Below are 56,527 nucleotides of genomic sequence, written 5' to 3'. Positions count from 1 at the left end.
ACCTTGAGTGCCACACGCGGCGCAACAACCTTGATCTGGCTGATCCAAGGGGCCGCCGCCCGCGCATCGCCCTGGTCCATGTACCACGCCGCTTTCAGACACAGCAGGCGGGCCATCTCGATCTCCATCCGGCATTCAGCGATGATGTCGTAGTTGGCCCCCAGCTGCGCCAATTTCTTGCCAAACGCCTCACGCTGCATGGAGCGTTTGCACATCTGTTCCAGTGCGCTTTCGGCCTGACCGACGGCACGCATGCAATGATGAATACGTCCCGGCCCCAACCGTCCCTGCGCGATCTCAAATCCCCGGCCTTCGCCCAAAAGAATATTCTCTGCAGGCACACGCACATTGGTAAACCGAATATGCATATGGCCATGCGGTGCGTCATCGTGACCATAGACCTGCATAGGCCTCAGAATTTCGATCCCCTCTGCATCTGCTGGCACTACGATCATCGACTGGCGCTGATGCTTTGGCTGATCCTCTCCGGCCGTCTTTACCATCACGATATACACTTTGCAGCGCGGATCGCCCGCGCCCGATGACCACCATTTCTCGCCATTCAGAACATAGTCATCACCGTCCCGCACGCAGGACATCGACACATTGGTCGCATCGGATGAAGCGACATCCGGTTCGGTCATCAAATAGGCCGAACGGATCTGACCATCGAGCAGTGGCTTTAGCCATTGCTCTTTCATATTCTCGGTCCCGTAACGTTCGAACACCTCCATATTGCCGGTATCCGGCGCGGAACAGTTGAACACCTCGGCCCCCAGCGGGGTTTTACCCATCTCTTCGGCGAAATAGGCATACTCCACCGTCGTCAGCCCGAACCCCTTGTCGCTGTCAGTCAGCCAGAAATTCCACAGCCCAGCCGCCTTGGCCCTAGCCTTCAGCCCTTCAAGAATTTCGGCTTGGCGTTCGGTATATTGCCAGCGGTCGCCTTTGTTGATCTCGGCCTGGTATTCCTCTTCCAGCGGCATGATCTCATCGCGGACCATATCGGCAACACGTTGCAAAAGGGCGCGGTTCTCTTCGCGCAGACCAAAAGACATATTCATGAGAATCCCTCCTGCCCCGTGAAATCCGGGCTGTACCTCGCGCCCCGAGGATGGCTTAACTGTCGGGACTCTGTCCAGTTGGGTGACGGAACGTCATCAGTCATTTTCAAACGAAGGGACCACCATGGCGCTGTTGATAGACACCGGGCTGACCAACTGGATCAGTGATGCCGAGATCGCCAATGAGATTCGATCCGCACTACCAGGTGCCGATATTCGCACGCCAGACACAATCGGCAACGCTGATGAAATCACGATGGTTGCTGTTGTCGGCCTGAAAGACGACCACTTGCGCCAGTTGCCGAACCTGAAACTGGTGCAAAAGCTTGGGGCCGGTGTGGAAACTATCGTTGGCAATCCAAACCTGCCCAGCCACATGCGGGTCGCGCGTCTGAAACCCGATGCACCAGCACAGGGCATCGCCGAGTGGTTTCTTGCCTACATCCTGCGCGCCCAGCGCCATATGCCGTTTCACGAGGCCGCACAGGCCCGTGCCGAATGGCTGCCGAAAGAGCCAATCTTTACACCTCATACGACTGTCGGCGTTCTGGGGCTGGGCCATATCGGGGATCGTACCGCGCGGATGCTGCGCGCTGTCGGGTTTCAGGTCTTGGGTTGGAGCCGCTCACCCAAACAGATCGAAGATGTCACCTGCCTGCACGGTGATAATGCCCTGCCCCAGTTGCTGGGTCGGTGCGATCACGTCTGCGCCATCTTACCCTCGACCCCACAAACTGTGGGTCTGTTCGATGCGCAAATGCTGGCCGCGATGAAGCCCGGTAGTCAGTTGCTGAACGCGGGCCGAGGCGATCTGATTGACGAAGTCGCGCTGATCACCGCACTGGATCGGGGCACGCCAGGCCATGCGGTTCTGGACGTTACGTGCCAAGAGCCTTTACCAGCCGACAGCCCGCTTTGGCACCACCCGCGTGTCACGATCACACCACATGTATCGGGCTGGCACTTGGGCGACGCACTATCGGATGTGGCCGAAAATTTCCAAAGACTTAGCTCAGGCGCGCCTTTGTTGAATGAGGTCGACCGCGCGCGCGGCTACTAGCGTGTTCAGGGGGCCATCACCCAATTCCCTCCGGCATCCTTGCACTGGCGTGTTCTAACACCGCGAGAGGCTTCCTCGCCTTGCGGCTGAATATCGTGTTCCAAGCGAACACAATTGCCTTCGATCGCAATGATGCGGATCGTTCCCTGTGATCCGGTTTTGCCATTTGCCCACCCCATCTCTTTGCCGACACTGGGAGTGCCATCAGTAAGCAAGGCGCGCGAAGTTTTGCTCGCCACCTCGAAATCCGACGGCGACAGCCCCATTTCAGCAATGATTCGGGAGAGCGGCTTAGCCGATGCGGTCGTGAACCCCATCGCGCTGAGAATTGCCAAAACAAATATGATCCGGGCTTTCATGTATGCCTCGCTGAACTGAGATAAAATACAGCACGAGGATATACCCACGCTAAATCGGGGCCAACCCCCGCTTGGCCGGACCTTCAAATTATCCCGAACAAACCTATCGTCAGCCCGGCGCTAGAGGCTACTCCACGTTCCCCTCATAGTACCAAAAAGACAGCCCGAGGCATTCCATGACCCAACCGACCTATTTTGCGCCCACTGGCGGGCACCCCGGCCAGGATCAGTTGCTGACCGATCGCGCCATGTTCACCGATGCCTATGCGGTGATCCCCAAGGGAACGATGCGCGACATTGTCACCAGCTATCTGCCGTTCTGGGAAGGTACACGCCTGTGGGTTCTTTCGCGCCCGTTGAGCGGGTTTGCCGAGACATTCTCGCAATACATCATGGAGGTTCAGCCCGGTGGCGGCAGCGACCAGCCGGAAACCGATACTCGGGCTCAGGCGGTTCTGTTTGTCGTCGAAGGCACCGTACAGCTCACCCTGAATAGTGAGCAATATAGCTTAGAAACAGGGGGATATGCCTATATCCCGCCGGGTGCGAATTGGACCCTGCACAATCAATCAGATGCTGTGACGCGGTTCCATTGGGTGCGCAAAGCCTATGAGGCTGTACCCGGATTGCCCGCCCCCGATCCCATCATCACGCATGAGCGCGACGTAGCGCCGGTTGAGATGCCCGGAACCCAAGGTCGCTGGTCCACAACCCGCTTTGCCGACCCGCAAGACCTGCGTCATGACATGCATGTCAACATCGTCAATTTCGAACCCGGCGGCGTGATCCCTTTTGCCGAAACCCATGTAATGGAGCACGGGCTTTACGTTCTGGAGGGCAAGGCGGTCTATCGCCTCAATCAGGATTGGGTCGAGGTCGAGGCGGGGGACTACATGTGGCTGCGCGCCTTTTGCCCTCAGGCTTGCTATGCGGGTGGACCGGGGCGTTTCCGGTATCTGCTGTACAAGGATGTGAACCGGCACATGCCACTCTCATTGTCGCGCTAGATCCGGATTCATCGTATTTTATCTTGGCAGGGGTTCACACGGACCTCGGAATTTGCTGAAATCCCAGTATATTCCGTTTTTCAAGTATTGGAGACTGGCCCATGAAACTGCGCACCCCTCTGATGGCCCTGGCCGCAATCGCACTGGTGGCCGCCTCGGTTTCCACACCAGTCGCAGCAAAAGATGAAACCAAATCGGTCTTTGTAATTAACCGCACCTGGGCAGTGACCAAAGTATCTGATGAGCCCGTCATCTACCGCGCCACACGCGACAACAACAACCTCAACCCCTTTGGTCCGCCACCGCGCCTGCGTACCCTGCAGGCCATCACAGCGATCCAACAGGCAACCGGCTGCAAACCGATCGTGACCAGCATGTATCAAAACATCTCTGGGCAGTTCTTCTCGCAGGTCAGCTGCGGCTGAAATTGGTACAATACTTTCATTGAGATCGCCTGATCTGGCTGCCATAGCTTGCGCATGAAACTCGCGATCAATGGATTCGGCCGCATCGGCCGCACGATCCTGCGGCAGGTTTTGGCCCAGCCGCAAGGATCAGATATTGAACTGGTGCTGATCAACGATATCGCACCGCTCGACACCTGCGCCTATCTGTTCAAATACGACAGCACCTTTGGCCCTTATGCCGGGGATGTGTCGACTAGCGACGCTGCCCTCGTAGTTGATGGTTGCTCAGTGCCGATGACGCACAGTTCTGATCTGGCAAACATCGATCTGTCGGGTGTGGACGTTCTGCTGGATTGCACCGGGATCGCGCGCACATCCGATGTGGCCCGCCGGGGTCTGGCGGCCGGGGCACGCAAGGTTCTGATCTCGGGCCCCTCGCCTGCGGCCGAGCTAACGGTGGTTCTGGGCGCAAACGAGGATAAACTGGGCGACGCCAGTATTGTGTCAAACGCATCCTGCACCACAAATGGCCTTGCGCCTCTGGTGCGTCTACTGGATCAGATCGGCGGCATCGTCTCAGGTCACATGACCACCATTCATTGCTATACCAACAGCCAACCGATGGTCGACGCGCCGCGCGGCGATCTTGCGCGGTCGCGGGCGGGGGCACTGTCGATGGTGCCGACCACCTCCAGCGCCACCCATCTGATCGATGTTGTCCTGCCGCATCTGGCCGGGCGCATCTCGGGCGCGGCCGTGCGGGTTCCGACCGCCAGCGTCTCAGCCGTGGATCTTGTTGTGACTCTCGAACACGGGATGAATGCGCAAGCTTTCGATGCGGCCTTCCGCAATGCGGTAGAGGCCTCGGCCGTGCTGGGCTGGACTGATCTGCCGCTGGTCTCTTCCGACCTCAGAACCCGCCCTGAATCGCTGGTCATCGCAGGCCCCGAGACCCGGATGGTGAGCGAGACCCAAGTGCGCGTTTTCGGTTGGTATGACAATGAATGGGGCTTCTCGGCCCGTATGCTGGACGTCGCCCAATTGATGGCAGCGGCCTGATCCAGACCACCCGCAGCGGGCGGCTTGGCCGCACGCTGCCTGGCCCAACGGGTCATGGTGCATCTTTGATGCGTCCTGACCCGGCGGGAGCCTACCGGGATCAGCCTGCGACCACCTTATAAGGTGTTTCGAACCAATGCTCTTCAAGATTCGCGCCCTCACCGATACGATCGACCACAGCAAACAAACCGGGGGCATGTAGCGGGGTCAGCACGCCGTGCCATGTGCCCCGATGGTAGTTCACCGCCTGCCCCGGCCGTGTCAGGAAAGCCTGCGGAGTGCCGGGCTTGCCGTCCTCATCGGGTGCGACGATCACCAGAAAGGGCTGGTGGGTCATCGGGATGAAGGCCTGGCTGCCATCAGGGTGACGCTCAACCATATCCAGCGCGTAGGGCAGCGCGCGCGGATTGGCGTTGAACAAGCTGATCCCGGCGCGCCCGTCGGTGAACTCCAGCAGCGCCCGGTCATGATACCGTCCGCATTGCCCCTGATTGATGATCTTGTCAGGGTCGCCAGACAGCTCAATCACGTCCCCAAACGGCGCGAAAGCTGCGGCGGTTAGCGGCGTGACGACGATCTGGCGGTTCATGAGGGCAATATGTCCCGCAGCCGGAACTCGGCGATACGCTCAACCTGACGGCAGGCTTCAGAAAGCTCCGCATCTCGATCCTGCTCGATGCGCCGCTGAAACGCCGTAAGGATCGAGGCCTTGTCATGATCCCGCACCGCAATGATGAAGGGAAAACCGAATTTTTCGGTGTACCGCGTGTTCAGATCTGTGAAGGCCGCACGCTCCTCATCTGTCAGCGCATCCAACCCGGCTGAGGCTTGCTCGGATGTGCTTTCAACAGTCAGCCGCTTGGCCTGCGCCAGTTTGCCCGCAAGATCGGGGTGCGAAGTCAAAACACCCAGCCGTTCAGCCTCAGATGCAGAGCGGAACATGCGCGCCAGCGCATTGTGCAAACCGCCTGCAGTGTCATGCGCCGGCCCAAGCTCCAGATCATAGGCCCGTTCCGCGATCCAGGCCGAGTGTTCAAAGATACCTCCAAAGGCGTCAACAAACGCCGAGCGGTCCATCTGCGATGGCTTTGGATTGGTAACGGGCGGATGAGTCTCGGCCCAATGTTCGGCAATCTGCAACCGTGTGGCAAACCACACATCCGAGAAGCTGCGCGCATAGTCCAGGAATCGTTTCAGTGCCATGACCCGACCTGGCCGCCCGATCAGACGGCAATGCAGGCCAATCGACAGCATCTTGGGGGCACCGGCCTCACCTTCTGCATGGAGTGCATCGAAACTGTCCTTCAGATAAGCATAGAACTGATCACCCGAATTGAACCCCTGCGGTGTTGCAAACCGCATGTCGTTGCAGTCCAGCGTGTAGGGCACGATCAACTGATCCCGACCACCGATCTGCACCCAGTACGGCAAATCGTCATCATAGGTGTCCGCGACATAGGCGAACCCACCTTCTTCGCCCACCAGACGCATGGTGTTCTCGGAACATCGACCAGTGTACCAACCGCGAGGGCGTTCGCCTACAACTTCGGTATGCAGGTGGATTGCCTCGGCAATCTGGGCGCGTTCCTGCGCCTCAGGCATGTCCTTGTGTTCGACCCACTTCAGACCGTGACTGGCAATCTCCCAACCGGCATCCCTCATGGCCGCCACCTGATCCGGAGACCGTGCCAAAGCGGTCGCCACGCCATAGACCGTGATCGGCAGGTCCTGCATCAGGCGATGCAGCCGCCAGAACCCGGCCCGCGCGCCATATTCGTAAATCGATTCCATGTTCCAATGGCGCTGGCCGGGCCATTGGGCGGCCCCGACGATCTCGGACAAAAACGCCTCGGACGCTGCATCCCCATGCAATACACAGTTCTCACCACCTTCTTCGTAGTTCAAAACGATCTGCACAGCCAGCTTTGCCCCTCCCGGCCATTTGGCATCCGGCGGAGTGGCACCGTATCCGATCATATTCCGTGGGTAACGCGGTGGCTGCATGGGGATTTCCGAGCTCTGAACTGTTTCGACAGGCATATCCTAGAAATCCAGCGATGATTATCAAATCAAACCGAACGCTGTTTCGGCTTCTTTCGGCATTTCCCCTGTTTCGATGTTTGCGCCACACTGTCACAAAGCGAAGTTACGCACCTGAAGGAGGCTAACGTGGCAGGCTATCTGACAACCCATGTACTGGACACCGCCCGGGGTTGCCCCGCCGCTGGTTTGAAAATCGCACTCTACCGGGTCTCCGGCAACTCGCATCGTAAGTTGGTCGAGATGGAGACCAATTCGGATGGACGTACTGACAGCCCGATCCTACCCCCGGAAAAATTCAAGACCGGCACATACGAGCTAATCTTCTTTACTGGGGATTACCTACGTTCAACCGGCCAAGATGGGGATGATCCCTTGTTCCTGGATCAGATCCCAATCCGTTTTGGCATGTCAGATGCCGAGGCGCATTATCACGTGCCGCTGCTTTTGTCGCCTTACGGCTATTCCACCTATCGCGGCAGCTGATCCCTTAGGTTTCAGTGCCGCGCAGGAAGGCACTGATACGCTCGATCATGAAATCCATGAACAAACGGGCCTTTGGGTCCTGATGACGCCGATGTGTGTAAAGGCACGCCATCTGGACCGGAACAGGTGGCGTCTGCTGCGCGACTGGCACCAGGCGACCTGCCGCCAAATGCTCTGCCACCTCAAAAACGGGCTTCATCGCAATGCCTTGGCCTGACACCGCCCAGTCGGTCAGCACATCCCCGTCATCACATTCAAATCGGCCGGACACGGCAAACCGTTTCGGGCCATCGGAGGTTTGCAACATCCACTGAAATTCGGTCGCACCGGGAAAGCGAAGATTCAGGCATTCGTATTGGCCTTTGATCAGGTCTTCACCAGATTGCGGCATGCCCCGCCTCGCGACATAGCCGGGTGCGGCGCATAATACCCTTTGGCAATCCGCGATCTTGCGAATGCGCAAGGTGCTATCTTCCGGCTGGCCGATAAAAAAGGCCAAATCCAGCCCTTCGGTCGTCAGATCAACGGACCGATCCGTCAGGCGCAATCGAACATCAATTTCGGGATAGTCCGCAAGAAAATCAGGCACATGCGGCGCCAGCAACCGCCGCCCTACCCCCAACGGAGCCGCCACGAACAGCGACCCGCGCGGTGCTTCGGTCAAATGCGTCACCTGCGCCTCGGCCTCATCGACCGCATCTAGTACCGCCACCGCACCAGGGTAGAACGCTTTGCCCTGCTCGGTTGGAGACAGGTTGCGCGTTGTACGCTGAAACAGCCGCACGCCCAGATGATCCTCAAGCTGCGAGATTCGCGCCGACGTCACCGCAGGTGAAATGCGCAAATCGCGCCCAGCGGCGGACATACTGCCCAAATCATAGACACGGACGAAGGTACGGATATTGTCGAGATAGGACATCTTATCGTTTTTTTTGATACAGTTTGACAATATACGGGAATACCGAAGAAAAGCCCGTTTGCCTAGTGTGACGGCAACCAATCGGAGACCTCTGAAATGTACGACTTCGCCGTGTTCTGGGACTGGATGGCCTTTGCCGTGCGCTGGCTGCACGTGATCACGGCCATGGCCTGGATCGGATCGTCCTTTTACTTCATCGCACTGGATCTGGGCCTGAACCGGAATATTCCCGACCCGGCGGATGGCGAGGAATGGCAGGTTCATGGCGGCGGGTTTTATCACATCCAGAAATATCTGGTTGCGCCCGAACGGATGCCTGACCATCTGACCTGGTTCAAATGGGAGAGCTACTCGACCTGGCTGAGCGGCGCGGCGTTGTTGATGATCGTCTACTGGGTCGGCGGAGAGCTATACCTGATCGACGCGGAAAAGGCTGATCTGGCGTTGTGGCAGGGCATTCTGATCTCGGCCGCATCGTTGACCATCGGGTGGCTCGTCTATGATTTCCTGTGCAAATCCGGTCTGGGTGAACGCCCAACCCTGTTGATGGTGCTACTGTTCGTCCTGCTGGTGGCCATGGGCTGGGGGTACAATCAGATTTTCACCGGGCGGGCGATGATGCTGCATCTGGGGGCCTTCACTGCCACAATCATGACGGCCAACGTGTTTTTCATCATCATGCCGAACCAGCGCATCGTTGTGGATGATCTGAAGAACGGGCGCACACCGGATCCGAAATATGGCAAGATTGCCAAGCTGCGGTCGACCCACAACAACTATCTGACGCTGCCGGTTCTATTTCTGATGCTGTCGAACCACTATCCGCTGGCGTTTGCGACCGAATACAATTGGATCATTGCGGCGTTGGTGTTCCTGATGGGCGTCACGATCCGGCACTACTTTAACACCCGCCATGCGCGTGCTGGTAACCCGACATGGACTTGGCTTGCCACAGCCCTGCTGTTCATCGCCATCATGTGGCTGTCGACAGCGCCAATGTACAAGCCCCTGGAAGAGGCCGAAGCCCAGCCACTGACACCATATGAACAGCGCTTTGCCGCAGCAGACGGCTTTGCCGAAGCGCATGATATCGTTCTGGGACGCTGTTCCATGTGCCACGCCCGTGAACCGGTTTGGGAGGGCATCCTCTGGGCCCCCAAAGGTGTGCTGCTTGAGACCGAGGCCGACATTGCCCGGAATGCGAAACAGATCTACCTGCAGGCCGGTGTCAGCCACGCCATGCCCCCGGCCAACATCACCTATATGCAACCCGAAGATCGCGACGCGCTCATTCGCTGGGTCCGCAACGCCGGGCTTTGACGCCCGCGCTGGTTCGCGTTGACGAATGTTCCCCCTTTTCCCGGATCGCTTCAGATGATCTAACTCAAACTCGATCAGCCGCGCCATTTATGCGGCATAAGCGATTTCGAATTTGGGGCAGTTGGAGCCATCTGATGCAGGGACGCAAGCCGCAGCGCGGTCTGACATGCTGGCTATTTGGCGCGCTGATGGTCTTTGCGCCCGCGATTGCCGAAGCATTGGAAACCACGCTGACAGCGCCCGGCGCCCCAAAAAAGGTGGTCGAGCGGCTAAAGGAAACCTCCTCAATCACCACGGCTGAAGAACGGGGTCTGGACACACCGCTTGAAATTCTATCTGCCGCGCTTTCTGATTATCGAACACTGGTTCAAATTCTTTATGACGAGGGGTATTTCAGCCCGGTCGTCAGCATCAAGCTGGATGGGCAGGAAGCGGCAGAGATGAGCTCTCTTTCAGTGCCGACCCAAATCAAACGCGCGGTGATCACGATTGAGCCCGGACCAACCTTTACCTTTGGTACTGCAATCGTGCAGCCACAGGCGCCGGATACCGAACTGCCCGAAGAGTTTGCCACAGACAAACTGGCTACTACGGGGGCTATTCAGCAAGCCGCCTCAGCTGGCGTGCGCGCCTGGAAGAATGCAGGCCATGCAAAGGCCGATGTCGCAGATCAGCGCGTCATCGCGCGCCATGCGCAGGCGCAGCTGGATGCGGAAATTGACCTTGATCCGGGGCGGCGGCTGACTTTCGGTAATATGTTCATCAAGGGCGATACAGATGTGCGCCACCGGTCGATCGAAAAGATCGCCGGGTTTCCCACGGGCCAGGTCTATTCGCCTGCACAAGTGCAAAAGGTTGGAACACGCCTGCGCCGCACGGGCACTTTCAGCACGGTATCACTGCAAGAGCGTGAAACCCCGAACCCAGATGGAACGCTAGATTTCGATGCCACCTTTGAAGACCTGCCCAAACGTCGCCTGACGCTGGGTTTTGAGCTGGCATCGCGAGACGGAATCGACCTGAGCGCGACCTGGACCCATCGTAACGTTTTTCGACGCGCTGAACGGCTGCGATTCGAGGCCACCCTACGAAACATCGGAGGGTCGGAAGATCTGGATGGCCGTATTGGCCTGAGACTGGATCAGCCCGACCGGCTTGGCCCCGATGACAATACGTTCTGGAGCGCGCTCTTGGAACGTCGCAATACCGACAATTACAACGTCTCGGTCGCGTCACTGGCTTATGGTGCGCGGCGTACATTTTCGGATCAACTCTACGCAGAAGCCTCGGCGGGCTTTCAATGGTCTGACGCGGATGACGCCTATGGCGACGGGCGCAAATTTCGTTATTTCATCCTGCCCTTCCGGTCCGAATGGGACCAGCGCGACAGTAAGGTCAGCGCGACGAAAGGCTTTTATCTCGACGCTCAGGCCATGCCGTTCATTGGTCTGTCCGGCACCGATACCGGGCTGCGGCTGTTCTTTGACAGCAGAGCTTATACAAGCCTTGGAACCGGGGGCAGGCTGGTGCTGGCAGGCCGGATTCAACTGGGCTCGGTCATCGGGCCGCCCGCCGATGGGGTAACGCCAGACTTCTTGTTCTTCTCGGGCGGCGCTGGCACTGTGCGCGGCCAACCCTATGAAAGCCTTGGGATTCCGGTTGGCACCGGTGTCGCGGGTGGAAAATCCTTCCTGGGTTTTTCCGGAGAGGTGCGCGGCAAGATCACCGACACCATCTCTCTGGTCGGGTTTTACGATTACGGTATCGTCGATACATCATCCTTCGTGGGCTCAAGCGCCGAAGACCATGCAGGGGCCGGGCTCGGCGTCCGGTACGATCTGGGTGGGTTCGGCCCACTGCGTGTTGACCTGGCTGTGCCGGTGCAAGGCGACACCGGCGATGGCCTGCAATTCTATATCGGAATCGGACAGGCCTTTTGATGCGACGTCTCTCATATCCACTTCTGGTCGGTACCCTGATCGCGGTTCCACTGACCACGGGCGCGCAGGAAGAGGACGGCGGCAGCATGATAGAACGGTTTCTTCAGGACACTTTGTCCGGAGACAGCCAGAACGTCACTGTCAAAGGCCTAGAGGGCGCGCTGAGCTCGCGCGCTACGATTCAGGAAATCTCGGTCGCCGATGATGAAGGGGTGTGGCTGACCATCAAAGGGGCAGAGCTGGACTGGAATCGCCTCGCCCTGATTCGAGGACGGTTTTCAGTCAATGCCCTGACCGCGCAGGAGATCGATGTCGCGCGTGCGCCCGGCACCACGACCACCGAAGACCCACCGCCTTTGGCTGAAACGCAGCCATTTCAATTGCCGGAACTGCCGGTCTCGATTGAAATCGGTGAAATCCGGGTTGATGAATTGGCATTGGGCCAACCCCTGATCGGGGTTGCAGCAGAGCTGAAGGTGACCGGGAACCTGTCTTTGGCAGATGGGACGCTGGATACTGATCTGGATATCACGCGGCTGGATCGCGCAGGGGATGAGATCACGCTGTCAGCCGGGTTCCAGAATTCAAACAGCCAGATCGATCTGGATTTGAACGTGACCGAGGCCTCGGGCGGTCTGATCTCCACCGCTTTGCGCATTCCCGATAGCCCGCCTATCGGGTTGAGCGCCAAGGGCTCGGGCCCATTTACGGATTTCACCGCCGATATTGGCCTGAGCAGTGACAACCAGCAACGTGTTGGCGGACAGGTCAGGCTGCGCGCCGCCCCTGACGTGGATGACACCGCCGTGGACGGTATCGCCTTTACTGCAGATATCAGTGGCGACATGACCCCGTTTGTTGCCGATGACATGGATGTTTTCTTCGGTCAGGACACGCGCTTGCTGGTCGATGGTCAAACGCAGCCCGAAGGCGCTTTGATCGTCAACGATCTGGCCTTTACCTCACAAGCGCTGAAACTAGAGGGTAAGCTGGAGTTGGCAACCGGCGGGACGCTGCAGCTGGCCGCGCTGCAGGGGCGCATTACACCGCCAAATGGCGAGACCGTTGTCCTGCCGGCCTCAGGTGGAGAAACTTCAATCGAAGCGGCCCAGATTTCGGCTTTGTTTGATCAGGCAAATGGCAACCTTTGGGATCTGAGCCTAACGGCAGACGCGTTTAAGTCCCCACAGATAGCCTTGGACCGCGCGCAGATTACCGCGCAAGGCTTGTTGGAACAGGGCAATGTGACCAAGGTTGAGGGTGATCTTCAGGCCGCGCTTGACGGCATCGATCTGGAAGACCCTGCGCTGAACAGGGCATTGGGGGACCGGGTCACGCTGGACGGGCTGTTCGGCTACAGCTCCGATGAATCTTTGAACCTTTCAGGATTTGAACTGGTCGGGACTGACTACAAACTGGGCGTTGACGCGCTGATCAGCGGCTTGACCAGCGGTTTGAACATTGACGGCTCTGCCACGCTGGATGCAACCGATCTGTCCCGATTTTCCGACCTTGCCAAACTGGACCTTGGGGGTCAGGTGTCGGCGCGGCTGACAGGCAGTGGGTCCCCGCTGGAGGGGAGCTTTGATGGCAAACTTGAAGTTCAGGGCGACGATCTGTCCACCGGGCGTGATGACATCGACCCGGTCATTCAAGGCGAAACAACGATAACCGTGGATGCCAAGCGCGGAACAGATGGCATCACGTTGCGCGGTTTCACCCTGATCGCGGACGCTGCACGGGCGCAGGCCGACGGGACCGTCACAACACCTGATGGCAATCTGTCGATAGATGGTCAGGTCAAATTATCCGCCCGTGATTTGTCCGTTTTCTCTGGGCTGGCGCAGCGGGACCTAGGTGGATCACTAAAAGCCAGTCTGGATGGCAAGGGAACGGTACAGACCCTTGAATTCGATGGCACCGCAAGCGTCACGGGTCGAGACATCAAAACCGGGATGGACGAGATTGATCCGCTCCTGAGCGGTGAAACCTCGGTCGCGTTCGACGGGGCGCTGTCGCAAGATCAGATCACGATCCGGCAGGCTACGGTGAATGGCCAAGCTGTTTCAGGTCAAGTCGCCGCCACTATCGATGATCCTACCGGAGAGATCGCGGTCGACGGAGAGGCCAGCCTTAACATCCCGGACCTGTCTCTCTTTTCGGGATTGGCCAAGCGAGAATTGGGCGGGTCCGTTGATGCAAATGTACAAGGAAATGGCGCTGTCCGCAGCAAGGCTTTCGATGTTAAGGGCACAGTTGTGGCGGACGATATCCGCACGGGGATCGACCAGTTGGATGGGCTGGTTCAGGGCCGAACCACCCTGAACGTAGACGCGTTGAACGGTGATGAAGGATTGAACATTCGTACCTTCCGCCTGCAGGGCACGGCCCTGGCTGCGAATGCATCGGGCCAACTGAGCCGCGCGGCGGGCGGGCTAAGTTTCACTGCAGCTCTCGATAATCTCGGTCGGTTGTCAAAAACACTCTCCGGTCCGTTGACTCTGGATGGCAATGTTGCCCCAACCGCTTCGGGATTGGAGGGAAAACTTAATCTGGAAGGGCCCGACAGCTCCTATGCAAGTCTGGCAGGCACGGTCGACACAGATGGCGCAGCCGATCTGGATTTTGACGCCAAGTTCAACCGGATCGAGCGCTTTGCCCCCGATTTCCCCGGAACAGTTGCCGCGACTGGCAATGCAAAGCGGGCCGAGGGTGTTTGGACCATCGATGCCAAAGCCGAAGGGCCTGCGGGGATCAACAGCACCGTGACCGGGACGTTTGACGAGACCGCCAGTACTGCGGATCTGAGGGCTCAGGGCGGGCTCAATCTGGGGATCGCCAACGTCTTCCTAACACCCAACAAAATCGATGGCTCGGCCCTGTTCGACCTTGCATTGCAAGGAAAGCCAGCGCTGGAGTCGCTGCGTGGGTCGATCACCACATCCGGGACATCCTTCGCCATTCCCACTGCGGGTCAAACCGTGACCGGGATCAGCGGATCGGTCGATCTGGCGCAAAGCCGCGCCACGATCTCGCTAAATGGTGGCATGCGTGCCGGTGGTGGATTCTCCGTCACAGGACCGGTCGATCTGAAACCACCCTTCAATGCGCAAATCACTACGCGGCTGGACAACCTCGTTTTAACGGATCAATTGCTGTACGAGACCAAGCTAAACGGCCAGATCGCCATGACCGGGGCCCTGGCCGGGAACAGCAACCTAGCTGGGCAGATCACCTTTGAAGAAACCAATATCAATCTTGCGGCAGCCTCTGGCGCGGTGGGTGCAGCACCGATCCCCGAGATCACGCATATCGGCGAAAGCCGTGCGCAATACATCACCCGAGAGCGCGCGCAGCTGGTCACGAAAGAACAATCAGGCCAAAGCGCCTCCAGAATTGCGCTGGACATCATCTTATCTGCCCCCAAAGCCGTGTTCGTGCGCGGGCGCGGCGTTAATGCTGAACTGGGCGGTCGCATCGCTATTGGCGGCACCACGCGATCTGTAGTGCCATCAGGTCAAATCGAACTGATCCGAGGGAATTTCGACATATTGGGACGCCGCCTTGCACTGACCAAAGGGATCGTAACGCTGCAGGGCGATCTTACCCCGTATATCGAATTCGCCTCATCAGCCAGTACACCCGATGGAACCGCAACGATCGAGATCGCAGGTCCGCTGGATGCGCCAGAGGTTGATGTGTATTCCGACCCCGAGCGCCCAGCCGAAGAAGCCCTCGCCATGCTTCTGTTTGGGAACCGCTTTTCGGAACTGTCCCCCTTCGTGATCGCACAGATGGCCGCTTCACTGGCACAGCTAAGCGGTGCTGGCGGGGACGCAACCAAAGGGCTGCGTGACTCAACAGGGGTGGATTCAGTCGATATCGGAGCGACCGAAGGCGGTGCTGGCCGTCTTGGCGCTGGTGCCTATCTGGGGGACAATCTGTACACGGATTTCACCGTCAATACCGAAGGCGACACCGAGGTGAATCTGAACCTGGACATAAACGACAACATCACCGTCCGAGGCACGGTTGACGGACGTGGTGAAACCGGGATCGGCCTGTTTTTCGAACGTGACTACTGAAGGTCCACCTGAAGTAAGGCTGCCAACACGAAAAAGGCCGATCCCACGACCGGCCTTTTCCTGCAATATGGGGTTCGATCAGAAATCGAACCGAACACCAAAGTCGGCGATGGTCTGAGCTTCGCCCGCACGGCCAACTTTTTCACGACCAACAGCACCGCGCAGCGTTGCACCGTTGCCCAGATCATAGATCGCGCCAATACCATACTGCTGGGTATCACCTTCGGCCGATCCGTCACCGTAAGCAGCGGTGATTGTGGTGGCGGCACCAAGATTGTAGGCAAGCGACGCACCATAAACAGTGCCGTCAGTCTCTTCTCCAAAATCGTTGACAGGTGTGTCGCCATCACGTCCAACGAACAATGTGCCGCTGAAGTCTCCGAGCTCAGCACCCAGAGCCAGGACAATCAGATCCTGTTTGTCACCGCCGGCGACAGCTTCGGTCTGACCGTAGATCACTGTGGCAGAATAGTTGTTGAAGATATATGTCGCGCTGACGTCCCAGCGATCTGCGCCATTGATGGCATCGGTGTCATAGGACGCACCAAAGGCCAAGTCTCCAACCGCATATTGGAAGAACACCGCATTCGATCCTGCGCCGGTCGATGAATACTCCAGGAAGTCATAGTCGACACCCGAGTATTGGCCCAGAAACTCTTCCAGACCCGGCTCGTTACCAAAGTACAGGTCCGAGTTGTCAAACGCGCCTGAGACGTTGCCCGCATCGACACGTAGACCGCCAAAGATGACCGAGAAGCGGGCACCGTTCAAACCCGCTGAGTTGGCCTCACCGGTATCGCTGTCTTCATCGGCCTGCAATCGAACCCGCGCCGAGAATCTGACCCCGGTATCAGTTTCCACATTCCCGTCGATGTTTAGACGAAAGCGGGAAACCAGAATTGTGTCGCTTACATTCGAGTCGGTTGACCGATCTTCCTGATAACCGATACCAAAACGGCCATAGCCGCTGAATTTCACCTCTGCTGCCGCGACACTTGCAGTCGCGATTAGCGCTGTTGTTGCGAAGAGAACATGTTTCATGTCGTTTTCCGTAAATGTGTGAATAGGCGAGCTACGAAATTTCGCTCGAGCCCTAATCGAACAGATCAGTTCAGTTCACAAGATACTCAGAATAGTTTTCTGCCAGCGTCTTCTTTCGCACGCCTTTGTGCAGGTCGGTTTGGTGAGAAAACCCTCACAAAAAGATGCAGTTTTGAGTTTACCAGGAAACATTTGGACAGGGCACGAGAGTCTGATAACCTTTTGTTAATACTAAATATATGTTCCGCTCACTTCTCTCTCAACATTAAGGGGCCCGAAGCAGAAAGGGGTGTTGAGCCTTTTGCGCATATCGTGGGCAAACGTCACAAAAGTCACAGTTCTAGAACTCAAATATTCGTGATCCGGTTCAGCCCTTGCAAAGTTCCTTTCTGATACCTACTGCTCCCAGGGCAAACAGCATGTGATGCCTGCACCAAAGTTGGTGCCACGTTGTGCTGGACGATTTTACCGCCACGTTAGACGGGTATGGATGATGCCCAACTTCCGGACGAAACGGAGGATACAGGCAAACACCCCCGATCCCGAAGATGTCAAAAAAAACGCGGACTTCACAATGGGAGTTCAGGGATTGATCTGGAGCGGTCTACAGACCTCAAACCATGCGTGATTCAGTGCGGCAAACGAAAAAAGTCGGAACCGTTCCCGCCCCAATCCTCGGGATGCAGGAACCGAACGTTACGCTCATCTTAAAGGGCATCTACGATCAGAAAGAAAATAAATATTTTAAATCAGCATATTACAGAAACTGTCGTGAAATACACTGCTCCTGCAACTCATGAGTCATGAACTGCAGACCCCATTCGTTTCGAATTTTCGACGTTTCGTACCAACTTCGTTGCCTGTTTCAGGCATATGTTCAAAAAGATAGTGTGCTGCGGTTTTGCAGCGCATTTAACCAGTGTGTTTGGTAACGAGTAATACCTGATGAAGGAGGGGGTTAAATCCGAAATCGGGGGAAAACGAAAGTGGTACTAACAAACCGTTTCAGCATTCAAGCATTTGATACGTTCACCTTCCTGCGTGCCACTGTCTCAATTGGCGAGAAACGCGGGAAGGTGTTCTTTTATCAGCGACCATCCGTAGAACCTAACCCGAACAGAGATATGGCCTTCGCGTGATCAGGCTCCGACGCTCTGCAGACTGTCGGAGCAGGCGAGGCTTGCCAGCCAATCGCGTACCGCACCTGTGCGGCTGCGGGCAACGGTCACTTTCTCACCGTTGCACAGAACAACGTGTCCGATCTCATTCAAACTACGTGCGATGTCGACACAGGAGTTGGCAACCCAACAGGAACGATGCACCTGCAACCCTGCCTCCGCAGGCAACTGGGTCAGAATCCCCTTGAAGGTTGAACGCACCAGCACTTCGCGATCTTCAAGCTGCAGGGTCACATAGTGCTGGTTTGCCTGAACGAACTTGATATCTTTGATCAGGAAGCTCTGACCATTTGCTGTCACCACACCCGTCGCACTGTTTTCAAGCGTATCTTCGATTGGGCCCTCTTCTATCTTAAGCCTATCTAGATAGGGCGGTAAAACCCAAACGATAACAATGCTCTCAATCCCGACGATCAGCAGGTATTGCGGCAGTAGCATGGGCATATACATGAAATCCGACGTCTGAAACAGGTTCAACACCCAGTTTGTCGCAAGCTCGGCAAACTCCATCGCACCAAAGGCGATGGGGATACATGTGACAGGAGAGAAGAACCTTTTGACGCCCAAAAAACTGCTGCAGCTTGCCTGAACTATGATCATGAGGAAGGCAGATCCCATGTATCCGATCAACATCGACAACCAGTAAACCGCACGACCAAAACCACTCAGCCGGTCGTCAAACACAGAAGATGTAGCGCCAATCAGCAAAAGCATCAAAGGCACCAGAAACACGATAAAGTTCCTGGACAGAAAGAAGCCGAGCAGGTTGTTCAAGGTTGCACGAACCGCCACCCGCGGTAACACGACATACGTAATGTCGGCCCTTTTCAATCTGAGAAACACGTCGTTGAGTGTCATATAGCCCTGCTGCTCTGGTCGCGCCCAAGTCATTCCCTTTGGGTAATCCCCTTGGGTTTGGTGCCTTTGCTTCTCGTTGCTCTGCGGCGAATAGCGGCGTTCTTGTGACGATTTGGCATTCGGAGATGTTTAGAAACAGATAATTGTGGCGTAAATGGCGCAAAGAGAGCTCAAAATGGTGCAGCAGCGGCTGACGTAACGGCATTTTGAAAAAAAGGGCGGCCCCATCGGGCCGCCCTTTCAGATTGATCGTTGCTTTAGATCACTCTGCCGCGATGGCGTCTTCGATCTTTTCAACCCGGATCGCCGAGAACTTGAACTCAGGAATTTTACCATAAGGGTCGATGGCAGAATTCGTCAGTATATTCGCGGCAGCCTCGACATAGGCGAACGGGATAAACACCATATCCTCGGCAATCGCCCGGTCGGCGCGCACCATGATCTCAATCGAGCCGCGACGCGTGGTCAGACGGATCATTTCACCCGGCTCGATGCCCATCAGTTTCAGGGTGCGCGGGTTCATCGAGCAGTTCGCCTCGGGCTCAACCGCATCCAGAACCGTGGCGCGGCGGGTCATTGATCCGGTATGCCAATGCTCCAACTGACGGCCTGTAGTGGCGATCATCGGATATTCCTCATCCGGGGCCTCATCCGGCGGGATGATGCTGGCCGGCGTAAACTTGGCTTTGCCATCCGCACGTGGGAAGCCATCGCCGAATACGATGGATTGGCCCGGATCAGTTTCGCTGAGCGACGGATAGGTGATCGACTCGGTCTCAAGCCGTTCCCAGGTGATGTTGTCGAGAGACTCCATCGTCAGCTTCATCTCGTTGAAAACCTGAGACACATCCGTGTATTCCCAATTCAACCCTATCCGCCGCGCCAGTTCGACCGTGATCGCCCAGTCCTCCCGCGCCTCACCCGGAGGTGCCACGGCAGGACGCACCCGCTGGACCTGACGGTTAGTGTTCGACACCGTCCCGTTCTTCTCGTAAAGCGCTGAGGCCGGCAGGATGATGTCGGCATAGTTCGCCGTTTCGGTCAGGAAAATATCCTGCACGATCATCAGGTCCAGCTTTGCCAGCGCCTCACGCGCGTGGCCCACATCCGGGTCGGACATGGCCGGGTTTTCACCCAGAATATACATGCCTTTGATATTACGCGCATAGATCTGGTCGATGATCTCGGTAACCGTCAGGCCCTTTTCATTCGAGAAATCGTCCGAGCCCCAGACATCGGTGAACTGAGCGCGAATGCTGTCATCTGTAACCGTCTTATAGTCCGGCAGGAACATCGGGATCAGACCCGCATCTGATGCGCCCTGCACGTTGTTCTGACCCCGCAGCGGGTGCAGACCAGCGCCGGGCTTACCGACGTTGCCGGTCATCAGCGCCAGACTGATCAGGCAGCGCGAGTTATCGGTGCCGTGGATGTGCTGACTGACGCCCATACCCCAGAAGATCAGACCGGCCTTGGCCTGCGCAAAGGTACGCGCGACGCGGCGCAGTTGGTCCGGTTCGATGCCGCAGATCGGGGCCATCGCCTCGGGCGTAAATGCGCGCAGATGCTCTTTCTCGGCCTCCCAGTTCTCGGTCCAACGGTGGATGTACTGGCTGTCATACAGCTCTTCCTCGACGATCACGTTCATGATCGCGTTGAGCATCGAGACATCCGCCCCTGGACGGAATTGCAGCATCTCATCCGCAAACTTGCGCATGCCAACACCGCGCGGATCCATCACGATCAGCTTGCCACCTCGTTTGGTGAACTGCTTGAAATAGGTCGCCGCAACGGGGTGGTTTTCAATTGGGTTGGCCCCGATGATGATCGCCACATCCGCGTTTTCGATCTCGTTGAAGGTCGCGGTCACTGCGCCGGAACCCACGTTTTCGATTAGTGCTGCAACGGACGACGCATGGCACAAACGGGTGCAGTGGTCGACATTGTTGTGCTTAAAGCCCTGACGGATGAACTTCTGGAACAGATAGGCTTCTTCGTTGGTGCATTTGGCCGAGCCAAAGCCTGCAACGCTGCGCGGGTCCTCGGCTCGCAGGGCTTTCAGCTTGGTAGCGGCCAGATCCATCGCCTCTTCCCAGGTCGCTTCGCGGAAATGGGTCGACAGGTTGCCCGGATCGACGTTCAGGCCCTTGGCGGGCGCATCCTCACGACGGATCAGCGGCGTGGTCAGACGATGCGGGTGGTGGATATAGTCAAAGCCAAAGCGGCCTTTGACGCACAGACGGCCTTCGTTTGCCGGACCGTTGATACCCTCGACATATTTAACCTGACCGTCCTTGACCTTCAGCGAGACCTTGCAGCCCACGCCGCAGAACGGGCAGACGCTTTCGGTCTCGGAATCGTAGTCCTTGCTATCACCGTTTTGCTGGTCATCCAGCACTGTGGCTGGCATCAGGGCACCGGTCGGGCAGGCCTGAACGCATTCACCACACGCGACACAGGTTGACTCTCCCATCGGGTCATTCTGATCGAACACCACCTGCGCCATGTGACCACGACCGGCCATGCCGATCACGTCATTCACCTGCACGTCGCGGCAGGCACGGACGCAGAGGTTACAGTTGATGCAGGCGTCCAGATTGACGCGCATCGCAATATGGCTGTCATCCAGCAGCGGGATTTTCTCAGCTTCTTTCGCCGGGAAGCGGCTATCGCTGACTTCGTTCAGCTTGGCCATGTCCCAGAAATGGCTGGAGGTGTCATGTGCATCTTCCGGCTGATCGGCAACCAGCAGTTCCATGACCATGGCGCGCGATTTTTCGGCACGCTCGCTGTCGGTCTTGACCACCATCCCTTCTGCTGCGGGACGGATGCACGAGGCAACCAGAGTGCGCTCGCCCTCCACCTCAACCATACAAGCACGGCAATTCCCGTCGGGTTTGTAACCCGGCTGTGGCTTGTGGCACAGGTGCGGGATGGTGAACCCCTGCCCCTTGGCGGCTTCCCAGATGGTCCAACCTTCTGGCACGGTGACATCTTCGCCGTTCAGGTTGAAGGTGACGGTCTTGGTTGGGCTTGCATCAAGCATGGCTCTGTCTCCCTCAGATTTCGTCAGCGAAATGTTTCATGACCAGGCGGATCGGGTTCGGAGCCGCCTGCCCCAGACCACAGATCGATGCATCGCCCATGACCTGGCACAGATCTTCCAGCAGATCAGTGTCCCACTTGTCCGCCTGCATCATCTTCACCGCCTTTTCGCAGCCAGCGCGGCAGGGCGTACATTGGCCACAGCTTTCGTCTTCGAAGAAGCGCAGCATATTCAGCGCCGCACCGCGGGCGGTGTCCTGATCGGACAGAACCACCACGGCGGCGGACCCGATAAAGGTGCCATGCGGTTGCAACGTGTCAAAATCCAGCGGGATGTCATCCATCGACGCAGGCAACAGACCTGAGGACGGACCACCCGGCTGATAGGCCTTGAAGGTTTGCCCTTCGGCCATGCCACCGGCAGCTTCAATCACATCCAAAATGGTGGAGCCAGCGGGCAGCAGGTAGACACCTGGCTGCGCCACCCGGCCCGAGACCGAATAGCTGCGCAGGCCCTTACGGCCATTCTTTTCGGTGCTGTTGAGGCATTCCGGACCCTCACGGCACACTTTGGTGACCCAATACAGCGTCTCAACGTTGTGCACCAATGTCGGGCGATTGAAGACCCCAACCTGCGCCACAAACGGAGGACGGTGACGCGGCAGGCCCTTTTTGCCTTCAATCGACTCGATCATCGCGGATTCTTCACCGCAGATATAAGCACCAGCACCCCGGCGCAGGTCGATGTAGCCTTCTTCGACAATCCCGGCCTGCTCCAACGCCGCAATCTCACGGCGCAGAATCTCCAGCACCGCCGGGTATTCGTCGCGCATGTAGATAAAGCAGGTCTCTGCCTCGACCGCCCATGCGGCGATCAGCATGCCTTCCAGGAAGACATGCGGCGTGCGCTCAAGATAATAGCGGTCTTTGAACGTGCCGGGCTCGCCCTCATCGCCGTTCACGGCCAGATAGCGCGGGCCTTCATTCATGCGAACAAAGCCCCATTTCTTGCCCGACGGGAAGCCAGCACCGCCCAGACCACGCAGGCCCGAGGACAGGACGTCTTCCTGCACCTGTTCCCAATCACCGCCCTCGCGCAGCTCTTTCAGCTTGGCGTAGCCACCTTCGGCCTCATACGTCGCGAAGGTTTCGTAGTCAGGCAGATGTGCATGGGTGTCACCTGCAGCAATTGCAGCCTGCACCTTTTCGGGGGTCGCATGGTCGATATGGTTGTGACCGATCTCAAGCACTGGAGCGGTGTCACAGCGGCCCATGCAAGGCGCGCGGACAACGCGAACCTCGGACGGGTCCAGACCGTCTTCCAGCGCTTTTTGCAACTGCTGGGCACCGGCCATTTCGCAAGACAGGGAATCACAAACGCGGATCGTCAGAGCGGGCGGCGGTGTCTCGTCTTCTTTCACCACGTCGAAATGAGCATAGAAGGTCGCGGTCTCATAGATTTCAGCCTGGCCAACACGCATCTCGACTGCCAGCGCAGCGATGTGGTCAGCGCTGATATGGCCGTGTGCGTCCTGAATCAAATGCAGAAATTCGATCAACAGATCGCGGCGGCGCGGGCGGTCGCCCAGCAGGCGCGCAATGTCGGCCTGTGCCTCATCCGTGAACTGACGACCCTTGGGCGTGTGCCGCCCTTTGCCTTTACCTGACTTCCAGACGCCTTTTGGTGCGCCTGATGGCTTGGTATCTAATGGTGCCATGATGCCCTCCGATTAAGGCCCCGTGTCTCATCAGACCAGCATATCGTCAAATCGCATTTGGCTATCGCACGATAACGACACCTTATCACCGCAAAGAGGTCACCACAGAGCGCAGCGCTTGTATGGTTGGCAATTCTGGATCCCGGATCAGTGTCGCCAGACAAATCGGCTTGCTGACCACCGGGTCGACCAAAGGCAGCACTTTCGTACCCTTCAAATCACCCAAAGCCTTGACCAGAACACGCGGAACGACCGCCGCTGCCAGACCTTCGCGCGCCATCACCATCGACGTGGTAAATCCGCTGCTTTCTGCGACGATATCCGGGTGCAGCCCCTGTTCGGTGAAAATCCGATCAAGAATGCGCCGGTTCTGCATCTGCGGCTCGAGCAGGCTCAGCGGGAAATCGGCCACGCGCGACCAGGGGATCGGGCCTGTTTCGTCGGTCATATGCGATGGAACCAGTAACACGTAAGTTTCTTCATACAGCGGCTGCACCTGCCTGAGATCGGTACCGATGCTATCGCCATAAGTAACCCCGGCATCCAGGCTGCCCTCATCCAGCCGGTGCTGGATGGCCGTGGCTGACATGGTCTCGATCCGGGTCACGATGCGCGGATGAGCCTGCCGCAGGTGTTTGGTAAGGCGCCCAGTAAACGCGATCGCGGTGGGGATCACGCCCAGGATCAGAGTGCCCGTGATCTCGCCCTTTGCCGCCAGAACCTGCTGTTCCAACGCTTTGGTATCGTCAAGTATGCGTCGCGCACGCTGGACGATCATCTCGCCTTCTTCGGTCAACCCCTGAAACCGGTTCGCCCGGCGGACAATCGAGACGCCCAACCGATCTTCGAGATTGCGAATACGCATCGAAAAAGCAGGCTGCGAGATCCCGCATTCCTCGGCCGCCTTGGCAAAGTGACGATGCCGCGCAAGGGCACTGAGCAGCTGTAGGTCGCGGATTTCAATCATGTGATGCGGTCTCGGGTCGTAGCTTGACCCCCACACTAGCTGGCTCTGCGGCCGAGCGGAATGCATGATGCGATCCGCCGGTGCATGAACCAACGTGCCATCGCATCGGATCAGGACACACACTAGACAAATCCGCGCGTCCGTAAGAACCTGTGGGCAAACAAAATCCAGGGAGATGCTTCAATGAAACTGATTGCAGGTACGGCATTGGCCGTCATTCTGTCCGCAGCCCATGCGCTTGCCGCTGGGGAGTGTGCGGCAGGTAAGACCCTGACGGATGGCACGCTGACAATCGCCACCGGAAACCCGGCCTACTATCCTTGGGTGATGAATGACGCGCCCGAAAGCGGCGAAGGGTTTGAGGCCGCCGTTGGATATGCCATCGCCAAGAAGATGGGGTTTGAGGCCGACAGTGTCACTTGGGTGCGCACCAGTTTTGATGAGGCCATCCAGCCCGGGGCAAAGAACTTTGATTTCAACATGCAGCAATACTCGATCACGCCCGAACGTGAGGAGATGGTCGATTTCAGCCTGCCCTATTACACGTCCGCCATGGCGGTGTTGACCACGCAGGGCGTGATTGATGCTGGAGCCGAGGCGACATTAGACAGCCTGAAGGGCTTGAAATGGGGCGCAATGGCAACAACCACCGCAGTCCCGATGTTGACGGAAATTGTCCAACCCACAAGTGATCCGCTGCTATACAATGACAATGCAGATGTGAACGCCGCGATCATCGCCGGCCAGATTGATGCCGCCCTTTATGATCTGCCAACGGCCTTGTATCTATCAGCAGTTGTGGTTGAAAACGGGGCATTGCTGGGGCAGTTTTCACCTGATCAATCCGAAAGCCCTGATCAGTTCGGCCTACTGATGGAAGATGGCAATCCGCTGAAAGAATGTGTCGACGCGGCGATTTCGGAACTGGTTGAAAGCGGAGAGCTTGCCGCCATCGAAACCCAATGGCTGTCCGAAGCCACCGGAGTGCCGGTTATCCAGTAAATGAACGACACGTCGCTACAAAATCCACCTGAACCCAAAGGTTCGGGCCCAACACGCCGTGAGCTCTATGAGGCTGGGGTCAGGCGGCGATCAAACCGTATCGCACTGATTTCAACGGTCAGTGTGGTCCTTGCACTGATCGTCCTGATCCCGCTCGCGCCCGGCTGGGAAGCCGTCCAGCGCGCCTTTTTCAATGGCAGGGTCTTTGCGGCAACCTTTCCCGGATTGCTGGAAGCCTTTGTACTGAACGTGATGATCTTTGCATGGTCCGCACCCTTGATCGCGGTGACGGGCTTGATGATCGCACTGTGCCGGGATACGCGCGCACCCGCGCTGTTTCCTCTGCGCCTTTTTGGGATCGCCTATACCGACATTTTCCGCGGCCTACCTGTGGTTCTGGTGATCTACATTGTCGGCTTTGGCGTCCCCGGGCTGGGCCTGCCCAGGCCGTGGAACAGCCCGTATATCTGGGGCACAGTGGCGCTGGTTCTGGTGTATTCGGCCTATGTGGCCGAAGTGATCCGGTCGGGCATCGATTCGATCCACCAGTCGCAACGCTCTGCTGCGGCCTCGCTGGGCTTAAGCGCGCAAGACACCATGCGCTTTGTAGTGTTGCCACAGGCCATTCGTAACGTGGTGCCTGCCAATATGAATCTGTTCATCGCGCTGCAAAAAGATGTAGCGCTGTTGTCTTTCATCGGACCGGTCGAGGTGTTTCGTCAGGCCGGCGTTTACAAATCGCTTTATGCCAATTTCACGCCCTATGTGGGCGCCGCGCTGATTTTCTTGGCCCTGACCATTCCCGCGACACGCTATGCCGATTACCTGATGAACAAACAGAACCGGGCCCGAACATGACGGCGAAGCTATCGTTAAGAGGTGTGCGCAAACGCTTCGGCGACCATGAGGTTTGCAAAGGCATCGATCTTGATGTGGCCGAAGGGGAAATGGTTTGCCTGATCGGGACGTCCGGGTCTGGCAAATCCACGCTGCTACGCTGCATGAACCTGCTCGAGCCCATCGACGACGGCACGATCTGGCTGGATGGCAAAGATATATCGGAACCCGGACTGGATCCGCAGCCCGTGCGCCAGCAGATCGGCATCGTGTTTCAAAGCTATAACTTATTTCCCCATATGACGGCGGTTGAGAACGTGATGCTTGCGCCACGCCGCGTGCACGGCCTCAGCCGGGACAAGCTGCGCCCGCAGGTCACACAGCTTTTTGCCCGCTTCGGATTGCAAGACCGGATGCAGCACTATCCCGATCAGCTTTCAGGCGGGCAGCAACAGCGCGTCGCAATCATCCGGGCGCTGGCAATGCAGCCGCAGATCATGCTGTTTGACGAAATCACCAGCGCCCTGGACCCCGAGCTTGTAGGCGAGGTACTGGACGTACTGCGCGACCTGCACCAACAGGGTATGACAATGGTGCTTGCCACTCACGAGATGGGATTTGCGCGAGAACTGGCAGACAAGGTCTGTTTTCTGGACGCAGGTCGCATTTTGGAACAAGGCACGCCTGAACAACTGTTTTCCCAACCGCGCGAGCCGCGCACCAAGGCCTTTCTGTCGCGCGTCCTTTGACCCTTTGCATGTTTAGCGCTGGGTGATCTCAGCGCCAATCGCAATACCCGTTGCGCGACTTTAGGTGTTGAACAGAAAGTGCATCACATCGCCATCTTTGACGATGTAGCCTTTCCCCTCGGCCCTCATCTTACCTGCTTCTTTCGCGCCCTGTTCGCCATTCGCGGCGATATAGTCCTCATAGGCAATGGTCTCAGCCCGGATGAAACCCTTTTCAAAATCCCCATGGATCACGCCAGCAGCCTGCGGTGCGGCGGTGCCGGTGCGGATGGTCCAGGCGCGGGCCTCTTTCGGGCCAACGGTAAAATAGGTTTCCAGTTTCAGCAGGTCGTAGCCTGCGCGGATCAGACGGTCGAGGCCGGGTTCTTCCAAACCCATTTCCTCAAGGAACATCTGGGCCTCATCCTCTTCCAGCAGGCTGATCTCTTCCTCGATCTTGGCGCTGATGATGACATGCGAATTGCCTTGGCCCGCGGCCATTTCGGCGACCTTGGCCGAATATTCATTCCCTTCGGCGGCTTCTTCTTCGGACACGTTACAGACATAGAGCACCGGCTTGGTCGTCAGAAGTTGAAGCATCTTCCAGGCCTTGGCGTCTTCGTCGGACACTTCAACCAGACGCGCGGGCTTGCCGCTTTCCAACATCTCTTGCGCCTCGGCCAGCAAACGGTCCTGCTGCTGCGCCTCTTTGTCATTGCCCTTTAGCTTGCGCACCAGATTGGCGCGGCGCTTTTCGATGCTTTCCAGATCGGCCAGCATCAACTCTGTCTCAATCGTATCAGCATCGGCCACCGGATCAACCCGGCCATCCACATGGGTTACGTCGCCATCTTCGAAACAGCGCAGCACATGGGCAATAGCGTCGGTCTCGCGAATGTTGGCCAGAAACTGGTTGCCCAGCCCTTCGCCTTTTGAGGCCCCCTTCACCAGACCTGCAATATCCACAAAGGTCATACGCGTCGGGATGATCTGCTTGGAAGACGCAATCGCCGCCAGCTTATCCAGCCGGTCATCCGGCACGGCCACATCACCGACATTTGGTTCGATTGTGCAAAACGGGAAATTCGCAGCTTGCGCCGCAGCTGTTTTGGTCAGCGCGTTAAACAGGGTCGACTTGCCGACATTCGGCAGACCCACAATTCCCATTTTAAAGCCCATGATGGCCTCCTGAAGCGATGTGACGGCGTCTTCTATGCACCTAAAGTGGAATGCGCAAGCAATAGCTCGGGCCTGCGAAGCATGGGGCCGATAGGTCACATCACAAAACTGTTCCCCAATCGTGTTCTTGTACCGATTGAAAAATACGATTTAGGGTAGCCACTTAGCGCATGTATACATAACAACTGAAGAACTCCGGCTATGAAGACTTTCCTTTTCGCGTCCCTGATTGCACTTGCCACCCCGGCAGTTACGCAGGCCCAGACTGTGATCTTTGGGGCCGGATATGCAGATTATTCTGACAGTGCGTCGGTGGATCAAGGCATCGTATCCCTTGAATATCAGCATCGCCCCTTCCATCAGGCGACCCGGTTCAGCGCGAGCTGGGGTGCAGCCCTTTCGGTAGACGAAGACGGCGATACCCATATCGGCGCAGGCCTCGTCGGCATCTACAATCTGAATGACCGCTGGTTCGTCGAAGGCAGCGTAATGCCCGGCTACTACAACGAAGGCAATGATCTGAACGATCTGGGCGGGAGTTTTCAGATCCGCAGCTTGCTGGGCCTGGGCTATACCCTGAATAGCGGTAACAAAGTGTCGGTGGCCATCACGCATAAATCCAATGCCAGCACGCAAGAGTTCAACCCGGGCGTAAACGCGGTGCTCGTACGGTATCATCTGGGCTTCTGAGCCGATCAGACCCGGGCGGGATTGATTTTCGGGCAAAGTTTCTGCACATCAGGTTCAAACCTGACTGCAAGGACACCCGATGACCCGTATCGACGCGAAATTCGCCGCCCTGAGAGCCGAAGGCAAAAAGGCATTCGTTGCCTATATCATGGCGGGCGATCCTGACTACGACACTTCACTCGAGGTGGTCAAAGGTCTGCCCGGCGCAGGTGTCGACGTGATCGAGCTGGGCCTGCCCTTTACCGATCCAATGGCGGACGGACCAACCATTCAGGCTGCGGGCCAGCGGGCGCTGGATCAAGGCATGACGCTGAAGCGCACCCTCGATCTGGCCCGCAGCTTTCGCGAAGCGGACGACACTACGCCTATCGTGCTGATGGGCTACTACAACCCGATCTACAGCCACGGTGTTGGCGCGTTTCTGTCCGACGCCAAAGCCGCTGGTATTGATGGGTTAATCGTTGTGGATCTGCCCCCGGAAGAAGATGACGAGCTTTGCCTGCCAGCGCAGGCCGCAGGCCTGAACTTCATTCGCCTCGCCACCCCCACAACTGATGACAAACGCCTGCCACGCGTGCTGCAAAACACCTCTGGCTTTGTCTACTATGTATCGATCACCGGGATCACCGGCGCAGCCGAGGCCGAGGCCACTAACGTGGGACCCGAGGTCGCGCGTATCAAATCCGCAAGTGATCTGCCCGTGATCGTGGGCTTTGGAATCAACACACCCGAAAAATCTCGCGCCATCGCATCAGTCGCGGATGGCGCGGTCGTGGGGTCTGCCATTGTCAGCCAGATCGGGGCAGGCAAGCCCGTGCCCGACGTGCTAGAATTTGTAAAAACTCTGGCGGATGGTGCGCATTCCGCCTGACTTTCTTCACCAAAATTAGAACCGAAGCCGCAGTCAGCCCCTGCTGAGCGCGGCTTTTCTCTGTGCGGCCATGTCCCTCAACCGAAATTATCCAGCGTTGCGATCTTTGGCGTAAATTGGTAAAGAAAACAAACCAATCCCTTCAAGAGCCGAGCAAATGCCTGTCATCACTACCATCGACGACCTAAAACGTATCTATGAACGACGCGTACCGCGCATGTTCTATGACTACGCCGAAAGCGGCAGCTGGACTGAACAGACCTTTCGCGAAAACAGCTCGGATTTCGAACAGATCCGCCTGCGCCAGCGGGTTGCGGTGGACATGGCCGGGCGTTCAACCGCGTCTCAGATGATCGGGCAGGAAGTCGCGATGCCAGTCGCGCTTGCTCCGGTAGGCCTGACCGGAATGCAACATGCCGATGGCGAGATGAAAGCGGCCAAGGCAGCCGAGGATTTTGGTGTGCCGTTTACGTTATCGACGATGTCCATCAATTCGATTGAAGATGTGGCAGGATATACCAGCAGACCCTTCTGGTTTCAGCTCTACACGATGAAAGATACCGACTATGTCAATCGGCTGATCCAGCGTGCAAAAGAGGCCAAATGTTCAGCGCTAGTGATCACGCTGGACCTGCAGATCCTGGGTCAGCGGCACAAGGATCTGAAGAATGGGCTGTCCGCCCCGCCAAAACCGACCGCAAAAACCATAGCAAACCTGATGACCAAATGGGCCTGGGGTATCGAGATGCTGCGCGCCCAAAGGCGTGAATTCGGGAACATCGTCGGCCATGTGGAAGGCATCTCGGACGCTTCCTCTTTGGGCGCTTGGGCGGCTGAACAATTTGACCCCAGCCTGGATTGGTCAAAGGTTGAAAAGCTCATGGAACAATGGGGCGGCAAGGTGATCCTCAAAGGCATTCTGGATGCCGAAGATGCGAAGATGGCTGCCAAACTGGGGGCAGACGCCATCGTCGTATCGAACCACGGCGGTCGCCAACTGGACGGCGCGCTCAGTTCGATCCGAATGCTGCCCGAAATCATGGATGCTGTTGGTAGCGACATCGAGGTTCATCTGGACAGCGGCATCCGGTCCGGGCAAGACGTTCTCAAGGCATTGGCATTGGGCGCTAAGGGCACCTATATCGGGCGCGCCTTTGTCTACGGGTTAGGCGCGATGGGCCAGAAGGGCGTTACAACAGCGCTAGAAGTCATTCAGAAAGAACTTGATACAACCATGGCCTTATGCGGGGAACGCAATGTGGCCGACCTAGGTCGACACAATCTGTTGGTGCCCCAAGATTTCGGCGGTCGCTGGCAGAAGTGAGAGACATAAGGGGCGCTGCCCCCGTCGCCCGTACCGGGCGCCTCCCCGGGAATATTTACAGCCAGATGAAGTCTGGATCCTTTATTCATCTGGCTAAAAATATCCCGGAGCGCGAGGCAGAGCCTCGCAAAATTGCAGACAGTCAAAAACCCCTTTCCAAACGAGGTGAATCAAGCTAAGGACGCGGCTTCACGCGGGCATACAGCCTTGGAGGATGCCCGCCCTAACATTGGAGAATTATCATGGCTGGAGAGATTCCTGATCTCGTAGCTCTGGAACGGACGGGGACAGGCAAGGGCGCCGCTCGTCAGGCACGCCGCGATGGCATGGTTCCGGGCATTGTTTTTGGTGGCGACAAAGAGCCGCTACCGATTCAAATCCCGTTCAACGAACTGTTCAAGCGCCTGAAGGCTGGCCGGTTCAAGTCGACCCTTTGGAACCTGAAGGTTGACGGTCACGAAGACGTCCGCGTCATCTGCCGTGACGTTCAGCGTGATATCGTCAAAGACCTGCCGACCCACCTGGACCTGATGCGCCTGCGTCGGACCACAAAGATCGCGCTGTACATTCCGGTTGAGTTTGTCAACGAAGAAGCAGCCCCCGGCATCAAAAAGGGCGGCGTTCTGACCGTTGTCCGCCCTGAGGTTGAACTGATGTGCACCGCCGGTGACATCCCTGAAAAGATCACCGTTGATCTGACCGGGATGGAGATCAACGACGTTGCAACCATTTCCTCGGTTGAATTGCCGGCTGGCACCAAGCCGACCATCGACCGTGACTTTGTGATCGCCAACATCTCGGCGCCGACCGGGCTGTCGACAAGCGACGATGAAGAAAGCGATGACGTGGCCGCAGACGAAGTAGAAGTCGTCGGTCAGGAAAACGCCGAAGAATAAGCCTGGACCCAAAAGTTCAGACATGAAACGGGGCCCTTTTCAGGCCCCGTTTTCTTTTGGTCGGGCTGGAAACAGGTGCAATTCCGTGCCATCAACCTGTTGCACTGCACAAGGACCAGAGAATGAAACTGTTTGTCGGACTGGGGAACCCGGGCTCAAAATACGCCCGAAACCGACACAATATCGGTTTCATGGCTTTGGATCGGATTGCCGAAAATCATGGGTTTGGCCCGTGGAAATCAAAGTTCCAGGGCGAGATTGCCGAAGGGCGATTGGGCTCGGAAAAGATATTGCTGCTAAAGCCACAGACTTTCATGAACCGTTCGGGCCAGTCGGTTGGCGAAGCGATGCGGTTCTACAACCTTCAATCAACGGATGTAACCGTCTTTCACGATGAACTGGACCTGGCCCCTGGCAAGGTTCGGGTCAAGGCGGGCGGCGGCCATGCGGGTCACAATGGGTTGCGGTCGATCCACGACCACATCGGGGCGGCCTATGATCGGGTGCGCCTGGGCATCGGCCACCCTGGCCGCAAGGAAATGGTATCGCCTTACGTCCTATCAGATTTTGCCAAAGCTGAGGGCGACTGGCTGGACAATGTACTGCGCGGTGTCTCAGAGGGGGCTGAACATCTGGCAATGGATGAGGGTGGCAAATTCATGAACGCCGTTGCGCTGCGTACTGCACCCGCGCGGTCATCCAAAACCTCTCCGGCCGACAACCCCGCATCTAAGCCCGCTGAAAGACCCGAACCAGCTGCAGATGACCGGACGGCCATGCAAAAACTGCTGGATAAGTTCAAGTAATCCTGATCGTGCTTTCCGTTACGTATTGATTGCGCAACGCCTCCTGCAACGCTCCTATGTAACTGAAACAGGGAGGGTTGCATGAGAACTGTGTTCAAATGGCTGCTGCGCATCACTTTGACCCTGGTGCTGGCGGCAATTGCGGTTGGGATCTGGAAGCGTGAAGAGATTCAGCGCTTGATGGCTGTGAACTCTTTGTTTTCCGAAGAGAAGATCGTTCACAACTTCTCGCACATGGATGAGGCGTTTCTGACCGCCCCCCTGCCCCGTGGAAACGGACCAACTTGGGAATTGCCCTATGGGGTTGGCTTTGACCTTCCCGACGGCACAGATGAATGGGTTGATGAACGCGCCGTGACCTCGCTGCTGGTCATGCAAAACGGTGAGGTTCGGTTTGAAGAATACTATCTGGGCACCGGCGCGGATGACCGGCGGATTTCTTGGTCGGTTGCAAAAAGCTATCTGTCGGCCTTGTTCGGCATCTTGCTGAACGAAGGCGCAATTACCTCACTGGACGATCCTGTCGTGCAATACGCTCCGCAGTTGAAGGGCAGCGCCTATGACGGCGCCACGATCCGGAATGTGCTGAACATGGCCAGCGGTGTAACCTTTGACGAAGACTACCTGGACCCCAATTCAGACATCAACCGTATGGGCCGTATCGTGGCCCTCGGCGGTGAGCTGGATGAATTTGCCGCCTCGCTTAACGAAAGTTTCGCGCCTCCGGGAGAGACCTATCAATATGTTTCGATCGACACGCATGTCCTGGGCATGGTGATCCGCGGGGCCACCGGGCGCAGCGTTACCGACCTGCTGACCGAAAAAATCATTCAACCCTTGGGCTTGGAGCATGACGGCTACTATGTGACGGACGGCGCTGGCGTGGCCTTTGTCCTTGGTGGGTTGAACTTCACCACGCGTGACTTCGCCCGTTTTGGACAGATGATCTTGCAAAACGGCGTACACAATGGGCAACAGCTGGTTCCGGCGGATTGGATCGCTGTATCAACAGCGGCATCATCACCAACCAAACCGGACAAAATCGGCTATGGCTACCAATGGTGGATCCCAGTTGGTGCCGAAAACGGTGAATTCATGGCACGTGGCGTTTACGGGCAATACATCTACTTTGACCAGGCTCGCGACGTTCTAATCGTCACGACCGGCGCAGATCGGCGCTTTCGCGATCCGGGCGTCAGCGAAGAAAATATTGAAATGTTTCGCAGCATCGCCCGAAGCCTGTAAGGTTGCCATATGCAGAAACAAGACAGTATCAATGTTCTGGGGGGCGTGCTGGCCCCCTGTTCACGCGATCCTCTGACCGGGTTTTTCCGGGACGGAGCCTGCAACACATGCCCCGAGGATCAGGGCAGCCACACGGTCTGCGCCGTCATGACGGCTGAATTCCTGGCCTATTCCAAATATGTGGGCAATGATCTCAGCACACCGCGCCCCGAGTTTGATTTTCCGGGTCTTAACCCCGGTGACAGCTGGTGCCTTTGTGCAAGTCGTTTCCTGCAGGCCTATGACGAAGGCTGTGCCCCGATGGTGCATCTTGAAGCAACGCATCAGCGGGCGTTGGAGATCGTTCCGCTGAAGGCATTGGAAGCCAAGCGCTCTGATTAATGTCCTTGTATCGCCACTGCGCGATATCCACGGGATGTGCGCGACGGCGGGCCGGTTGGAAAACTGTGCTCAACCTCCAAAACCCAACCTGATTGGCACCAGCATTTTTCCACCACGTCTGGCCGATAGGTTCGGTGGCGCCACTGCAACCATATGATCACATTGCACCAATGCGGTTTGCTTACGACCAGCCAAAGTGTCGCCCCCGGTGCAGCCAATTCGCGCATTTGACGCAATGCATCGACCGGATCAGGACAATGTTCCAGGATATGCGCCGCCAGGATACAATCATAGGGTTGCTGTACGCCTTGAACTCTGACAGCCAGTTTTCGTGATCGCTGCATCAGCACCGCGTCAGGCAAGGGCACTTTTTTGCCTGAAACAACATGCTGTCTGATGGCCCTAGCAAGGTGAGGAAACCCCGCGGTTGTACAACCGCATCTTGTCCGCCCATCCGGGCGCCGTGGCATCGTATTTCAAAGCTGTTCGGGCTTGATGGATTGAGACGGGTTGCCTATGGGCGCAGCCTGACACAATCCATTCCAGTCTCATAGCCCAGAGCTAGTCTGCTGAACGCCCTTCGGTATCCGACATATCGAAGTTCAGATACTTGGCCACAGTCTGCACGTCCTTGTCACCACGTCCGCACATGTTCATGCAGATCAGGTGATCTTTGGGCAGGTCGGGCGCGATCTTCATGACATGGGCCAGAGCGTGGCTGGGTTCAAGCGCCGGAATAATGCCTTCAGTGGCACAGCAGAGCTGGAACGCCTCCAGCGCTTCTTTGTCGGTGATCGAGACATAGTTGGCCCGGCCGATGTCGTGCAGCCAGGAATGCTCTGGCCCGATGCCCGGATAGTCGAGACCAGCCGAGATCGAATAGCCTTCGAGAATCTGACCATCGTCATCCTGCAACAGATAGGTGCGGTTGCCGTGCAGCACGCCCGGACGTCCGCCAGTGAGTGAGGCGCAATGTTCCATCTTCTCGTTCACGCCTTTGCCGCCAGCTTCGACGCCAATGATGTTGACGTCCTTGTCGTCGAGGAACGGGTAGAACAGGCCCATGGCGTTCGAGCCTCCACCAATGGCTGCGATGATCGTGTCGGGTAGGCGGCCCTCAGCCTTCATCATCTGCTCTTTCGCTTCCTTGCCAATGATCGACTGGAAATCGCGCACCATCGCCGGATACGGGTGCGGACCGGCCACCGTGCCAATGCAGTAGAACGTGTCGCGCACATTAGTCACCCAGTCGCGCAGTGCGTCGTTCATCGCGTCTTTCAACGTGCCACGGCCTGAAGTCACCGGGATCACTTCGGCGCCCAGCAGACGCATCCGAAACACGTTCGGGGCCTGACGCTGCACATCATGCGCACCCATATAGACGATACATTTCAGGCCGAACTTGGCGCAGACGGTGGCGGTGGCGACGCCATGCTGCCCTGCTCCGGTCTCAGCAATAATCCGGGTCTTGCCCATGCGGCGCGCCAGAATGATCTGGCCCAACACGTTGTTGATCTTGTGCGCGCCGGTGTGGTTCAGCTCATCGCGTTTCAGATAGATCTTCGCGCCACCCAAATGCTGCGTCAGACGTTCCGCATAATACAGCGGCGACGGGCGGCCCACGTAGTTGGCCCACAGATCATCCATTTCGGCCCAGAAGGTGGGATCATCCTTGGCCTTTTCATATTCCTCTTCCAGCGAAAGGATTAGCGGCATCAGCGTCTCGCTGACAAACCGCCCGCCGAAGATGCCAAAGCGGCCCTGTTCATCCGGACCGGACATGAAGGAATTAAAAAGATCGTTGGCCATGGGTGTCTCCCTCGTCGTACCTGATGTTCATAGGAGGTAGGTGCGGAATTTGCCATGGCAAAACGTACACTTTGCCTTAGGCTCTAATGAACGACACCGGACCCATTCTACAACCAAGGTTTGAGTCGAATCCTAGATCACTTGGTCTGCCGTTCTGCGATCCGACGTTCAATTTCACGCCGCAGTTCCAAGTTTTCGTGCATCTGCCTTAGGGACGAACGATTGATCAAAAGAACTGTGACAGCCGCGCCAATCAATGCCGCCCCCAGTTCGAAGAAAAGATCAACAAACACATCGCTGACCAACTGGACCAACAAATCAGGATACCGAGCGACAACTAGCTTTGAGAGAACAATAAAAGCCACGGCGCTAAGAAGTAACGCCACCAATCGCTTATCCTTACCAGTCTCACGCGTGTTAAGCAGATCAATCCGGCCCGGATTCTCGGCAAAGAAATCAATGTCTTTCTCGGTAACAGTCTTCCGCTCGCCCAGAAGCAGTTCATATGGATCAGACATGTTCTCCCCGGCAGGCTGCGATGAACGCTTTGATCTTGTCAGCGTCCTTTACACCGGGTGCCTTTTCAACCCCCGATGCGACATCAACCTGCCGTGCGCCGGTCATATGAATCGCTTCGCCAACATTATCCGGGGTTAACCCACCGGCCAGCATCCAGGGTTTGCGCCAGTATTTGCGCCCGGCCAGCAGGCGCCAGTCAAACGCCAAGCCATTGCCGCCGGGCAGAACTGCATTTTTGGGGGCCTTCGCGTCGATTAGCAGCTGATCGGCGACCTCGCTATAGATATCGATTGCGGTCAGGTCCTCGGCATCGGAAACACCGATGACCTTTATGACGGGCAAACCATAGCGATCCTTGACCTCTTGCACCCGCGCGACTGTCTCGGCCCCGTGCAATTGCAGCATGTCGAACGGTGCAGCCTGTGTGATGCTATCAAGCAGTTCATTCGTGGCGTTCACAACCAGCGCGACCTTAGCCACACCAACCGGGACATCGGTCACCAACCCGGCGGCCTGTTCGGGTGAAACATATCGTGGTGATTTTTGGAAAAAGTTGAACCCCAAGTACCGTGCACCAGCATCAACCGCGGCACGCACGTGATCTGGCGCGGTGAGGCCGCAGATTTTGACGGATATCTCGGCCATGGTGTAGGCTCAGCTCGCCTCGTCGAGAATGGCCAGAACTTCGTCTTTGTCTTCGTTCTGCTTTTTCTTGAGCTTCTTGACCTCGCGCTCAAGCTTGCGCACTTCGCTTTTCTTGACCGACGCGTCTTTGCGATGCTTGTGCTCACGCAGCCATTCCCACAGGAAGCCGATGACCAGCCCGGCCACAACACCGCCCAAAACGACGATGAAAAGCGGCAATGAGATGGACAGGTTAAAGCCCAGCAGTTCTGCCAAAGCATCGGGCATCAGCTTCAGCTCGACCGAGCTGACATTGGCCAGTGAAATCGAGATCAGGATGATCCCCAAGCTGGCCAGAAAAGCATATCGAAGGTAGCGCATCATGGGATCAGGCTTTACCGTTCAATCGGTCCCTTAGCAACTTGCCGGTTTTAAAAAACGGTACAGATTTTTCTTCAACCTGAACCGTCTCACCGGTTCTGGGATTCCGACCCACACGTGCGTCGCGCTTTTTCACTGAAAACGCGCCAAAGCCGCGCAGCTCCACCCGATCACCACGCGCCATGGCATCGGTGACTTCTTCAAATACGGTATTCACGATCCGCTCGACATCACGCTGGTAGAGATGTGGGTTTTCATCGGCAATCTTCTGAATCAATTCTGAACGGATCATTCGCGTTACCCTCCCAGGCGGCCAATATGTCAGGTCTATTGTTCTGACAGTATAGGGAAAAAGCCGGATCAGGGGAAAGCAAACTATGGGCGCGAGTGCCTGAATTTGGCACAGACTCACGCGATTTTTTGCCAGTTCACCCGCTTTGTACACCTAAAGCGCGAACGATCAGCCGGATAGGTCGAAGAATCGGAACATATTGATTCGCAACAAAAACGGCCCCGCACGGATGTACGGGGCCGATCATGTTGTTCAGGCTTGCGCCCTGGACTTAGTCGCCGGATTTCAGCGCTGCACCCAGGATATCGCCCAGCGACGCACCCGAGTCGGAGGAACCGTACTGTTCCACGGCCTCTTTCTCTTCCGCAATCTCGCGCGCCTTGATCGACAGGCCCAGACGGCGGGTCTTGCTGTCAACGTTGGTGACCCGGACGTCGACCTTGTCGCCGGTGTTGAAACGCTCAGGGCGCTGTTCGGCACGATCACGCGACAGGTCCGAACGACGGATGAACGACTTCATGCCTTCGTACTCAACCTCGATGCCGCCATCTTCGATCGCGGTGACCTCAACGGTGATAATCGAGCCACGCTTCACGCCGCCCACGGCTTCGGCGAACTTGTCACCGCCCAGGGCCTTGATCGACAGCGAGATACGCTCTTTCTCGACATCCACTTCCGAGACAACAGCCTGTACCACATCGTTCTTGTGGTAGTTCTGGATGGCGTCTTCGCCACGCTCGTCCCAAGACAGATCCGACAGGTGAACCATGCCGTCGATGTCGCCTTCGAGGCCAATGAACAAACCGAATTCGGTGATGTTCTTGACTTCGCCTTCGACCTCGGTGCCCTCGGGGTGTGTTTCTGCAAACACTTCCCATGGGTTGCGCTGAGTCTGTTTCAGGCCCAGAGACACTCGACGCTTGGCGCCGTCGATTTCCAGAACCATGACGTCGACTTCCTGGCTGGTCGAAACGATCTTGCCGGGGTGGACGTTTTTCTTGGTCCAGGACATCTCGGATACGTGCACCAGACCTTCGACACCGGCTTCCAGCTCGACGAACGCGCCGTAGTCGGTGATGTTGGTGACGCGACCCTGATGGACCGAGCCCAGCGGGTATTTCGCAGCAACCAGATCCCACGGATCTTCCTGCAGCTGCTTCATGCCCAGGCTGATGCGGTGGGTCTCTTTGTTGATCTTGATGACCTGAACCTTGATGGTTTCGCCGATCGTCAGGATCTCGGATGGGTGGTTCACACGGCGCCATGCCATGTCGGTAACGTGTAGCAGGCCGTCAACGCCACCCAAGTCAACAAATGCACCGTATTCGGTGATGTTCTTGACAACACCTTCGACGGTCTGACCTTCGGACAGGTTGCCGATAACTTCAGCACGCTGTTCGGCACGCGATTCTTCCAGGATTGCGCGACGCGACACAACGATGTTGCCACGGCGGCGGTCCATTTTCAGAATCTGGAACGGCTGCTTCAGACCCATCAGCGGACCAGCGTCGCGCACGGGGCGAACGTCAACCTGCGAGCCGGGCAGGAACGCAACTGCGCCACCCAGATCGACGGTGAAGCCGCCTTTGACGCGACCAAAGATTGCACCTTCGACGCGCTGGTCGTCGGCATATGCTTTTTCCAGACGGTCCCATGCCTCTTCACGGCGGGCCATCTCGCGCGAGATGACGGCTTCGCCACGGGCGTTTTCTGCGGCACGCAGGTAAACTTCTACCTCGTCACCAACAGCGATTTCAGGGGCTTCGCCGGGATTTGCGAATTCTTTCAGATCAACGCGGCCTTCCATTTTGTAGCCTACGTCGATGATGGCTTGGCCGGCTTCGATCGCCAGAACCTTACCTTTGACAACAGACCCCTCTTCGGGTGTGTCCATTTCGAAGCTTTCGTTCAGGAGGGCTTCGAATTCCTCCATAGATGTATCAGCCATGTGGCGTCGTTTTCCTTTACAATACGTTTTTGCTGGCCGAGCGGTTGTCTCCGCCGGTCTTGTTTCATGATGTCGTCAGGCGTGATCCGGTGCGCCCCTGAGCAAACAAACACAAAGGGCCGAGGTAACCCGGCCCTGCTCAGAAACGTCATCCGGGCGTTGACCGCCCATGTATCGACAGCGCGCGTATAGGCGGATTTCAGTGCGGGCGCAAGGGCAAAGCCCATGTTTTCATGGCCCAGGCTAATCTAGGCACCGTCGTGTAATCAGCCGGATTGGGACCAGACCTTCGAATCCTTTTGCAACATCGCCTGCTCAACCGCATTCAAGCGACCAATCGCTGCCACGGGATTTTTGGCACCGTCAATTCGTTTCCAGATTTTCAGGGCCGAGCTTGGGCTCCACGGCAGACAGGCCTGTGCCAACCAATGCCGCAACGGTTGCGGCAAGTCATCATAGGCCTGCATAGGCGATGCCCGTCGGCGGCGGCGTTTCAAATCACTCCGCAGATTGCGGCCTGCGCCGGATTTATACTGGGATCTCGGTTGCCTCATTACGTGATGATATTACATTTCTCACCACGAGCTGCAACACGGATTGACCACGTTATCAACTCAGGGCGCAGGGCATTTAGTAACCAGAGCACCAGTGCTTGACAGATGCCTCTAATCGCCCCGTCGCTAGTTCCTTAGAAAAGCTGCAAGTCCTTTCTGCCGCTTTGGATCTCGGCAAGGTTCGGCATATTCTGGATCGCCACAGGCGCGGGTACCTGCCCAGGCATTGCCACTGTCGGTGCTGCCACAGCCTTGTCAAAGGCGGGTTTGTCCAGCTCTCCACGAATATCGCGCAACAGGGTTTTGTGGTCCGGCATGGTTCGCAGAATCTGCGCAAGATCCACCTTGGCCCCCTTCCACCATTGGAACCAGATCGGCTTCTTCAGCGGACGTACCCGGTCGCGTATCCCCGCGCCATAGCCTGTGTCATAGACCTGTTTGCCCAACAGAACTGTCTGATAGACCCGGAAATTGAACAGGGTTGCGAACTCGATATCGTGCTCCATTGGCAGACGGTGCTGCCACAGCTCAAGGTTCTCGGCCAAACGGTCCGGAATCTTCATCTCGGTGCGCGCATCAATCCAATACTGATCATCCGTGCGATTTCCCAAGCGGTAATGCAGGCAGATGAAGTCCAGAACCTCGTCATACAGCTTGTTCATCTGGCGATTATATCGCGCCCGCAACGTAGGCTCGATGTCGCGCGTGGGCAGATGCTCGGCAAACCAGCGGATGGCGTGGTCAATCATATGGATCGCGGTGCTCTCAAGCGGTTCGATAAACCCACCGGACAGACCAATGGCCAGACAATTCTTGACCCAGGCATTACGCACGCGCCCGATGCGCATTGGGATAACGCGCGGGGTCGCCCCTTTACCGCTGTCGCCCAGCCATTCCAGATACTCATCTGCCGCCTGATCATCGGTCCGATGCGCCGATGAGAAAACATAGCCTGTGCCGACCCGATTGTAGAGCGGCACGCGCCACGTCCAGCCCGCGCCCAGCGCGGTAGATCGCGTGACGCTTTCGATTTTTTCGGGATCGGGATGTTCGATCTGCAACGCCATGGCGCGGTCATTGGGCAGATAGTCCGAATAATCCTTAAACGGCTCGCCCAACGCCTGGTTGATGATCAATCCCCGGAAGCCGGTACAGTCGATGACCATCTCGATGTCGTGCCACCCTTTGCGCTCCAACATCAGGTGGCTAACATTGCCCTGCTCGTCCAACTCGACCGACTGCACCTCGTCCTGAATATGCTCCACACCTCGCTTAGTGCAAACCCGAGTGAGCATGCCGGCAAACTTTACCGCATCAAGATGATATGCATAGCCAAAGCGCTGCTCAAACTCAGGTGCACCCAACGGCCGCGCACCTTTGCACAAGCGGGCCAGATCATCATGAGGCGCGATTGACTGCGTAAAATCACGATCCCCATTGCCGAACCGCAGGAAGTATTCTGCGGCCTCTAGCCCTTCCAACATCTGACCATGGGCAAAGGGGTTCACATAGTCGATACGATTTCCCTTGGAATCCTTGTTCCAGTTACAAAACTTCACGCCCAGCTTGAACGAAGCGTTGGTTTCACGAAAGAAATCCCGCTCGGAGATCCCCGCCTGGCGCAATGTGACCGGCATACGCGGCACAGTCGCCTCGCCCACACCGACGGTCGAGATGTTGGGGCTTTCGATCAGGCAGATACGCGGACGATCCTTGGTTGCGGAAGTGCGTGAAAACACCATGTCCAGGATCAGCGCAGTCATCCAACCCGCCGTACCACCACCGACGATGGTGATCTTACTCAAACGATTATTCATATTTTCTGTCCCTGTTGGCTTTTGGGATTTTGTAACCGCCTCCCCATTTTTTGAGGTTGTTGGCGGCTTTCCCATTTAGCTTGCAGGAGACTATAGCAGCTTTCCTGCATCCAGCTAGGGTCTTTGGTATGCGGCTATCAAACTGGATGGGGGATCGTTAGCTGCGATCAGATTTCCTCGCCCTTCTTCAACAGCTCTTCGAGCAACTCGCGTTGCAAGTCATGACTGTCGCCGCCACCGAACTCGGCCGCACCACCTGTGTACAGAGTGCCATAGGTGATTGCGATGTTTACAGTCTGGGCCAGACCCGAGATCAATTGGTCCTTATCCAACCGGGACAAGGGATGGATGAACGCCGCCCATAGTGTGCCATTGGCAATGGCATAGCGGGCATCCAGCGTACTGTCGAAATTTGCCTGCATCATGCGCTGCAGGTCTGCGGGCGCCAAATCTTCGGCGCTGCCAATCGCAACCAAAGCCCGCATCCGATCCAATGTCGTATCGGTGACAACCAGCACTGTCTGTTCTGATATCGTCAGCTGAAACCCTGGTCCAAACGGCTGCGCCTCGGGGTCGAGCGCAAAGAGGATCTTGCCCAGACGCTCATATGTCATCGCAGGTTCGACATCTGGCTGCTCGGGCTGAGCCTCCTGCGCCATCAAACTTCCGGCGGCGAGGAACAAAATCAGGGCTAGTCGGATCATGGCGTCTCTCCTGCTGGCATAGGGTGAACATATGGCCTGATGTTTCGCCTGACCAAACAAAGCTTGGTGAACAGCAAAAGCCTGCAATCCGACAAGTTGTACGATCTGCAAGTATTCGCGACCTATCTGCGATTAAACGTCCGATCACCCTCGCCTAGCTATGTTTCATCGGTCGCCACAGTGATCGACCTGAACCCAAAGCAACAAGGAAACGCACAATGAAAACTCAATTTTTGACCGCCCTCGCGGCTGCCATTGCCCTGACCACACCGGCCTTTGCGGCGGATGAAATCAACGTCTCGAACGGCATCTCAGCCGCAGGTGCGCCGCTGGCTGCCCACGGCGTTGATCTGGTCGCACTGGTCAATAACGGCAACCCGGTCGAAGGCTTCGCGACCCACACAGCAACTTATGATGGCGCATCATACTATTTTACTACCGCCGCAAACCTCGAAGCATTCGAGGCGAACCCGGTGGCGTATCTGCCTCAACACGGCGGTTTCTGTTCGTTTGGCGTATCGGTCGGCAAGAAGTTCGATGGCGATCCGGATCAATACCTGATTGCCGATGGCAAACTGTACCTGTTCTTGAATGCAGATACCCGCGCCGCCTTTTTGAAGGATGTTGCTGGCACCGCAAAAACGGCGGACGATCAGTGGGCCAATATTCAAAGCATCGCAGTTGGCGATCTGTAAACTACGCCTTGCTGCCCGTGGCTTTAATCAGTTGCGGGCAGTTTCGCGTTGATCGCGGCCAGGGCCTGGTTCAAAGCGGCCTCGATGCTCAGATCTGTGGTATCCAACATCACGGCATCTTCGGCCGGTTTCATCGGCGCTGTGCTGCGCTCAGCATCGCGCGCATCGCGTTCTTTCACATCCGCCAGAACCTGATCACGGGTCACCTCAGTGCCTTTGGCCTGTAGTTCAAGGAAGCGTCGCTCGGCCCGAACCTCTGCGCTTGCCGTGACGAACAGTTTCACTTCGGCATGCGGGCAAATCACGGTTCCGATGTCGCGTCCATCGAGAACCGCGCCCCCTGCCCGCCGAGCAAAGGCGCGTTGGAAATCAACAAGCGCCGCGCGAACCTCGGGGATCACAGCGACTTTCGAAGCAGCCTGAGCGATCTCAGCTGTGCGCAGATCGCCCTGATCCAAATCCTCAGCCGTCAATGTCTGCGCGGCTTCCACCGGATCCACGCCCAGCAAAGTATGGCGCCCGACCGCGCGGTACAGCAACCCCGTATCCAGATGCGCAAATCCAAAATGCGCCGCTGCTGCCTTTGAGATCGTGCCCTTTCCCGCCGCCGCCGGGCCATCAATCGCAACGGTGAAGCTGTAGGTCATCGCCCAGCTCACCGGTTGTTTCTGACAAGCCGCGCCCCAAGGCCCGCCATCAAAGGCTCGAAAATGGGGAACGATGTTGCGATTGGTCCTGCATCATCAACGGTTACTGGGGTCTTGGCCCCCATTCCAAGGATCATAAACGACATGGCAATGCGGTGATCCAGAAAGCTCTCGCAGGTTTTGCCGCCGGGCACGTTCCCGATGCCCAGCCCTTCAACCGACCACCAATCATCGCCTTCTTCCACGGTGACGCCGTTCGCGCGCAGGCCAAGGGCCATCGCGTCGATCCGATCGCTTTCCTTCACGCGCAGCTCCTTAACGCCGCCCATCATCGTGGTGCCGGTTGCGTTGGCGGCCACAACGGACAGAACCGGATATTCATCGATCATCGAGGCGGCGCGTTCGGGTGGCACCTCGATCCCCTTCATGTTGGGCGAATACTTCGCACGCAGATCAGCGACGGGTTCGCCGCCTTCTTCGCGCTCGTTCTCATAAGTCAGATCAGCCCCCATCTCGCGCAGCGTGGTAAACAGACCCGCTCGGGTCGGGTTCAAGCCAATACCCGGCACCAGCACGTCTGAGCCGGGCGTGATAAGCGCCGCACAAACCGGGAAAGCCGCGCTGGAAGGGTCGCGTGGCACGGCAATGACCTGCGGCTTCAACTCAGGGCGACCGGTCAGAGTGATCACCCGCCCTTCATCCGTGTCCTCAACGGTGATTTCGGCCCCGAAACCCGCCAGCATCCGTTCGGAATGATCGCGGGTGGCTTCTTTCTCAATCACCACGGTTTTGCCGGGCGCATTCAGCCCCGCCAGCAACACAGCAGATTTGACCTGTGCAGACGGCACCGGCACTTCGTAGCGCACCGGAACAGGCTCAGCGGCGCCCACGATTGTCATCGGCAAGCGCCCTCCCGAGCGGCCCACAGATTGCGTGCCAAACAAGGCAAGCGGATCAGTAACTCGCGCCATAGGGCGTTTGTTCAGGCTGGCATCCCCTGTGAACGTGGCCGAGATCGGACAGGTTGCCATGGCGCCCATGATCAGCCGCACACCAGTGCCTGAATTGCCGCAATCGATCACCTGATCGGGTTCTGCAAAACCACCGACGCCCACGCCATGGACCGACCATTCGCCACCCCCGTGGTCTGTCACCTCGGCCCCAAAGGCACGCATCGCCTTGGCGGTGTCCAGAACATCCTCACCTTCCAGCAGGCCGGTGATCCGTGTCTCACCCACAGCCATCGCCCCCAAGATCAGCGACCGATGCGAGATCGACTTGTCGCCAGGCACTTCGGCCGTGCCTTGCAGCGGGCCGCTGGGATGCGAGGTCATCGGGATGGGCGTGCCGTGTCCGGACATGGGGGCTCCTGTTTTCGCTATCAGTCCTCTGGCCGATTATCGAATTGGGGGCGCAGGGTCCAGCGCCAAAGCCCTAGACTGCAGGCCTGTTTCTTCGATTCTGTGCAAAACACCCGATTTACGGTATACTGAAGCCATTCATCTCAATTGATTTATTTTATCTGTCAAAGCTTAGGATTTTATCATGAACAGATCACCCAACATGTTGGAGCGCGGACCAACGCAGCTTTTCCACCCCGTTGACCCCACGCGCACAGAAAGCAAACTGGAACAACGGCTGGCGTTTCTGGTCGGATTGGTCGCTTTTGGCCTGCCCATTGTTCTGGCAGCCGGGGCCGTTTTCGGAGAAAGCTGTTTCCGCGACAGTATCAGCCATTTCTACTATGCCCAGTTTCTTGGCACAATCTTCGTCGGCCTGCTGTATTTCATTGGCGGTTTTCTGATCGCTTATACCGGTGATACATTTTTCGAAGACACTCTCAGTAGCGTTGCAGGTGTCGGAGCGTTCATTGTCGCCTCAATCCCGACACTCGGCACCGGGTGCGAGGGTCAGGAAACCTTCCTGTCCCGCGTCTTTGTAGAAGTCACCAGCGGCCCGCCAATCACCGTCGCAGAGGCGCCGCATCAGGGATTTTTCAACCTCTTCAGCACTGCCAGCAACTGGCATTTGATCGCGGCTGGCATCTTATTTATCTATCTGGGCCTCTACTGCCTGATCGTACTCAAACGTGTGGTCCCCGAGCGGCACGAGAAAAACGGTGTTCTGATCGACAGCAAACGCAAACGCAACCGGTTGTACACGATCTGCGGGATCACTATTCTGGCCTGCGTTGCCGCTCTCTACATCAAGGACAAGTTCGGGACAGACTTCGTCGACTGGTGGAATAGCCTGAACCTAACCTTCTTCGTCGAAGCCATCGCCCTATGGGCCTTTGGGATCGCATGGTTTGCCAAAGGGCGTACCTTCCCCAGCCTGAACGACGCTTAGCCCAACCGTCGGAAGGTCAGATAATGCGGGGTCCTGCCTTCGCGCAGGGCCTTTTGCTCATAACGGGTTGAAATCCAGTCCCCCCACGGCTCGCGCCAATCCGCGGGCCGGTCCGCCAGCCATTCGAAGCCAGCGCGCGGAACCTCTTCCAGAGTTTGACGCACATAGTCGGGGATGTCAGTCGCGACCCGAAAGATCGACCCCGGCTTAAGCGCCCGCGCCATTGGTTCCAGATGCTCGGGCGTGACAAAGCGGCGGCGGTGGTGCCGTGTCTTGGGCCATGGGTCAGGGTAAAGCAGGAAAGCGCGCGAGATACTGGCCTCGGGCAACACATCAAACAGGTCGCGTGCATCGCCGGGGTGAACGGCAAGGTTCTGAACTCCCGCCTTGCGGATTTTCCCCAGCAACATCGCAACGCCGTTGATATAAGGTTCGGCTCCGATAATCCCGATATCCGGGTTGGTTGCGGCCTGATGTACTAAATGCTCACCACCGCCAAAGCCGATCTCAAGCCAGACATCCTTGCCGCCGAACAGGGCATCAAGGTCCAACGGATGGCGTTCCGGGTTGGCATCCCAGTCCACTTCCCCCGGCGACAAAGCATCGAGGTCTTCGTTCAGATACGTCTTCTGGCTTTGCTTCAGGGTCTTGCCCTTGAAGCGACCGTAAAAGTTTCTGCGGGGACGTTGGGGTGTTTGGGTGCTCATGACCGTGCCCTTACTGCGCAGAGGGCACCGGTTCAAGGGCGGTCATGTCAGAGGTGGGGTCAGCTCGCCCCCCTTCAGGCATTTTCAAAGAGAAAAGAGCGCGCCCGTCAGGGCGCACCTTTGGATCACGGTCGTTAGACGGCCTGTTTCAAGGCGTCGGTCAGATCGGTGCGTTCCCAGCTGAAGCCGCCATCCGCATCCGGTTCGCGACCAAAATGGCCGTAAGCGGCAGTGCGCTGATAGATCGGTTTGTTCAACTGCAGATGTTCGCGGATGCCGCGCGGGGTCAAATCCATGACTTGGCCAACCGCTTTTTCGATCTGCGCATCCGGAAGCTGGCCGGTCCCATGGGTGTCTGCATAGATCGACAGAGGCTTAGACACCCCGATCGCATAGCTCAGCTGGATCGTGCAGCGTTCGGCCATACCGGCGGCGACCACGTTCTTGGCCAGGTAACGCGCGGCATAGGCTGCAGAACGGTCCACCTTGGTTGGATCTTTGCCCGAGAATGCACCACCACCATGGGGCGCAGCACCGCCATAGGTGTCGACAATGATCTTACGACCAGTCAGACCCGCATCCCCATCCGGGCCGCCAATGACGAATTTTCCGGTAGGGTTCACGTGCCATTCGGTCTCGGACGACAGCCAGCCATCAGGCAGAGTTTCTGCGATGTAGGGCTCGACAATTGCGCGAATGTCATCCGAGCTCAGCGCCTCGTCCAGATGCTGGGTCGAAAGCACGATCGAACTCACACCAACAGGCTTGCCGTCGCGGTACACCACCGACAGCTGCGATTTTGCGTCCGGCCCCAATGCAGGCTCTGTCCCGTTCTTGCGGACCTCGGCCAGACGCCGCAGGATCGCGTGCGAATACTGGATCGGCGCAGGCATCAGCGCAGGGGTTTCTGTGGTGGCGTAGCCGAACATGATGCCCTGATCGCCGGCACCTTCGTCCTTTTCACCAGAGGCATCCACACCCTGAGCGATATGGGCTGATTGTTCGTGCAGCAGGTTTGTCACTTCGACCGTTTCGTGATGAAACTTGTCCTGCTCATAGCCGATATCTTTGATACAGTCGCGCGCAATCTGGTCGATGCGGCCCATATAGTCATGCAGCTTTTCCTGATCGGACAGACCTACTTCTCCACCGATGACGACACGGTCGGTGGTCGCAAAGGTTTCGCACGCCACGCGCGCTTCGGGTTCTTCATTCAGAAATGCGTCAAGGACGGCATCCGAGATACGGTCACAAACCTTATCCGGGTGCCCTTCGGAAACTGATTCCGAAGTGAAAGTATAGTTCTGTCTGGACATAAAATTGCTCCATTAAGATTTCTCCGCCACGTCAGGAAGCCGTTGTGACAGGTTTTGCGGAGATACGCGCCTTGCTACTCCGGGTCAATCGGTAATTCGGTGCGCCCCCGATAGGCCAAGAAGCAAGACCCGGCGAACAGGAACAATACAAAGATCAGAACCGGGTTATCTCCAAAACGCGAATAGACCGTCGGTGCGTGCGGCGCAGGCAGCATGGCATCCACGAATCCCGCTTCGCCCAACGGTAATGCCTGTGTGATTTGGCCCAGCGGGTCGATCATAGCCGAGACACCGGTATTGGCGGATCGCATCAGCGGCAAGCCCTGCTCAATGGCCCGCATTTGAGCCTGCGCCAGGTGCTGATAGGGCCCTGAGCGGGTGCCAAACCACGCATCATTGGTGATCTGCAATAGGAAATCAGCCCGATCCGGGGCGCCATTGACGTCTTGTGGAAACACGGCTTCGTAGCAAATCAACGGTAAAGCGCGGCCCAACTTTCCGGCTTCCAACAGGGACGGGCCGGGCCCGGCGCTGAACCCGTGGCCGGTCGTGGCGGCCAAGCCATGAACGCCGAAACGCCCGAGCAGATCGCCAAACGGGACGTATTCCCCAAACGGGGCAAGATGATGTTTGTCGTACACCCCCCGCTGCACACCGGTTTCATCTAGATAGATCAGCGAGTTGAAAATCTGCAACCCATCCGCGCGCTGAATGCCGAACACGACAGGCGTGCCCTGCGCCGCGCCAGCAATCGTTTCCAACAATGGACCCGCGCGGCTCAACCAGGCTGGCACCGCTGTTTCCGGCCAAACGATCAGATCGGGCCGTGGTGCAGCGGCGGTAAACTCGATCTGACGCGCAAAGAACAAAGACGCGTAATCCGGATCCCATTTCTGATGCTGCGGCGCATTGGGTTGCACCAGCCTTACGACATTATCGGTCTGCTCCACGGCGGGTCTGATACCTGCATAGACAAACGCGAAAACCACGCTGGCGATGGCAAAAACACCCGGAGCAACAAAGCCTTCCCCGCGCGCCAGCGCCGCCCCCAAGGGCAAAGTCACCAACAGTGTAAGCGCGCCCAAACCATACGGCCCGATCAAAGACAAAAGCTGCGCCACAGGTGTATCGACCCAGATCTGTGCAAAGCCCGCCCACGGAAACCCGGTCAGCACATAGCCGCGCGCGAACTCAGCAAGCGACAAAGTCAAAGCCAGCAAAACGGCCTGCCGCATGCCTGTGCCGTGAATCCGACGGGCGGCCCAAAACGCCGCGACCCAAAACGACGCAAGCCCACCTGCCATAAACACCAAAGCAAAGGGGGCCATCCAAGCGTGGCGCTCGGGGTCCACCTGAAACGGTTCAACAATCCAGCCCAGCGCATGGGCGAAATAGCCGGTCGCAAAGGCCCATCCCAAAAGCCCAGCGCGCCGACTGGTCTCGGAGGCCAGAAAGAGCGGCGCAATCAGAACCAAAGCAACAAGCGTCGCGCCCCAATACCCGAATGGCGCCAGGCCAAACGCACCCAGCGCGCCCAGTGCTGCCGCTAAAATGATCCTCAGGCTGAGTGGCCAGCCCCGGACAAGGGTCATGCAGTCAGTTCCGGCAACATGACACGCAAACGCTTGATGCGACGCGGATCGGCATCGATCACTTCGAACTCGGGACCTTCTGGGTGCAGCACAACTTCACCCCGTGTCGGAACACGGCCCGACAGCATGAAGACCAGACCACCCAGAGTGTCGATCTCTTCTTCGTCCACATCCTCGTGACTGGTGAGAGAGCATCCGATTTCAGTTTCAAAATCTTCCAGCGGAGCACGCGCCTGAACAACGTAACAGCCTGGCTTTTCCTGGAACCATAGCTGATCTTCGTCAGCGTCATGTTCATCGGCGATTTCACCGACGACCTGTTCGATCAGGTCCTCGATGGTCAGCAAGCCATCAACGCCACCATACTCATCGATCACCAATGCCATATGCCGACGTTCGGTCTGCATCTTTGTCATTAGAACACCGATCGGCATCGACGGCGGCACAAACAGCAATGTGCGCAGCATGGAGGTCAGATCAAACTCAGCCGAACCGCCGTTGAATCCATGAGTAAGCGCAAAATCCTTGAGGTGAACAAACCCCAGAGGCGTGTCCAGTGTGCCTTCATAGACTGGTATGCGCGACAGACCGCTGTCCCGAAAGACCTGCGCTAGCTCATCTTTGGTGATGGTAGAAGGAACCGAAATGATCTCGGCCGTAGGGATCGCTACATCTTCGACCCGCATCCGGCGCAGATTGATCATTCCACGGGGTTGAGCGGCCGTGGTCTCTTGTCCGTTCACCACCTCTTTCTGATCATCATTCTGACCAGAAAATGCGTCAAATATCCTTGAAAAGAAGCTGCCCTTCTCTTCGATTTCAATGCTGCTGTCCTGTGGTTGCGCGCTATGCGCCGCCCTAGAACTGCCGTCTGTGTCGCCCATTATCCTGTTCCAATAGTCCGGGTGAATGTACCCGCTTCATCCATTATATGGGTTATCGATACCCATTTTGCCAAGTATCTTGACCTCAACAGCCTCCATCAGGGTGGCATCAGGGTCACGAATGTGATCATAGCCCAACAAATGCAACGTACCATGAACGATCAGATGCGTCACATGATCGGTCATTGGTTTGCCCGCATCGGCTGCTTCGCGGACACAGGTTTCATAGGAAATCGCAATATCACCCAGCGCAATTTCACCCGTGAAATCCGGTTGGGGCACGTTGGGCGTAGCGCCTGCCGTTTCCGGGGACAGATCCTCGGCAGGCCAGCTTAATACATTGGTCGGGGCAGGTTTGCCGCGAAACTCAGCGTTCAGTTCGGCGATGCGGATATCATCACAGCCCAACAGGCTGACTTCGCATATCTCAGGGTCGAGGCCCCGAAAGCGCAGAACCTCGGCAATGACTTCTGTGGCAAGACGTTCCAAATCGTGCCAGCGCGAATCTTCAATGGTTAGTTCCAGGTTCATTTCACCAGTCCAAGGCCCATTGCAAGGCCCTGGTTCTAACCCGTCTCACGGCCTGCATCGGCCTCATACGCTTCGATGATCGCGGCGACAAGCGGATGGCGCACAACATCCTTGGACGTGAAGTAGTTGAAGCTGATATTCGGGATCGTCTTTAGCAAACGTTCGGCATCTGCCAGCCCCGACTGAACCCCGCGCGGCAGGTCAACCTGCGACCGGTCACCGGTGATGACCATGCGGCTGCCTTCCCCCAGACGGGTCAGGAACATCTTCATTTGCATGGTCGTGGCATTCTGCGCCTCATCCAGCACTACAAAGGCATTTGCCAATGTGCGGCCCCGCATAAAGGCCAGCGGCGCAATTTCGATTCGCTTTTCTTCGATCAGTTTCGCCAGTTGTTTGCCCGGCAGGAAATCATTCAGCGCATCATATAGCGGCTGCATGTAAGGATCGACCTTATCCTTCATATCGCCCGGCAGGTAGCCCAGCTTTTCACCCGCCTCGACGGCTGGTCGGCTTAGGATGATCCGGTCCACATGGCCGCCGATAAACATCGACACGCCAACTGCTACGGCCAAATAGGTCTTACCCGTGCCCGCTGGGCCAATCCCAAAGGCCAATTCATTGTTGAACAGCGACTGCACATAAGCCTTCTGCGCATCGGTGCGCGGCTCAACCAGCTTCTTGCGGGTCTTGATCTCGACCGAACCGCCCTTGAACATCTCAAGCTGATCACCGTCACGACTGCCGGTATCCTGCTCAGCATTGCCCATGCGCAGCTCGCGATCCACATCCGCAGCTTCGACGTCGCGCCCCCCTTCCAAACGCGTATAGAGTGCCTGAAGCACCTCGATGGCGTTTTTCTGGGAATCTTCGTCACCCATGACAACCAGTTGATTGCCCCGACGCACGATTTGCACGGACAGCTTTTGTTCAATCTCGGTCAGGTTTCGATCATATTCGCCGCAAAGATCGATCAGCAATCGGTTGTCTGGAAACTCTACAAACGCCTCGCGCGCGGGCATTTCATTTGGCGGTGGGGTTAGGGCACCGGTGGCCAATCCGTTCTCCTGTCTTGGCGTTGCACCCTGAGCGTAGACAAGATTTCTTGGTAGGCGCAAGCCACAGATTTAAAATTTCCGCCCAAGTCGACAAAACCGCCTACCAACCGATTTGCGATCGCCAGGAAATGTGCGTCAGAACGTGTAGTTCAGACCAAATCTGAGGCCGCGATATCCCGGCGTCGACTTGGTCGAAAAGCCCGAGCCGAATTCAACCGTCTTGGATTCGAACTGGACATATTGATACTCGCCCGTGATCGACCATTTGTCGTTCAATTTATGCTCGGCCCCGATGCTTGCGGTGTACCCACCGCGATGATCCGAATCTTCGAAAAGCCGGCTGGAGAAGGTCGAGGAGATGCTACTGGTCGTATCAACCTTGCCCCAGATGTATCCAACACTGACAAAGTACAGCACCCGACCGCTGCGGTTTGTCAGACCGTTGCGCAGTTGCACATAAAACACGTCAGAGATTTCGGTTCTGCCTGTCACAGTGTCGTCACCGATCTGGGTCGAGACCGTATCGCTTAGATTTCCAACGTCATACCCCAGTTCGAATCCGTACACATAATCGCGGCCAAGGCTGGTCGGAACGACACCGCGCCATCCCCCCCGCAGGCTGAAATAGCCACCGCGGATATCCTGACCACCGATATCGAATACACCGGCGGGGGTTCTCAGACCGAAACGGTCGCTTCCGTTTGCGCCATAACCGGCGCCGAACCCAAGATAGAAAGCGCTGACATCACGGCTAAATCGCTCGGCGCTAAGCACATCGGGTTCCGCAACCTCGCCCGTTCGATCAGCCGCCAGCGATGAGCTGGCAAAAAGCACAGAAACACAAGCAACCCGTACTGCGCGCCAAAGGCCCGATCTGTTCAATCCCCGAATAATTTCCACTCGTACCCTCCATCACGCGCTGACCACGTTTTCGGGGCAGCGCAACATACGGCTTTTCAGATGCTCAGATAAACGCCGAACACATGGTTAGCATTGGTCCGAACATAGTTCTAAGCCATAAATCAAGGGTAAATTTTGGAAACAAAACCCATAACTGGTGCCTTATCAGCGGTCAATCGCCGAACGAGAGTAGCTCTCCTGCCAGTGAATTTGCACCCGAATCGGTGATGCGTACCTCTCGCAGATCGCCAACTTCAATCCCGGGGGCCTTAACGTGGACCGAGTGCAGATATTCAGATTTACCAACCATTTGCCCTTCGAGACGACCGGTCTTTTCGAACAGAACGCGCACTGTGCGGCCCACCATCGAATCCTGAATCTCGCGCTGATGCTGGGTGATCAGGGCCTGCAGTCGCTGTAGGCGGTCATCTGCAGCATCCGGATCAACCTGCGCCCGTTCCGCGGCTGGTGTGCCCGGGCGGGTCGAATATTTGAACGAATAGGCATAGCCATATTTGACTTGCTCAACCAAATTCATCGTCGCCTGAAAATCCTCTTCGGTCTCTTCCGGGAAACCGACGATGAAATCGCCCGACATTACGATATCCGGGCGCGCCGCGCGGATACGTTCGATCAGTCGCAGGTAGCTTTCGGCGGTGTGGCTACGGTTCATCCGCTTGAGAATCCGGTCCGAGCCGGATTGCACAGGTAAATGCAGGTACGGCATCAGTTTGTCGCAGGTACCATGGGCCTCGATCAGGTCATCGGCCATGTCATTGGGATGCGATGTGGTGAACCGGATGCGTTCCAGCCCATCGACCTTGTTCAACTCCCAGATCAGAGAGGCCAAAGTCATGTCTCCGTTCGGACCCGCGCCGTGATAGGCGTTCACATTCTGGCCCAACAAGGTGATTTCGCGCACACCGCGTTCCACCAGATCCTGCGCTTCGCGGATGATCCGATCCGCCGGGCGGCTGACCTCGGCCCCACGCGTATAAGGCACAACGCAGAAAGCACAAAACTTGTCGCAGCCTTCCTGCACTGTCAAAAACGCAGTCGGGCCGCGCTTGGCCTTGGGGCGGTTCTTGAGCTTTTCGAACTTGTCCTCTTCGGGGAAATCCGTGTCCAGCGCTTTGGCCCCGGTACGGGTCTTGGCCTCCATTTCGGGCAGGCGGTGATAGCTTTGCGGGCCGACCACCAGATCGACCAACGGCTGGCGGCGCATGATTTCCCCGCCTTCAGCCTGTGCCACACATCCTGCAACACCGATCTTCAGATCGGGTTTCTCAGCCTTCAGCCCTTTGAAGCGTCCAAGTTCGGAATAGACCTTCTCGGCCGCCTTTTCCCGGATATGGCAGGTGTTCAGCAGAATCATATCCGCATCATCGGCTGACTTGGTTTCAACATAGCCCTGCCCGCCCAGTGCTTCGGCCATACGTTCACTGTCATAGACATTCATCTGACAGCCATAGGTCTTGATAAACAGCTTCTTGGGTTCGGACATGGGGCGGGCCTTTGCATTCGCTGGATCGGCGTCATCTATACGCTTCGAACGCCGCTTGCAATGTGGGCGCATTTACCTGAATTTGGCAGGACTTTCCAGCAGGCACAAATGAACGCGCGATGATCTACGATTCCTTGGACAGTTTCCTGAAATCCGGCCAAACCGCCTTGCCCAAGGGACCGGTCGCTCTGATCTTTGCCGAAGATGATGTCGAAGTTGAAAGCACGCTGCACCATCACTTGTCACTTGGATTTCAATCCGTCGTTGCATTCATGCCAGCCGAGTTCGACTTGAGCGAGGAGCTCAGCGCGCGGGTTCATCGGGTTACGTTCAATTGCGCGCCCAGATCGGTCGTATTCGACGCGTTGAACCACATCATCAAAGCGGCTCCAAGCGTCTGGATGTACTACTGCTACAACGCTGAATACCTGTTCTATCCGTTCTGCGAAACGCGCAGCATCGGTGAGATACTCGCCTTTCACACCGAGGAACGCCGCAGCGCGATGCTGTGCCATGTTGTCGACCTTTACGCCGATGATCTAGCCAAGTTCCCAACCGGTGTCGCACCGGACCATGCCATGCTCGACAGAACAGGTTACTACGCACATGCACGCCACGACACCTCAGGACGGCCCCTGGAACGCCAGTTGGATATGTCGGGTGGCCTGCGGTGGCGGTTCGAGGATCATATTCCCTACGACCGTCGCCGGATCGACAGGATCGCCCTGTTCAAAACGCAGGCCGATTTGCTTATTCAACCGGATCACACGTTCAACCTGCCGGAATACAACACCTATTCCTGCCCGTGGCATCACAACCTGACGGCTGCTATCTGTTCATTCCGCGCTGCCAAGGCACTGAAAAGCAATGCCGGGTCGACCTTTGACATCCCCAGTTTCCGCTGGAGCCATTCTGTGTCTTTCGAATGGCATTCTCGACAACTGATGGATTTAGGCCTGATCGAACCCGGCCAGTGGTTCTGAAGCTAGCGTTGCAGCAGAACAGGAAACCAATCCTCGCGCAGACGCTGACCCGGCACCATCTCATGCCCCGGAAACGGGGGAGAGGTCGGGCCGGGGCGTTCCACATACCGCGCATCATCACCGACCAATCGTAGCGAGAATGCCCGACGGCGGCTATCCGACTGGTTGCCCCGCGCGCCGTGCAAGGTGCGATAGTTAAAC

53 protein-coding genes and 1 riboswitch (2 of these 54 cut by a window edge) are annotated in these 56,527 nt (G+C 57.1%); of the genes, 21 read left to right on the top strand and 32 right to left on the bottom strand.

The annotated features are described in order from the left end of the window. Positions 1–1,064, bottom strand: the 5' portion of a protein-coding gene (locus AC2FFE_RS14900) for an acyl-CoA dehydrogenase family protein (RefSeq protein ID WP_496847009.1). 172 nt of this gene lie to the left of the window's left edge; the window shows 1,064 of its 1,236 coding nt (coding positions 1–1,064); its start codon is at positions 1,062–1,064; its stop codon lies beyond the left edge, outside the window. A 124-nt stretch (positions 1,065–1,188) separates the two neighbouring features. Between AC2FFE_RS14900 and AC2FFE_RS14895 the strand changes: the two genes are divergently transcribed. Next, positions 1,189–2,124 (top strand): 2-hydroxyacid dehydrogenase, encoded by a 936-nt coding sequence (locus AC2FFE_RS14895; RefSeq protein WP_496819963.1) that lies wholly within the window; start codon positions 1,189–1,191, stop codon positions 2,122–2,124. Between the two features lie 5 nt (positions 2,125–2,129). Here the strand turns inward: AC2FFE_RS14895 and AC2FFE_RS14890 are convergent, their stop codons facing one another. Beyond that, positions 2,130–2,483, bottom strand: a complete 354-nt coding sequence (locus tag AC2FFE_RS14890) for a hypothetical protein (protein WP_496847008.1) — start codon at positions 2,481–2,483, stop codon at positions 2,130–2,132. A 176-nt stretch (positions 2,484–2,659) separates the two neighbouring features. Between AC2FFE_RS14890 and AC2FFE_RS14885 the strand changes: the two genes are divergently transcribed. The 3 genes from AC2FFE_RS14885 to AC2FFE_RS14875 all read left to right on the top strand — a co-directional run bounded on the left by AC2FFE_RS14885 (position 2,660) and on the right by AC2FFE_RS14875 (position 4,956). Beyond that, positions 2,660–3,490, top strand: coding sequence for a bifunctional allantoicase/(S)-ureidoglycine aminohydrolase (locus AC2FFE_RS14885; protein WP_496847007.1), 831 nt, complete (start codon positions 2,660–2,662; stop codon positions 3,488–3,490). A gap of 101 nt (positions 3,491–3,591) precedes the next feature. Continuing rightward, positions 3,592–3,915 (top strand): hypothetical protein, encoded by a 324-nt coding sequence (locus tag AC2FFE_RS14880; protein ID WP_496847006.1) that lies wholly within the window; start codon positions 3,592–3,594, stop codon positions 3,913–3,915. Positions 3,916–3,969: 54 nt separating this feature from the next. Beyond that, positions 3,970–4,956: a type I glyceraldehyde-3-phosphate dehydrogenase gene (locus AC2FFE_RS14875; RefSeq protein WP_496847005.1), complete on the top strand. Its 987-nt coding sequence runs from the start codon at positions 3,970–3,972 to the stop codon at positions 4,954–4,956. A 100-nt stretch (positions 4,957–5,056) separates the two neighbouring features. Here the strand turns inward: AC2FFE_RS14875 and AC2FFE_RS14870 are convergent, their stop codons facing one another. Continuing rightward, the gene (locus tag AC2FFE_RS14870; RefSeq protein ID WP_496819968.1) at positions 5,057–5,545 is read right to left on the bottom strand and encodes an ureidoglycolate lyase; all 489 of its coding nucleotides are present in this window, start codon (positions 5,543–5,545) and stop codon (positions 5,057–5,059) included. Continuing rightward, entirely contained in the window at positions 5,542–6,960 is a 1,419-nt protein-coding gene (gene puuE / locus AC2FFE_RS14865) for an allantoinase PuuE (RefSeq protein WP_496820080.1), read from the bottom strand. The genes AC2FFE_RS14870 and puuE overlap by 4 nt, the downstream gene beginning before the upstream one ends. Before the next feature lie 165 nt (positions 6,961–7,125). Here puuE and uraH point away from each other — a divergent pair, with 165 nt between their 5' ends. Continuing rightward, entirely contained in the window at positions 7,126–7,482 is a 357-nt protein-coding gene (uraH, locus tag AC2FFE_RS14860; protein WP_496819969.1) for a hydroxyisourate hydrolase, read from the top strand. A gap of 4 nt (positions 7,483–7,486) precedes the next feature. Here the strand turns inward: uraH and AC2FFE_RS14855 are convergent, their stop codons facing one another. Continuing rightward, positions 7,487–8,401 carry a LysR family transcriptional regulator gene (locus tag AC2FFE_RS14855; RefSeq protein ID WP_496819970.1) on the bottom strand — a complete coding sequence of 305 codons (915 nt, stop codon included), beginning with the start codon at positions 8,399–8,401 and terminating at the stop codon, positions 7,487–7,489. A gap of 96 nt (positions 8,402–8,497) precedes the next feature. On the opposite strand from AC2FFE_RS14855, the gene AC2FFE_RS14850 reads away from it, so the two are divergent. From AC2FFE_RS14850 to AC2FFE_RS14840, 3 genes are all read left to right on the top strand, one after another. Beyond that, the gene (locus AC2FFE_RS14850; RefSeq protein ID WP_496847004.1) at positions 8,498–9,721 is read left to right on the top strand and encodes a urate hydroxylase PuuD; all 1,224 of its coding nucleotides are present in this window, start codon (positions 8,498–8,500) and stop codon (positions 9,719–9,721) included. Positions 9,722–9,855: 134 nt separating this feature from the next. Further along, positions 9,856–11,661 carry an autotransporter assembly complex protein TamA gene (locus tag AC2FFE_RS14845; protein ID WP_496847003.1) on the top strand — a complete coding sequence of 602 codons (1,806 nt, stop codon included), beginning with the start codon at positions 9,856–9,858 and terminating at the stop codon, positions 11,659–11,661. Then, on the top strand, positions 11,661–15,746 hold the full coding sequence (locus AC2FFE_RS14840; protein WP_496847002.1) for a translocation/assembly module TamB domain-containing protein: 4,086 nt from the start codon (positions 11,661–11,663) through the stop codon (positions 15,744–15,746). Before AC2FFE_RS14845 ends, AC2FFE_RS14840 begins: the two co-directional genes overlap by 1 nt. Before the next feature lie 78 nt (positions 15,747–15,824). Here AC2FFE_RS14840 and AC2FFE_RS14835 read toward each other — a convergent pair whose 3' ends face one another. The 5 genes from AC2FFE_RS14835 to AC2FFE_RS14815 form a co-directional block, all read right to left on the bottom strand. Then, complete coding sequence (locus AC2FFE_RS14835) at positions 15,825–16,787, bottom strand: porin (protein ID WP_496819975.1); 963 nt, start codon at positions 16,785–16,787, stop codon at positions 15,825–15,827. A gap of 1,139 nt (positions 16,788–17,926) precedes the next feature. Further along, complete coding sequence (locus AC2FFE_RS14830) at positions 17,927–18,823, bottom strand: LytTR family DNA-binding domain-containing protein (protein WP_496847001.1); 897 nt, start codon at positions 18,821–18,823, stop codon at positions 17,927–17,929. 262 nt (positions 18,824–19,085) lie between these two features. Further along, a complete protein-coding gene (fdhF, locus tag AC2FFE_RS14825; protein WP_496847000.1) occupies positions 19,086–21,869 on the bottom strand; it encodes a formate dehydrogenase subunit alpha in 2,784 nt (927 codons plus the stop codon). A gap of 13 nt (positions 21,870–21,882) precedes the next feature. Continuing rightward, positions 21,883–23,586, bottom strand: a complete 1,704-nt coding sequence (locus tag AC2FFE_RS14820; protein ID WP_496846999.1) for an NAD(P)H-dependent oxidoreductase subunit E — start codon at positions 23,584–23,586, stop codon at positions 21,883–21,885. Between the two features lie 85 nt (positions 23,587–23,671). Continuing rightward, positions 23,672–24,553, bottom strand: a complete 882-nt coding sequence (locus AC2FFE_RS14815) for a LysR family transcriptional regulator (protein WP_496819979.1) — start codon at positions 24,551–24,553, stop codon at positions 23,672–23,674. A 183-nt stretch (positions 24,554–24,736) separates the two neighbouring features. Between AC2FFE_RS14815 and AC2FFE_RS14810 the strand changes: the two genes are divergently transcribed. The 3 genes from AC2FFE_RS14810 to AC2FFE_RS14800 are packed head-to-tail and all read left to right on the top strand — an operon-like array spanning position 24,737 to position 27,141. Then, on the top strand, positions 24,737–25,555 hold the full coding sequence (locus AC2FFE_RS14810) for an ABC transporter substrate-binding protein (RefSeq protein ID WP_496846998.1): 819 nt from the start codon (positions 24,737–24,739) through the stop codon (positions 25,553–25,555). After that, positions 25,556–26,413, top strand: coding sequence for an amino acid ABC transporter permease (locus AC2FFE_RS14805; RefSeq protein WP_496819981.1), 858 nt, complete (start codon positions 25,556–25,558; stop codon positions 26,411–26,413). It begins immediately after the preceding gene. Next, positions 26,410–27,141 (top strand): amino acid ABC transporter ATP-binding protein, encoded by a 732-nt coding sequence (locus AC2FFE_RS14800; protein ID WP_496846997.1) that lies wholly within the window; start codon positions 26,410–26,412, stop codon positions 27,139–27,141. The genes AC2FFE_RS14805 and AC2FFE_RS14800 overlap by 4 nt, the downstream gene beginning before the upstream one ends. 60 nt (positions 27,142–27,201) lie before the next feature. Here the strand turns inward: AC2FFE_RS14800 and ychF are convergent, their stop codons facing one another. Beyond that, complete coding sequence (gene ychF / locus AC2FFE_RS14795) at positions 27,202–28,299, bottom strand: redox-regulated ATPase YchF (RefSeq protein ID WP_496819983.1); 1,098 nt, start codon at positions 28,297–28,299, stop codon at positions 27,202–27,204. A gap of 201 nt (positions 28,300–28,500) precedes the next feature. Here ychF and AC2FFE_RS14790 point away from each other — a divergent pair, with 201 nt between their 5' ends. The 7 genes from AC2FFE_RS14790 to AC2FFE_RS14760 all read left to right on the top strand — a co-directional run bounded on the left by AC2FFE_RS14790 (position 28,501) and on the right by AC2FFE_RS14760 (position 34,512). Then, the gene (locus AC2FFE_RS14790) at positions 28,501–28,989 is read left to right on the top strand and encodes an acyloxyacyl hydrolase (RefSeq protein ID WP_496819984.1); all 489 of its coding nucleotides are present in this window, start codon (positions 28,501–28,503) and stop codon (positions 28,987–28,989) included. A gap of 79 nt (positions 28,990–29,068) precedes the next feature. Beyond that, a complete protein-coding gene (gene trpA, locus AC2FFE_RS14785; protein ID WP_496819986.1) occupies positions 29,069–29,860 on the top strand; it encodes a tryptophan synthase subunit alpha in 792 nt (263 codons plus the stop codon). Between the two features lie 157 nt (positions 29,861–30,017). Next, positions 30,018–31,184, top strand: a complete 1,167-nt coding sequence (locus AC2FFE_RS14780) for an alpha-hydroxy acid oxidase (protein ID WP_496819987.1) — start codon at positions 30,018–30,020, stop codon at positions 31,182–31,184. Between the two features lie 242 nt (positions 31,185–31,426). After that, positions 31,427–32,080 (top strand): 50S ribosomal protein L25/general stress protein Ctc, encoded by a 654-nt coding sequence (locus AC2FFE_RS14775; protein WP_496819988.1) that lies wholly within the window; start codon positions 31,427–31,429, stop codon positions 32,078–32,080. A gap of 122 nt (positions 32,081–32,202) precedes the next feature. Beyond that, on the top strand, positions 32,203–32,886 hold the full coding sequence (pth, locus tag AC2FFE_RS14770) for an aminoacyl-tRNA hydrolase (protein ID WP_496819989.1): 684 nt from the start codon (positions 32,203–32,205) through the stop codon (positions 32,884–32,886). 81 nt (positions 32,887–32,967) lie between these two features. Then, positions 32,968–34,131 (top strand): serine hydrolase domain-containing protein, encoded by a 1,164-nt coding sequence (locus AC2FFE_RS14765; protein ID WP_496846996.1) that lies wholly within the window; start codon positions 32,968–32,970, stop codon positions 34,129–34,131. Between the two features lie 9 nt (positions 34,132–34,140). Beyond that, complete coding sequence (locus tag AC2FFE_RS14760) at positions 34,141–34,512, top strand: DUF2237 family protein (protein ID WP_496819991.1); 372 nt, start codon at positions 34,141–34,143, stop codon at positions 34,510–34,512. On the opposite strand, the gene AC2FFE_RS14755 is transcribed toward AC2FFE_RS14760, so the two are convergent. The 10 genes from AC2FFE_RS14755 to AC2FFE_RS14710 form a co-directional block, all read right to left on the bottom strand. Beyond that, positions 34,509–34,982, bottom strand: coding sequence for a class I SAM-dependent methyltransferase (locus AC2FFE_RS14755; RefSeq protein WP_496846995.1), 474 nt, complete (start codon positions 34,980–34,982; stop codon positions 34,509–34,511). The genes AC2FFE_RS14760 and AC2FFE_RS14755 overlap by 4 nt on opposite strands. Before the next feature lie 91 nt (positions 34,983–35,073). Further along, positions 35,074–36,321: a tryptophan synthase subunit beta gene (gene trpB / locus AC2FFE_RS14750; protein WP_496819993.1), complete on the bottom strand. Its 1,248-nt coding sequence runs from the start codon at positions 36,319–36,321 to the stop codon at positions 35,074–35,076. Between the two features lie 137 nt (positions 36,322–36,458). Next, positions 36,459–36,839 carry a hypothetical protein gene (locus tag AC2FFE_RS14745; protein WP_496846994.1) on the bottom strand — a complete coding sequence of 127 codons (381 nt, stop codon included), beginning with the start codon at positions 36,837–36,839 and terminating at the stop codon, positions 36,459–36,461. Next, positions 36,832–37,485: a phosphoribosylanthranilate isomerase gene (locus tag AC2FFE_RS14740; protein ID WP_496846993.1), complete on the bottom strand. Its 654-nt coding sequence runs from the start codon at positions 37,483–37,485 to the stop codon at positions 36,832–36,834. Before AC2FFE_RS14740 ends, AC2FFE_RS14745 begins: the two co-directional genes overlap by 8 nt. 9 nt (positions 37,486–37,494) lie before the next feature. Next, the gene (locus AC2FFE_RS14735) at positions 37,495–37,845 is read right to left on the bottom strand and encodes a lipopolysaccharide assembly protein LapA domain-containing protein (RefSeq protein ID WP_480547282.1); all 351 of its coding nucleotides are present in this window, start codon (positions 37,843–37,845) and stop codon (positions 37,495–37,497) included. Between the two features lie 7 nt (positions 37,846–37,852). Beyond that, positions 37,853–38,137 (bottom strand): integration host factor subunit beta, encoded by a 285-nt coding sequence (gene ihfB / locus AC2FFE_RS14730; protein ID WP_480546322.1) that lies wholly within the window; start codon positions 38,135–38,137, stop codon positions 37,853–37,855. 271 nt (positions 38,138–38,408) lie between these two features. Beyond that, positions 38,409–40,085 (bottom strand): 30S ribosomal protein S1, encoded by a 1,677-nt coding sequence (gene rpsA, locus AC2FFE_RS14725; RefSeq protein ID WP_480546320.1) that lies wholly within the window; start codon positions 40,083–40,085, stop codon positions 38,409–38,411. Positions 40,086–40,351: 266 nt separating this feature from the next. Beyond that, positions 40,352–40,639 carry a DUF6525 family protein gene (locus AC2FFE_RS14720; RefSeq protein ID WP_496819996.1) on the bottom strand — a complete coding sequence of 96 codons (288 nt, stop codon included), beginning with the start codon at positions 40,637–40,639 and terminating at the stop codon, positions 40,352–40,354. Positions 40,640–40,773: 134 nt separating this feature from the next. After that, positions 40,774–42,456 carry a tryptophan halogenase family protein gene (locus AC2FFE_RS14715; RefSeq protein WP_496846992.1) on the bottom strand — a complete coding sequence of 561 codons (1,683 nt, stop codon included), beginning with the start codon at positions 42,454–42,456 and terminating at the stop codon, positions 40,774–40,776. A gap of 167 nt (positions 42,457–42,623) precedes the next feature. Continuing rightward, positions 42,624–43,160 carry a hypothetical protein gene (locus tag AC2FFE_RS14710; protein WP_496846991.1) on the bottom strand — a complete coding sequence of 179 codons (537 nt, stop codon included), beginning with the start codon at positions 43,158–43,160 and terminating at the stop codon, positions 42,624–42,626. 218 nt (positions 43,161–43,378) lie between these two features. Here AC2FFE_RS14710 and AC2FFE_RS14705 point away from each other — a divergent pair, with 218 nt between their 5' ends. Further along, positions 43,379–43,855: a YHS domain-containing (seleno)protein gene (locus AC2FFE_RS14705; RefSeq protein WP_496820002.1), complete on the top strand. Its 477-nt coding sequence runs from the start codon at positions 43,379–43,381 to the stop codon at positions 43,853–43,855. A gap of 23 nt (positions 43,856–43,878) precedes the next feature. Here the strand turns inward: AC2FFE_RS14705 and cmk are convergent, their stop codons facing one another. Next, a complete protein-coding gene (cmk, locus tag AC2FFE_RS14700; protein ID WP_496846990.1) occupies positions 43,879–44,502 on the bottom strand; it encodes a (d)CMP kinase in 624 nt (207 codons plus the stop codon). Positions 44,503–44,510: 8 nt separating this feature from the next. After that, positions 44,511–45,863 carry a 3-phosphoshikimate 1-carboxyvinyltransferase gene (aroA, locus tag AC2FFE_RS14695; RefSeq protein ID WP_496846989.1) on the bottom strand — a complete coding sequence of 451 codons (1,353 nt, stop codon included), beginning with the start codon at positions 45,861–45,863 and terminating at the stop codon, positions 44,511–44,513. A 184-nt stretch (positions 45,864–46,047) separates the two neighbouring features. Here aroA and AC2FFE_RS14690 point away from each other — a divergent pair, with 184 nt between their 5' ends. Then, complete coding sequence (locus AC2FFE_RS14690; protein ID WP_496820005.1) at positions 46,048–46,851, top strand: hypothetical protein; 804 nt, start codon at positions 46,048–46,050, stop codon at positions 46,849–46,851. Here the strand turns inward: AC2FFE_RS14690 and trmB are convergent. The 8 genes from trmB to miaB form a co-directional block, all read right to left on the bottom strand. After that, positions 46,848–47,558 carry a tRNA (guanosine(46)-N7)-methyltransferase TrmB gene (gene trmB, locus AC2FFE_RS14685; protein WP_496846988.1) on the bottom strand — a complete coding sequence of 237 codons (711 nt, stop codon included), beginning with the start codon at positions 47,556–47,558 and terminating at the stop codon, positions 46,848–46,850. The genes AC2FFE_RS14690 and trmB overlap by 4 nt on opposite strands. A gap of 134 nt (positions 47,559–47,692) precedes the next feature. Continuing rightward, positions 47,693–48,874, bottom strand: a complete 1,182-nt coding sequence (metK, locus tag AC2FFE_RS14680; RefSeq protein ID WP_496820007.1) for a methionine adenosyltransferase — start codon at positions 48,872–48,874, stop codon at positions 47,693–47,695. A gap of 5 nt (positions 48,875–48,879) precedes the next feature. Continuing rightward, positions 48,880–48,928, bottom strand: a riboswitch (SAM-SAH riboswitch). Positions 48,929–48,948: 20 nt separating this feature from the next. Further along, positions 48,949–50,466, bottom strand: a complete 1,518-nt coding sequence (gene lnt / locus AC2FFE_RS14675) for an apolipoprotein N-acyltransferase (RefSeq protein WP_496846987.1) — start codon at positions 50,464–50,466, stop codon at positions 48,949–48,951. Further along, the gene (locus AC2FFE_RS14670; protein WP_496820010.1) at positions 50,463–51,350 is read right to left on the bottom strand and encodes a hemolysin family protein; all 888 of its coding nucleotides are present in this window, start codon (positions 51,348–51,350) and stop codon (positions 50,463–50,465) included. The genes lnt and AC2FFE_RS14670 overlap by 4 nt, the downstream gene beginning before the upstream one ends. 36 nt (positions 51,351–51,386) lie before the next feature. Continuing rightward, positions 51,387–51,881: an rRNA maturation RNase YbeY gene (gene ybeY, locus AC2FFE_RS14665; protein WP_496820011.1), complete on the bottom strand. Its 495-nt coding sequence runs from the start codon at positions 51,879–51,881 to the stop codon at positions 51,387–51,389. A 35-nt stretch (positions 51,882–51,916) separates the two neighbouring features. After that, complete coding sequence (locus AC2FFE_RS14660; protein ID WP_353012261.1) at positions 51,917–52,939, bottom strand: PhoH family protein; 1,023 nt, start codon at positions 52,937–52,939, stop codon at positions 51,917–51,919. Between the two features lie 135 nt (positions 52,940–53,074). Continuing rightward, positions 53,075–53,839, bottom strand: coding sequence for an outer membrane protein (locus AC2FFE_RS14655; RefSeq protein ID WP_496820012.1), 765 nt, complete (start codon positions 53,837–53,839; stop codon positions 53,075–53,077). Positions 53,840–54,011: 172 nt separating this feature from the next. Beyond that, a complete protein-coding gene (gene miaB, locus AC2FFE_RS14650) occupies positions 54,012–55,343 on the bottom strand; it encodes a tRNA (N6-isopentenyl adenosine(37)-C2)-methylthiotransferase MiaB (RefSeq protein ID WP_496846986.1) in 1,332 nt (443 codons plus the stop codon). A 119-nt stretch (positions 55,344–55,462) separates the two neighbouring features. Between miaB and AC2FFE_RS14645 the strand changes: the two genes are divergently transcribed. Continuing rightward, on the top strand, positions 55,463–56,326 hold the full coding sequence (locus AC2FFE_RS14645) for a hypothetical protein (protein WP_496820014.1): 864 nt from the start codon (positions 55,463–55,465) through the stop codon (positions 56,324–56,326). Between the two features lie 2 nt (positions 56,327–56,328). Here the strand turns inward: AC2FFE_RS14645 and AC2FFE_RS14640 are convergent, their stop codons facing one another. Continuing rightward, positions 56,329–56,527 carry the end of a phytanoyl-CoA dioxygenase family protein gene (locus AC2FFE_RS14640; protein WP_496820015.1) on the bottom strand. 599 nt of this gene lie beyond the right edge of the window, so the window shows 199 of its 798 coding nt (coding positions 600–798); its start codon lies off the right edge, out of view; it ends in the stop codon at positions 56,329–56,331.

It is taken from the genome of Ruegeria sp. YTSA168 (assembly GCF_059610045.1).
Note: the sequence above shows the minus strand (reverse complement) of the source record. Positions and strands in the feature narration are given on the sequence as shown.

What these genes read in the sequence shown, in the direction of transcription:
- AC2FFE_RS14895 (WP_496819963.1), top strand. Translation starts at nt 1,189, where the DNA reads ATGGCGCTGTTGATAGACACCGGGCTGACCAACTGGATCAGTGATGCC.
- AC2FFE_RS14890 (WP_496847008.1), bottom strand. Translation starts at nt 2,483, where the DNA reads ATGAAAGCCCGGATCATATTTGTTTTGGCAATTCTCAGCGCGATGGGG.
- AC2FFE_RS14885 (WP_496847007.1), top strand. Translation starts at nt 2,660, where the DNA reads ATGACCCAACCGACCTATTTTGCGCCCACTGGCGGGCACCCCGGCCAG.
- AC2FFE_RS14880 (WP_496847006.1), top strand. Translation starts at nt 3,592, where the DNA reads ATGAAACTGCGCACCCCTCTGATGGCCCTGGCCGCAATCGCACTGGTG.
- AC2FFE_RS14875 (WP_496847005.1), top strand. Translation starts at nt 3,970, where the DNA reads ATGAAACTCGCGATCAATGGATTCGGCCGCATCGGCCGCACGATCCTG.
- AC2FFE_RS14870 (WP_496819968.1), bottom strand. Translation starts at nt 5,545, where the DNA reads ATGAACCGCCAGATCGTCGTCACGCCGCTAACCGCCGCAGCTTTCGCG.
- puuE (WP_496820080.1), bottom strand. Translation starts at nt 6,960, where the DNA reads ATGCAGCCACCGCGTTACCCACGGAATATGATCGGATACGGTGCCACT.
- AC2FFE_RS14855 (WP_496819970.1), bottom strand. Translation starts at nt 8,401, where the DNA reads ATGTCCTATCTCGACAATATCCGTACCTTCGTCCGTGTCTATGATTTG.
- AC2FFE_RS14850 (WP_496847004.1), top strand. Translation starts at nt 8,498, where the DNA reads ATGTACGACTTCGCCGTGTTCTGGGACTGGATGGCCTTTGCCGTGCGC.
- AC2FFE_RS14845 (WP_496847003.1), top strand. Translation starts at nt 9,856, where the DNA reads ATGCAGGGACGCAAGCCGCAGCGCGGTCTGACATGCTGGCTATTTGGC.
- AC2FFE_RS14840 (WP_496847002.1), top strand. Translation starts at nt 11,661, where the DNA reads ATGCGACGTCTCTCATATCCACTTCTGGTCGGTACCCTGATCGCGGTT.
- AC2FFE_RS14835 (WP_496819975.1), bottom strand. Translation starts at nt 16,787, where the DNA reads ATGAAACATGTTCTCTTCGCAACAACAGCGCTAATCGCGACTGCAAGT.
- AC2FFE_RS14830 (WP_496847001.1), bottom strand. Translation starts at nt 18,823, where the DNA reads ATGACACTCAACGACGTGTTTCTCAGATTGAAAAGGGCCGACATTACG.
- fdhF (WP_496847000.1), bottom strand. Translation starts at nt 21,869, where the DNA reads ATGCTTGATGCAAGCCCAACCAAGACCGTCACCTTCAACCTGAACGGC.
- AC2FFE_RS14820 (WP_496846999.1), bottom strand. Translation starts at nt 23,586, where the DNA reads ATGGCACCATTAGATACCAAGCCATCAGGCGCACCAAAAGGCGTCTGG.
- AC2FFE_RS14815 (WP_496819979.1), bottom strand. Translation starts at nt 24,553, where the DNA reads ATGATTGAAATCCGCGACCTACAGCTGCTCAGTGCCCTTGCGCGGCAT.
- AC2FFE_RS14810 (WP_496846998.1), top strand. Translation starts at nt 24,737, where the DNA reads ATGAAACTGATTGCAGGTACGGCATTGGCCGTCATTCTGTCCGCAGCC.
- AC2FFE_RS14805 (WP_496819981.1), top strand. Translation starts at nt 25,556, where the DNA reads ATGAACGACACGTCGCTACAAAATCCACCTGAACCCAAAGGTTCGGGC.
- AC2FFE_RS14800 (WP_496846997.1), top strand. Translation starts at nt 26,410, where the DNA reads ATGACGGCGAAGCTATCGTTAAGAGGTGTGCGCAAACGCTTCGGCGAC.
- ychF (WP_496819983.1), bottom strand. Translation starts at nt 28,299, where the DNA reads ATGGGCTTTAAAATGGGAATTGTGGGTCTGCCGAATGTCGGCAAGTCG.
- AC2FFE_RS14790 (WP_496819984.1), top strand. Translation starts at nt 28,501, where the DNA reads ATGAAGACTTTCCTTTTCGCGTCCCTGATTGCACTTGCCACCCCGGCA.
- trpA (WP_496819986.1), top strand. Translation starts at nt 29,069, where the DNA reads ATGACCCGTATCGACGCGAAATTCGCCGCCCTGAGAGCCGAAGGCAAA.
- AC2FFE_RS14780 (WP_496819987.1), top strand. Translation starts at nt 30,018, where the DNA reads ATGCCTGTCATCACTACCATCGACGACCTAAAACGTATCTATGAACGA.
- AC2FFE_RS14775 (WP_496819988.1), top strand. Translation starts at nt 31,427, where the DNA reads ATGGCTGGAGAGATTCCTGATCTCGTAGCTCTGGAACGGACGGGGACA.
- pth (WP_496819989.1), top strand. Translation starts at nt 32,203, where the DNA reads ATGAAACTGTTTGTCGGACTGGGGAACCCGGGCTCAAAATACGCCCGA.
- AC2FFE_RS14765 (WP_496846996.1), top strand. Translation starts at nt 32,968, where the DNA reads ATGAGAACTGTGTTCAAATGGCTGCTGCGCATCACTTTGACCCTGGTG.
- AC2FFE_RS14760 (WP_496819991.1), top strand. Translation starts at nt 34,141, where the DNA reads ATGCAGAAACAAGACAGTATCAATGTTCTGGGGGGCGTGCTGGCCCCC.
- AC2FFE_RS14755 (WP_496846995.1), bottom strand. Translation starts at nt 34,982, where the DNA reads ATGCCACGGCGCCCGGATGGGCGGACAAGATGCGGTTGTACAACCGCG.
- trpB (WP_496819993.1), bottom strand. Translation starts at nt 36,321, where the DNA reads ATGGCCAACGATCTTTTTAATTCCTTCATGTCCGGTCCGGATGAACAG.
- AC2FFE_RS14745 (WP_496846994.1), bottom strand. Translation starts at nt 36,839, where the DNA reads ATGTCTGATCCATATGAACTGCTTCTGGGCGAGCGGAAGACTGTTACC.
- AC2FFE_RS14740 (WP_496846993.1), bottom strand. Translation starts at nt 37,485, where the DNA reads ATGGCCGAGATATCCGTCAAAATCTGCGGCCTCACCGCGCCAGATCAC.
- AC2FFE_RS14735 (WP_480547282.1), bottom strand. Translation starts at nt 37,845, where the DNA reads ATGCGCTACCTTCGATATGCTTTTCTGGCCAGCTTGGGGATCATCCTG.
- ihfB (WP_480546322.1), bottom strand. Translation starts at nt 38,137, where the DNA reads ATGATCCGTTCAGAATTGATTCAGAAGATTGCCGATGAAAACCCACAT.
- rpsA (WP_480546320.1), bottom strand. Translation starts at nt 40,085, where the DNA reads ATGGCTGATACATCTATGGAGGAATTCGAAGCCCTCCTGAACGAAAGC.
- AC2FFE_RS14720 (WP_496819996.1), bottom strand. Translation starts at nt 40,639, where the DNA reads ATGAGGCAACCGAGATCCCAGTATAAATCCGGCGCAGGCCGCAATCTG.
- AC2FFE_RS14715 (WP_496846992.1), bottom strand. Translation starts at nt 42,456, where the DNA reads ATGAATAATCGTTTGAGTAAGATCACCATCGTCGGTGGTGGTACGGCG.
- AC2FFE_RS14710 (WP_496846991.1), bottom strand. Translation starts at nt 43,160, where the DNA reads ATGATCCGACTAGCCCTGATTTTGTTCCTCGCCGCCGGAAGTTTGATG.
- AC2FFE_RS14705 (WP_496820002.1), top strand. Translation starts at nt 43,379, where the DNA reads ATGAAAACTCAATTTTTGACCGCCCTCGCGGCTGCCATTGCCCTGACC.
- cmk (WP_496846990.1), bottom strand. Translation starts at nt 44,502, where the DNA reads ATGACCTACAGCTTCACCGTTGCGATTGATGGCCCGGCGGCGGCGGGA.
- aroA (WP_496846989.1), bottom strand. Translation starts at nt 45,863, where the DNA reads ATGTCCGGACACGGCACGCCCATCCCGATGACCTCGCATCCCAGCGGC.
- AC2FFE_RS14690 (WP_496820005.1), top strand. Translation starts at nt 46,048, where the DNA reads ATGAACAGATCACCCAACATGTTGGAGCGCGGACCAACGCAGCTTTTC.
- trmB (WP_496846988.1), bottom strand. Translation starts at nt 47,558, where the DNA reads ATGAGCACCCAAACACCCCAACGTCCCCGCAGAAACTTTTACGGTCGC.
- metK (WP_496820007.1), bottom strand. Translation starts at nt 48,874, where the DNA reads ATGTCCAGACAGAACTATACTTTCACTTCGGAATCAGTTTCCGAAGGG.
- lnt (WP_496846987.1), bottom strand. Translation starts at nt 50,466, where the DNA reads ATGACCCTTGTCCGGGGCTGGCCACTCAGCCTGAGGATCATTTTAGCG.
- AC2FFE_RS14670 (WP_496820010.1), bottom strand. Translation starts at nt 51,350, where the DNA reads ATGGGCGACACAGACGGCAGTTCTAGGGCGGCGCATAGCGCGCAACCA.
- ybeY (WP_496820011.1), bottom strand. Translation starts at nt 51,881, where the DNA reads ATGAACCTGGAACTAACCATTGAAGATTCGCGCTGGCACGATTTGGAA.
- miaB (WP_496846986.1), bottom strand. Translation starts at nt 55,343, where the DNA reads ATGTCCGAACCCAAGAAGCTGTTTATCAAGACCTATGGCTGTCAGATG.
- AC2FFE_RS14645 (WP_496820014.1), top strand. Translation starts at nt 55,463, where the DNA reads ATGATCTACGATTCCTTGGACAGTTTCCTGAAATCCGGCCAAACCGCC.